The sequence below is a fragment of the Roseateles sp. GW821-FHT09H11 genome (assembly GCF_059415845.1).
On sequence record NZ_JBWKOA010000001.1, the window covers coordinates 111,705 to 169,375 of the forward strand.

The window sequence follows — 57,671 nt, forward strand, 5'->3', positions numbered from 1 at the left end:
ATGAGCGCTGAGGCAAGACAGCGCGCAATGAGTTTTGGCACTTGGGCTGGCATCTGTGCGGTGGAGGCTCTTTGCGTCGGCGAAGAGCTGCAAATGATGCGGAGGGCTTGATGTGGGTGTAATTTCCCGGAGCGAGTTCGCGAGAGGGCCTAGATTGATGAATACCGAGCTTCGATACTTGAATCAGTGGGGTGCCCGGGCAGCTTTGCTACTCGGCTTGGCACTACTTGTTGCATGCGGGAGTTCCTCGCAGCGGCAAGATCAGGGGCCGCAACAACGGGAAATGCTCGCGAAGCGTGAACGCGCCATGCAGATGTGGAAGGCGCGTTGCGAAAAGTCCGGAGTCTTCATTAAGAAGACGATCGAGAACGTCGATGGAATATATCTCATGAGGGTTCGAGTTCGATCAAATTATGGAGAGACGGCTGAGGATCAATTCGCTCTTGATGATCCTTATGGGCATGATTCAAAAGGTGACAACTACATGAGAAGCTTTCTCCGCGGCGCCCATCCGCGCGCACCCGGCGGTGGTCCTCCGTTTCCAGATGCCCATCGAATTGGTTTTTCGTTTGTCGAGGCTATCGATCCGAAGGACGGAAAGCTATATCGATACCACGGCATTGCGGAAAAACCGTCCGGCGCTGTTCCTCGATTGGAGTTGGTGCAGACGCCCATCCAAGTACGCAGCGCGCGATATGGGGTGCACTTTGAAGACATTTCCACCCGAAATGAACGTGAGTATTGGATAGCTGGGAGCTCATTGAAGGTTATTGATATGGATGCCGGTGAGATGCTTGCAGAGCGTGTTGGGTACATGATTGACTGGGCTCAGGGAAGTAGAGCCGGAAACCGATTGCCGTGGCTCTTCGCTGCAGACAACGCCTGCCCCGATTTCCTTCATGGGCTTCCTAGGCAGTCTCCGGCCTCCGTATCGCAGCCGGGACAGACTCTTGATTTTGTGGAGCTTGTCCTGAAAAATACGGGTGGGGAGAAATGAACGTGACAGAAAAATATTATGTCGAAGGTCAAAAGATGGAAATGCACGACACGAAAATTCTCGATTCAGCGTTCTTTGAGCGTCAAAGCTCAAAGCGATGGGGGATTCTTGCGGCGTCGCTGCTCAGCTTGGCGCTGCTCGTCGCATGCGGGAGTTCGTCAAGGCAAAAAGAACCCGGACCTCAAGAGAGCGAGATACTCGCGAAGCGCGAGCGTGCAATGCAAATGTGGAAGGCGCGCTGCGAAAAATCAGGTGTCTTTATAAAGAAGACGATTGAGAACGTCGAGGGGATTTATCTGATCAATGTTAGGGTGCGGTCCAACCTCGGCGAATCGCAGTCGGATCAGTTTTTGCTCGACGATCCATATGGTCATGACTCTACCGGTGAATATTACATACATAATTTTTTGCGAGGGTTTCATCATCATCCAAAAGGGAAGCCTTCCCCATATAGAGATGCACCTCGCATCGGATATGACTTTGTGGAGGCGGTAGATCCCAAGGACGGCAAGCTATATCGATTTACGAGTCGCGTCGAAGAACCGTGGCAAACAGATAAGAGTTATCTCAAGGGACTTACTCAACTTGTGTTGGACCGACAACCCATCGAGAGGCGCAGTGCTCGATTTGGCGTGGAATTTTCAGATATTTCCACGCGTGCCGAACGTGAATACTGGATCGCGGGCAGTTCCCTAAAGGTTATCGACTTGGATAGCCGCGAAGTGATTGGTGAGCGCATTGGATACATGGTTGATTGGGCGCAGGGAAGCAAGGCGGGGAACCGGTCGCCTTGGCTTTTTGCGGCAGACAACGCATGTCCGAATTTCTTTCACGGTCTTCCAAGGCGTTCGCCTGGTTTTGTATCGCAGTCGGGTCAAACATTGGATTTTGTTGAACTTGTTCTGAGAACAAAATATCGGGAGGAATGATAATGAGCGAACCAATAATTGTTAGCGGCCTGAAAACTGCTGAGCTTAAGAAGTATGCTGACTTGCAAATGGCAGCAGAGGCGTTTTTGGTTGATCCACCGGATGATGTTCTTCGTTCCAATATCCATTTGGCGCTGACGGAAGGAAATGGGCACTCCAGCAAATTCACAGATATTCAGGCAACTGAATTTATTAAGGATTGGGAGGTCGTGGCCCAGAAATCGAGTTTCGGGACGGGCTTCAGTGGCACAGTCTTCCGTGCAAGGCGCGACAATCCACTCACGGGAGTGAAGGGCGGTGAAGTCGTCATGTGCTTCCGCAGCACCGAATTTATCGATGATGCTGCTCGAGACAACGTCGCTACCAATACGCTGGAGATCAAGGGTACTGGATTCGCTTGGGGGCAGCTGCAGGATATGGAGGCGTGGTATCAGGAACTCCGCTCGTCGAATGTCTTGAGCCCCGGAAATTTTTCCGTCACTGGCTACAGCCTTGGCGGACACCTCGCCACTGCGTTCAACGTCATGCACAACGCCGAGGTGAAGCAGGTCGTGACGTTCAACGGCGCGGGCATTGGCGGTTATGACCCTGACAAGACACTGCTCTCATTGGTGAAGAGCTTCGCGGATAACCGAAAGAACGGCTTCCATTTCGATGACCCGACGCTGAACGGTATCTATCAGCGCGCAAGCGCGGCCATGAAGGCCGGCGGCAAGATTTCTGATGCGGATTGGCAAGAACTGGAGTTCATCATCCAGAACGGCCAAAACAATCAGATGGGCGAGTCACAGGCGGTGCTTGACGGCAGGCGCCTTGAACAGGCCCTCAAGCAGGCCTACGAGATCTTCAAGGAGGTCGATCGGCTTCAGAAGGACATCCACAGTCCGACGACGCCGGCAGACATAAAGCTTGCATCCATCGCGCAATACGACTTGGATTATCAGCTGGCGGTAATTGAGGCCGCTAAGAGCTCGGATCCGACAGGGCTGTTGGAGAACCTGATTCAGACATTCCGCGGTCGCGTTGTTCATCAATCGCTTGGCAATCAATTCGATGTCCAAGGCGACACCTCTCCTTCGGCGGTTGCGAATTCCCAGCTTCACGTTGGTGCTGAAGTCCGGGTATTCATCGAGGACCAACCGCTATTACGCGGAACAGTCATCGGTGAGGTCTTGAGTCAATCCTGGAAATGGAACGCCATCAAGCTTCTGGTGAACGGTTACGACCTCAACGACTTTGGCGATACACACAGCCTAGTGCTTTTGGTCGATTCGCTGAGTGTTCAAAACACCCTGCTCAACTTGGTGCCTGAGAATCAGCGGGATGGAGCTGCCAAGTTGATCAGCCAAGCGCTTCTCGACGCCTCGAATCGCCGCAAGGAAACCATCAGGGGCGAACAGGGAAAGTCGGAAGGCGACGTTCTGGAGAGCGTAGTCAATGCGCTTGCCGATCTCTTCCTCGGCGGCTCTGCAGATGGCAAGGGTCGAATCAAAGCCTCGAACGCCGGCAATACCTGGGCGCTGATGGGTGATGAAACCACCGGCCGTATCGCCCTACACAACCTGCTCAAACAGATCCAGGACTCGACGATCTACGAGGACATCGTCGCGGGGAAAGCAATTGCCAAGCTGATCCCCGCTGACGCGTCCAACTTGAATGAACTGGCCCGCAACGACTTCGGTGTCTACGCGGCGCTGTATTCGGGCAGTCCGTTTGCAATCCAGCTCGGAGAGGGTGAGCTCAAGGACGCCGCCATGATCGCCGCCTGGGGCAATGTCTATGAGGACTGGAACGAGGACCGCAAGCGCGTCAAGGGCGAAGGCGCAGAGGGTGAATTGGCCCCGTTGCATGTGACCGACAAGTGGTTGAAGGATCGCGCCGAGTACCTGCGAACATTGAACGACCTGAACGGCAAGAACCTCGACTACGTGAAGGGCGAGGCCGACGGGAACGGAAAGCAGGAGAAGGAGACCGTCGTCGGGCTCTACGACTCCGAGGACGTGATCTGGGAAGACAAGGATCGTGAGATCAAGATCTGGCGCCTGAAGGATGAGAAGGGCGACAGGAAAATCACTGCACGGACTCGCCACATCGTGTTTGGCTCTGACAAGAACCGGACCACGAGCGAGGTGATCGCCGCCACGGAGGGCAGCGACTTCTACTTCGGCGGGGAAGGTAAGGACGAGTTGTTGGGCGGCGCTGCGCGAGACCGGTTGGACGGCGGCGATGGCGACGACAAGCTGGACGGTGGAGATGACAGCGACGTCCTCATCGGTGGCGAGGGGAACGACGAACTTTTGGCTGGCAGCGGAAGCGACGCGCTCTTCGGCGGCGCGGGCAACGACAGTCTGGACGGCGGAGACAACGGTGACTTCCTGAACGGCGGCGCTGGCAAGGACGAACTGCGGGGCGGTAAGGGCGTCGACTACCTCTACGACCAAGGCGGCAGCGACACCACCAAGATGTGGGGCGACGAGGGCAATGACTTCCTCGAGATCAAAGCCGGGCAGGGCGAGGCCACGCTCGAAGGCGGCGACGGCAATGACATCCTGATCGGCGCCGAAGGCAAGAACACGCTCAATGGCGGCACCGGCAACGACAGCATCCGAGGCGGTGGCGAGGTCGACACCATCGATGGCGGCGACGGTGCAGACGTCATCGACGCCGGCGGCGGCGACGACAAGATCACCGGCGGAAAGGGCGCCGACTACCTGAAGGGCGGCGCCGGCAACGACACCTACAACGTCGCCGGGCGCGATTTCGGGGTCGACCTGATCGAGGACGCATCGGGCAACGACAAGATCCTCGCCGACGGCGCCAGCCAAGGGGCCGCAAGTTACGACGCTGACAAACTCGCCTGGATCGGTGCCAACGGCATGGAGATCCGCAAGTACGACGTCGGCGGATCGACCACCCTCGCGCTGAGCTACCCCGGCGACAAGCTCAATACGATCTACCTGCGCGACTGGAGCCCCGGTCGATATGGCATCACCTTGACCGGCGAAGCCGCTGAGCGCGAACGCCCCGACGTCCCTCTCAAGACCTTCGACGCGCTCGCTATCAACAACTTCGTCGACATATCGGACGAGCCAGTCTGGATGGACGCATTCGATGGTGGCGAAGGCAATGACATCCTGTACGGCACAGACGAAGAGAGCGTGATCGTCGGCGGCAACGGCAACGACCTGATCGACGGCTGGGGCGGTGACGACTGGCTGGAAGGCGGCGAAGGCAACGACCTCATCTTCACCGGCGACGGACGGGATGTCGCCTACGGCGGCAAGGGCGACGACGTGATCCGTGCCGGCATGGACTTGCTGGTGATTCGCAACGACGACGAGCTGTACTGGACCGACGACGCGGAGCACTCTTTCTGGCTCTACTCCTACTCGGACAGCCTCGTCACCTCGGCGCCGTACCACTTCATCGACGAAACGGGGCAGATCTATGAAGGCGCCCAGCCGGAGGTGTCGATCTTCGACGTCCACTTCGAGCGCGAGCGCAACGCCAACCCGACCTACGACGGGCTGCTGTGGTGGTTTAACGCGGACTCCTACGACGCCAGTCTGGAGCCGTCGCTGAAGGTCACCTTGACGGTCGGCGACATCTCCCTGGGCGGCGACAAGCACGCCCAGTACGGGCTGTACAACGACGGGACCATCGGTCCCAACTTCGGCAAGCCGATCACCCTGGAGCTCCCCTACGCCCAAGGTGGCCGTCTCCTGACGCCCGGCTCGAACATGCAAGGGGCCGAGCTTCATGGCGGCGACGGCGACGACCTCGTCTACGGCGGAAACAACAACGACAGGCTGTTCGGAGACGACAACAACGACGTGCTCGTCGGCTATGACGGCGACGATGAACTCGACGGCGGCAAGGGAGAAGACGAACTGTCCGGCGGCGCGGGCCGCGACTACCTGAAGGGCGGAGAGGGCAAGGACACCCTCGTCGGTGGCTATGGCGCCGACGTGATCAATGGCGGCGACGACAACGACAAGTTGTTTGGCGATGCCATGAATCTCTACCCGTCGAACGCGCTTCCGCCCGGCATGGATCCGGCGCAGATGGGCGGTGACTACCTCGACGGCGGCAAGGGCAATGACATCGTCTTTGGCAACTACGGCGACGACTACCTGTTCGGCGGTGTCGGCGACGACTCGTTGTCCGGCGGCGAAGACAACGACCACGTCTTCGGCGAGGCGGATGCCGACGCCCTGTGGGGCGGCAAGGGCGACGACTACCTGGACGGCGGCACGGAGAAGGACGCGCTGTACGGCGGCGAAGGCAACGACCTGCTGGTCGGCGGCTCGGGCGATGACGATCTGGAAGGCGAGGACGATGACGACATCCTCGATGCAGGCATCGGCGACGACGTCGCCTTTGGCGGCGGTGGAAACGACATCCTGCGCGGCGGCGAGGGGAAGGACGTTCTTTACGGCGACGGCGGCGAGTCGGCCGACGGCGACGACATCATCGAGGGCGGCGCAGGCAACGATGTGCTGGACGGCGGTGGCGGCAACGACATCTACGTCTTCTCCAAGGGTGATGGTCAGGACATCGTCCGCGACGACGCCTCGAACGGCACGCGCAACCTCCTGGTGTTCAAGTTCGACAGCAAGGAGATCCACTCGCTGAAGCGCGAGGGCGCGGACCTGCTCATCCGGTACGGCGTGAATGACCAGGTACGTGTGACCGGCTTCTACAACGACAAGGCCTTCGGATTGGGCGACTCCTCGGCGAGCGTGGGCGTGTCGGACTCCGGCGTGCCGGGATCGATCGCCGAGATCGCCTTCGAGGATGGGACGGTCTGGGACCGCGACGACATCTTCGCCATGGCGCCACCGCCCCCCGTGGGCGAAGTGCCCCTGGATCCGTTCGCTGCGCTGTCTTCCGTCTATTTCGTCAACGCGCTGGTCTCGCGAGAAGAGATCAAGGCCGCCGGCAAACATGTCCTGAGCTTCTCGTTCGCGAGCATGGCGCCAGCGGAATTCACGGGCGCCTACGCGTTCACCGCCGAACAGAAGCAGGCGGTGCGGGATGCACTGGCGCGCTTCAGCGACGTGCTGGACCTGAGCTTCGTCGAACTCGGAGACGACGCGGCTGCCGACCTCAGTTTCCACTTCGACGACCTCACGAACAACGGGCTCGGTGCGTTCGCCGGCTACGCGGCACCCTCGACGGGCGAGATCCATCTGAACAGCACCTTCTACGCGAAGTACGTCCAGGACGAATTCGGCAACGCCAAGCCGCAACGCACGCTGGATGTCGGCACGGACGGCTTCGAGACACTGCTGCACGAGATCGGCCATGCGCTCGGCCTGAAGCATCCGTTCGAGGCGCCTGTGCTGCCCAACGCCGAGAACACGAACGTCAACACCGTCATGTCATATACGCGTCCTGACGGTCCGGCGACGCAGCTGGCGGCGTTCGACGTCGCGGCGTTGCAGCTGCTGTTCGGCGTGACCACCAGCCTGCATGGCGGAAACGATGTCCACGGTTTCGGCACACGCTGGGTGCAGGACAGCGGCGGCCACGATGTGTTCGACGCCAGCGCCGAAACGCAAGGCGTGTCCGTCGACCTGACCCCGGGATCCTGGATCTTCAAGGGCTCGAAAGCCGCCAGCATCCTGGCCGACAACCAGGCGTTCATCGGCTTCAACACCGTCATCGAGGACGCGATCGGCGGCTCCGGCGACGACACCTTGACCGGCAGCGACGGAGCCAACCTGCTGCAAGGCGGCACCGGCAACGACGTGCTGCGCGGCGGCGCCGGCACTGACACGCTCGTGGGCGGCGAGGGCGCCGATGCTTATGTCTGGGGCGTCGGCAGCGACACCGACGTGATCGCGGACGGCGGCACATCGTCGTCGGATCTCGACACACTGCGCGTGGCGGCCGGCCTCGGCGCCGCCGATATCGCGCTCGCGCGCATCGGCGATGATCTGGCCGTCCTGGTCCGCGGCAGGGAAGACCTTGTCCTTATCACCAACCACTTTACGGGCAACGCGATCGAGCGCGTCGTCTTCGATGACGGCACCACCTGGGACGCCGCTGCCATCCTCTCGCATGTCGCGACCGGTACCGGTGAGGGTAGCGACTTCTATCCCGGCACCGATGGCGACGACCTGATCGACGGCTTCGGCGGCGACGACGTGCTGATGGGACTCGGCGGCGCGGACACCCTCCGCGGCGGCGCGGGCAACGACACGCTGCGCGGCGGCGACGGCAACGATTCGCTGTACGGCGACGGCGGCGTGGATGTGCTGGAGGGCGGCGCAGGCGACGACCTGCTGGCCGACGGCGAAACCATGAGCGGCGGGACCGGTTCCGACACGTACATCTGGGGCTCCGTGTCCACCCTGTCCGTGATCCGGGACGTCGCCGACAACGGCGACGACATCGACACGCTGAAGTTCTCGGGCGGCATCCTGCCCAGCGATGTCGTGCTGAGCATGTCGGGCAACGATCTTCAGATCTGGGTAAAGGGCACAGAGGGCGGTCTTACCGTCGCGGGCCAGTTCGCCTGGGGCAACGCCGGCGTGGAGCGCTTCGTCTTCGAGGACGGCACGATCCTGGACGGCGGCATGCTCTGGGGATACATGAACGTTCCGATGCAGGGCACCGCGGGCAATGACAACGTCGTGCTCGGCCCCTTCGGCAACACCTTCTCCGCTGGCGCCGGCGACGACATCGTCGACGGTCTCGACGGCAACGACGTCCTCAAGGGTGAGAGCGGCAACGACACGCTCAAGGGCGGAGCGGGCTTCGACGATCTGGCCGGTGGGACGGGCCAGGATCTGCTCCTGGGCGGCGACGGTGACGACTACCTGGACGGGGGCGACGGCAACGACACCCTACATGGCGACGGCGGCAGCGACCGACTCGACGGCGGCGGCGGCAGCAACGTGCTCCACGGCGGCGATGGCAACGACTTCCTGTCGTCCACCGTGCCGTTCGCCAGGGACACGATGTACGGGGGGCAGGGCGAAGACAACTACACGGTGTCGTACAGCTACAGCGCCGCCAGCGAGGTGGTGTCGATCGACGAGTCGACCACCTCCAACGATCGCTACGTGGCCTCGATGGCCGGGCCGGTGAGCAGCTTCGTCAACCAGACCTGGACCATCAACGACGCCGGCGGTTCGAACGACCAACTGGACTTCGGCGGCTACTTCATCAACGCCGCATCGACGGCGATCCGCGTGGCCGGGACCAGCCTGACGCTCACCGGGATGAACCTGAAGATCGTCATCAACAATGCCTTCGACGCCTTCGACGCCTTCGGCAACAAGGCCGAGGGTGCGATCGAGAAGCTCACGCTGGGCGACGGCACCGTCTACACCTTCAACCAGATGGTGGCCGCTGCGCTGACGTCCACCGGCGGCAACGACTCGATCATGGGCTTCGCCGGCAACGACGTGCTGGATGGCGGCGCGGGCCGGGACACACTGGACGGCGCGGCGGGGAACGACGTGCTGCGCGGCGGCGCCGACTTCGACCTGCTGCGGGGCGGCATCGGCGACGACACGCTGGAATCCGGCGTCGGCGGAGGCAGCCTGAACGGAGGGGCCGGCAACGACACCTTCATCGTCCGCGGCGGCGACGGCGCGGTCGACATCTCCAACGACGCGAACGACAGCGGCTTCGATACGCTGCTCATCGATGCCGGACCGGCCGCGTTGACGGTGTCGCTCGAGCCCGTCTCGCAAGGATCCGACGAAGACGTCATCGTCATCCGCTGGCGCGACGGGTCGGCGTCCGTACGATTCAACCTGGATGCGACTGCGACCTCGCTGTCCACCGTGATCGAACGCGTGCGCTTCGGCGACGGCAGCGAGCTCGACTTCGCCGCGCTGACTGCCGCGCAGTTGACCTCACCGACCGCGGCGGAGGATCTGCTCCGCGGCACGGGCGCCGGCGAACTGCTGCGAGGCCTGGACGGCAACGACACCCTGTACGGACGGGGCGGGCCGGACACGCTGGATGGCGGCGGCGGCGACGACCTCCTCGTCGGCGGAAACGGCGATGACCTTCTCATTGGAGGTATCGGCAACGACGTGTTCAACGGTGGCGCCGGTCGCAACATCATCGAGCTGTCCAACGACTCCGGTCAGGACAGCGTCCGGGTCGAGAGCGACGCGGCCAACATGCTGAAGTTCACGGCCGACGTCGATCCTGCCTCGGTGCACGCACGGTGGAGCGCCGGGATGCCGATCTACCTGAACGCCTACGAGTCGCAGGGCGGCCAGGTGTCCGCGCTGCGGTGGGCCACCGCGCTGAACCTCGCGTATGGCACGAGCGGAAGTTCGTTGACCATCGACGCCGCGAACCATTTGTGGACGCCCCAGGAGGCCGTCTTCTCGCAGGGGCGCTTCGGTATCGACGGCGTGCAGTTCGCGAATGGCAGCTCCCGCTCGCTCGACAGCCTCGTCGCGGAAGCCAACACCGTGACCCCAGGGGATGATCTGCTGCTGGACGCGCTGGAGACCAACACACTGTCCGCAGGCGCCGGAAACGACACCCTCTACGGATTCGGCGGAGCCAACCAACTGCAAGGCGGAGAAGGCGACGACCTGATCCTGGGCGGTGACGACGACGACGCGCTGCTTGCGGGCGGGATCGGCAACGACACGATCGTGGGCGGCCTGGGTTCCGACCTGCTGAACGGGGGCGACGGGGACGATTTCCTTTCCGCAGGCACGAACCGGTTCGGCGCTGGTCTGCCGTGGAACTCGCGCCTTCCCGACTCGCAGCACGCGACGGATCGCGACACGCTGATCGGTGGAGCCGGCAACGATATGCTCATGGCCGGAGATCGTGACGTGGTGTTCCAGTTCGGAAAGGGCTTCGGTCACGACTTCGTCTCGGCGAGCCAATCCCGTGGCTTCACCAGCACCCTCCGGTTCGACAGCAGCATCGACCCGGCCGACGTGCAGTTCTCGCGCGGCATTCAGCGTGGCTTGGTCATCTCGATCAGGAACAGCAGCGACGTGATCAGGATCGCGGACTTCTTCGAATACGAAGATGTCGGAGACACCCCGTCGGGGGGCTACGCGACGACGCGCTTCGAATTCGCCAACGGCAGCACGGTGCTTGCCAGCGAGGTCGCCGGCCGCCTGGTCCCGGTCCACACTCCGGAAGCAGATGCGTTCCTGGGGACGGACGGGGACGATGCGCTGTTCGGCGACAAGCCGTTGGACCGGCTCCTGGGCGGGTTGGGCAACGACACCTTGAGCGGACCCGGCCTTTTGCTGGGGGCGGAAGGCGACGATACGTATCGCTTCGACTTCAATCGGCATCCGTCGCTCGCGGACCTGCCATCGGACTCCGACGTGATCATCGATGACCGCTACGGCGTGAACACCCTGATCGTCGGTGCCAACGTCAATCCGGACGACCTGATCGTCGAGGCCGGCTACTACGCAGGCTATAACCAGTCGAACTATGGCTACCTGCTGCAGTCGAGGGTGTCCGGCGCCCGGTTGACGATGATCGGCGGCGTCTCCGTGCAGTTCGGGAACGGTGTCGTCTGGGGCGAGGCCGAACTTCTCGCGAAGGCTTCCGAACGTTATGGCACCGCCGGAAACGACACGCTGGAAGGGGACGGCTACGACAACCGGATGAACGGTCTGGCCGGCAACGATTCGCTGCTCGGTTACGAAGGCAATGACACGCTCGACGGCGGTCAGGGCGTCGACACGATGAAGGGCGGCGTCGGCGACGACCTCTATGTCGTGGACAACACCGGCGACGTGGTCACTGAGTCCTCCAACCAGGGAACTGACAAGGTCCTGGCGGGCGTGACCTACACCTTGGGCAGCAACGTGGAACAGCTGACGCTGACAGGCACCTCGGACATCAACGGCACGGGCAACACCCTGGCCAACGTCCTCACCGGCAACGCCGGCGCCAACGTCCTGACAGGCGGCACCGGCAACGACACGATGAGCGGTGGGCTCGGCAACGACACCTACGTCGTCGACGTGACTGGCGATGTCGTGAACGAGAACGCCAACGAGGGCATCGACCTGGTCCAGAGCGCCGTGAACTGGACGCTCGGAGCGAACGTCGAGAGCCTGACGCTCACAGGTTCCGGCGCGACCAACGGGACCGGCAACGGGCTCGACAACGTGCTGACCGGCAACGGCAGCGCCAACAAGCTGGACGGCGGCGCGGGCAACGACTCGCTGGTCGGAGCCGCGGGTGCCGATTCGCTGACCGGCGGAACGGGCAACGACACGCTCGACGGCGGTGCCGGCAACGACACGATGCTGGGCGGCGCCGGCGACGACAGCTATGTCGTCGACGCCACGACCGACGTGATCACCGAGAACGCTTCCGAGGGCACCGACACCGTGCTGACCTCGGTCACGCTGACGCTGGTCACGAACGTCGAGAACGTGACCCTGGCGACGGGCACGTCGGCCCTGAGCGCCACCGGCAACGCCGCCAACAACGTGATGATCGGCAACGCCGGCGCCAACACGCTGACGGGCGCGGCCGGCAACGACACGTTGCGCGGCGGTCTCGGCAACGACACGCTCAACGGCGGCGCCGGTGCCGACCTGTACCTGTTCGACAAGGGAGACGGCACCGACACGATCCAGGACAACGACTCGACGTCGGGCGTGCTGGACCAACTGACCTTCGGCGCCACCATTACCCGCACGGGATCGACCTTCAAGAAGGTGAACAACAACCTGGAGATCACCTTCTCGGGCACCACGACGGACAAGGTGGTGGTCAAGGACTGGTACCTGGGCGCGGCCAACCAGGTCGAGCGGGTCGTCTACGCGGACGGCACGGTGATGACCAACGCGCAGGTCAACACGGCGGCAGGGCAGGCGGCCAGCGCGAAGACAGCGATGGTGAAGACCAGCGCCGATCGCGAGCTGGTCGACACCTATCAGGAACGCCTCATCGCCAGCGGCGCGGATGACGCCGGATTCGACCAGACGGTGACGCGTCAGGCCGATGCGTTGATCGAGGCGATGGCGGCGTTCTCGGGCTCGTCGGGCATGGCCATGAACGCGTCGTTGCCCGTCTACACGGGCGAGCATCGCGACCAGTTCGCCGTCTCGGCACGTTGAGTCAGACCGCTCGCGCGGTCTTCGAGGGGCTCACGGGCTATCACGTCCGTGAGCCCCTTTTCTCATGGATCGACCCGGTATCCGCACGGGGGCACTCAGAGAAAAATGCGCCCACTCAAAAAGCGCATCTTTATTTCAGGGAGAGAGGGATGAATCAATCTCGTGGGTGGCCCCGTGCCACTTGGGCGAGCCTGTGCGTGCTCGGCGCGCTGGGTGTGATGCACACCGGTCTGCGCGCGCAGAGTGTGTCGGCGCCCGCGGCCGCGGCGACGTCGACAGGCAAACCGCCTTCGGTCGCCGACTTCTTCCGCGACCCGATGATGCGGCGCCCGAAGATCTCGCCGGACGGCCGCGCCATCGCGCTGGTCGTGAGCAGCGCGCAGCACGAGCGCAGCGCGCTCGCGGTGATCGAGCTGGACCAGGGCAACCGCATCACGCAGGTCGCGAGCTTCACCGATTCCGACATCGCCCACTTCGACTGGGTCGGGAGCGATCGCCTGGTCTACACCTCCGGCAAGGACGAGGCCGGCAAGCGCCGCGACTACAACACCGCCGGCCTGTGGACCGTGAAGCGCGACGGCTCCGAGGGCCGGCAGCTGATCCTGACGCGCTACGCGCAGGAGAGCCGCATCGATTCGCGCATCATCACGCGGGCGCTGCCGTTCGAATGGTTCCTCTACGACGTGCCTGACGACGACAGCGGCGAGGTGGTCGTCGGCTATGGTCGTTACGACGCTCGCTGGGACCTGAAGTCGGTCCAGTTGGCCCGCCTGAACGTGCAGACGCAACAGCGCCGCACGCTGGAGGCCAAATCGCCGGACTTCGCCGTCAACTGGGAACTGGACCCCGCCGGCGAGACCTGGGCGCTGCAGACGCTCAACGAGAACCGCCAGGCGCTGTACTTCAAGACGGCGGACGGCGCCTGGACGCTGGCGCAGGAAGGCGACTGGGTGGCTTCGCCGACCGTGCGGCCGTTCGCGTCCGACGGCCGTGATCTGCGGCTGGTCCTCGCCAGGTCGCCCGCGGGCACGCAGGCGCTGTACCGCATCGACCCCAAGACGCTCAAGAAGGAGGCCGAGCCGCTGGTCTCGCTGCAGGGGTTCGACTTCGACGGCGCCGCGATCTTCGACGCCGACAGCCGGCGTCTGCTCGGCCTGCACTTCGAGAGCGACGCGCCGTCCACGCACTGGTTCGACGCCACGCTCAAGGAGATGCAGACGACGGTCGACCAGGCGCTGCCCGGCCGCGCCAACACGTTGGAATGCCGCCGCTGCCTCAAGACCGGCCGCGTGATGGTGACCTCGATGTCGGACACGCAGCCGGCGGAGTACTTCCTCTACGACCACCGCGCGAAGAAGCTGCGGGAGTTCGGCTCCTCGCGGCCGTGGATCCGCGCCGCCGACATGGCGCAGGTGGAGCAGACCCGCATCCGCGCGCGCGACGGACTCGAGTTCCCGGTGACGGTCACGACGCCGCGCGGCAAGGCCGACGGCCCGAGGCCGGCCGTGGTGCTCGTGCATGGCGGGCCTTTCGTGCGCGGCACGTCGTGGGGCTGGAACGCGCTGCCGCAGTTCCTCGCCTCGCGCGGCTACGTCGTGATCGAGCCGGAGTTCCGCGGCAGCGAGGGCTACGGCGAGCAGCTGTTCAAGGCCGGTTGGAAGCAATGGGGCGAGGGGATGATCGACGACGTCAGCGATGCGCTCGCGTGGGCGGTCAAGCAGGGCGGGGTGGATGCGCGCCGGGTCTGCATCGCGGGGGCGAGCTACGGCGGGTACGCGTCGATGATGGGCCTGATCAAGGATCCCGGGCAGTACCGCTGCGGCGTGAGCTGGGCCGGGGTCACCGACCTCGACTACCTGTTCAGCCTGGATTGGAGCGACGCCAGCGACGCGTCGCGACGCTTCGGCATGACGGCCATGATCGGCGACCGCGTGAAGGACGCCGAGCGTCTGCGCCGCACCTCGCCGCTGCGCCGCGCGGTCGACATCAAGGCGCCGGTGCTGATCGCGCATGGCATCGACGATCGGCGCGTGCCGATCGATCACGCGACGGACTTCCGCCGTGCGCTCGAGAAGGCCGGGCACAAGGAGATCGAATACGTCACCTACGACGGCGAAGGCCACGGGTGGCGCAAGCTGTCCACCGACGTCGACTTCTACGGGCGGATGGAGAGGTTCCTGGCGAAGCACCTCGCGGTGGGGACGACTGGCGCTCAGTGATCTTCCACTTCGGGAGGCCAGGCGCGGGCACTCCACGGCGCAGGGGGCGTCCCTCCGGGAACCCCCAGCACCATTCCGGCCCCACCAGCGCCCGCTGTTTGCGGGCCTTGGGAATGCGATTGGGGGACAGGTCTTGCGCTTGGGGATCGGCTTACCAGCCGATCGTGTATGTCACCGTCGTCGGCGCATTCGTGTGCAGCGACGGGCTGAAGCCGCCGACGTCGTCGTACGCGAAGCCGTAGGCCAGACCGTAGCCGGTGGCGTTGCCTTCCGTGCCCTTGATCGAATGGTCATGCCAGAACTTGGCGAACCAGTTGCCGCGTGTGCCGGCCGGGTAGAAGGCCGCCGGACGGTACCAGTCGGCCGGCGTCGCCAGCACGTGGCGGTTCAGCGCCGCGCACACCTGCGCCTGGATCTGCAACTGGATCGACTTGGCCGCATCGGCCGGCGTGTCGACCTGGAAGCTGCCGTCCGGCTTGCGCGGATCGTCCAGCTTGCCCGCGCCCAAGAAGACCTCGGCCGTGTTGGGCTGGCCGTTGATGTAGTACGTGCCGTTCGAGCGCCCGCCGGTGAACACGAATCGGTTGGTGCTGCTGTCGACGCGGCCGCGGAAGGTGCCCAGGTTGTCCAGCGTGAAGACCAGGTCCTGCGTCTTGAAGCGGTTCCACATCTCGCCGATGTAGCCATCCAGGTAGGCGCCGTTCACGTCGCCCGGGCGGAAGGTGAAGTGCGCCGGCGCGAGGATGCGGGTGCGGTAGGGCACGTTCGGGAAGTTGGGCTCCGCCAAGCTGCGGAATTCGACCGGCACTTCCTGCTGGAACTTGGTGAACAGCGTGTCGCGCGATTCTGTCAGCGGCTCGCCGACCGTCTTGTCGTAGCCGCCCAGGCCCTGAAGGCGTAGCTTCAGCGGGAAGCCGAAGTGGTCCACGCGCGTGGTGTTGATGAAGATGCCCTGGTCCGGCTGGCCCTTGGGGATCAGCGCGAACTCGCCGAAGTCGAAGACCACGTCCAGGTTGGGATCGCTCGAGTTCTCGATGTTGGCGCCGGCGTAGGCGATGTTGCCCGCGCCATCGGTGTTCACCTCGATGAACATCGGGCTGCCCACCGACATCAGCACGCGCGCCGAGTTCACCGGCGGGATCGTGATCTGCTTGGTCTGCGACAGCGGGAAGAAGTAGTTGGCGTACTTGCGGCCGTTCTTCGTCACGGTGTTGTCGGACAGGCGCATCGGGACGAGGTTGCCGCCGGCGTCGACGTGCACGAACTCGCCCGTCTGCCAGCTCTTGCCGATGATGGCCCAGTAGACCTGCGCGTCGCTCCAGCGGCCGTTGGTCGCGTTCTCGATCTTGAAGGTCGTGCGGGCGTTCCAGTCGGCCGGATTGCCGGGGTTGCCCGGGTTCTGCGGCGTGCCCGGATCGGTCGTGCCGCCGCCGGTCGTGACGGTCGCGGTGAAGCGCGCGCTGTCGTAGGCCGGGTTGCCGTTGTTGTACGTGAACCAGTAGTCCACGCGCGTGCCGGCGACCGCGCCGGGCAGCGCCAGCTCGTAGCGGGCCGCGCCGCCGTTGAAGGGCATGCGCAGGTTCTGCTGCGCGCCGCCGTTCAACTGGTAGTGCGCGTCGACCCAGGTCGTCGCGACGTTGGACTTGAACCAGAGCGTGGCCTGGCTGCCGTTGAACGCGACGCCGTGCGAGAAGCTCGCATTGGACTGCGCCTGCGTGGTGGGCGCGCTGAAGCTCAGCACGAGGAAGGCCAGGCATGCGCCCAGCCAGCAGAGGAGGCGATTCATGAAGTCTCCAAGAGGTTTCGATGGTGTGCTGGAGGCACCGATCGACGCGGTCCGGCCAGCGCTCTTCGACGCCTGTCCGGGACTGCGACTTCTCTCCTGCGCCCACCATCCTAGGCAAAAGCCGCGCATTCTGAAAGCGCTTTCACAATTTGGAGGTATTCGATTGCAACGGCATGAAAGCGACGGTGGCAACGCGTCTCGCGCCATCGGGGCGTGAGGGGCGGTGCGATGTCCGGGCGATGGGCGGGGAGCGACGGGCGAGGAATGCGCGGGGCACGGTCTTGCGGGCGAAGAGCGTCGACGCCTGGCACGGACCTCGCTTATCGTCCTGCCAGCCTTTGCTCCACGCCTGACCGCCGATGTCGACACCTTCCGCAACGTCTGATGCCGAGTTCTCGTTCCGCCGGATCGCGGTTCCCGCGTTCGGGCCGTCGATGCTGTTCGGCCTGGGCGAGGGCGCGATCCTGCCGATCGTGCCGCTGATGGCGCGGGACCTGGGGGCGTCGGTGTCGATGGCGGCCTTCGTGGTGACGCTGATCGGGCTGGGCTCGCTGCTGAACAACATCCCGGCGTCGGTGATCACGATGCGGTGGGGCGAACGCTGGGCCATCGTCGCGGCCGGCGTCTGGAGCGCGTTGGGCATGGCGCTGTGCGTGCTGCTGCCGGGCGTGCTGGCGCTGGGCATCGGCTGCTTCATGGTGGGCATGTCGCAGGCCGTCTACAACCTGGCGCGCCAGAGCTATCTGACCGAGGCGGTGCCCGCCGCCTACCGGGCGCGGGCGCTGTCCACGCTGGGCGGCGTGATGCGGATCGGCATGTTCATCGGGCCGTTCCTGTCGGCGGCGGCGGTGCATGCGTTCGGGCTGGAGGCGGCGTTCGGCGTCGGCATCGCGGGCGTGCTGGCCGCGGCGGCGATCGGCGCGCGGCTGCCGGACCTGGAAGCGCCGCCGCATCCCGCGGGCGCGGCGCCGGCGCCGGTGTCGCTGAAGTCCATCGTGGCCGATCACCGCCGGGTGTTCCTGACCCTGGGCCTGGGCGTGATGCTGGTCAGCGCGGTGCGGGCATCGCGCCAGGCGGTGATCCCGCTGTGGGCGGACCACCTGCTGCTGGCGCCGGCGGTGACCTCGCTGATCTACGGGATCTCCGGCGGCATCGAGATGCTGCTGTTCTACCCCGCCGGCCGCGTGATGGACCTGAAGGGCCGGCGCTGGGTGGCGGTGCCGTCGATGGCGATCATCGGCATCGCGCTGCTGCTGATGCCGCTCACCGCCGGCTTCACCACGCTGCTGATCGCCGCGACGGCGATCGGTTTCGGCAACGGCATCGGTTCGGGGCTGATCATGACGCTGGGCGCCGACCACGCGCCGCGCCATGGCCGCGCCTACTTCCTCGCGGTGTGGCGCTTCCTGTCCGACGTGGGCGGCTCCTGCGGGCCCGCGCTGCTGTCGGCGCTGGTGGCGACGGCGTCGCTGGCCGGCGGCATCGCGGTCACCGGCGGGCTGGCGATGCTGGCGGCGACCTTGCTGGGGATGTGGATCCCGGCGAAGCAGGCGGTCGAGCGATCGCGTTGACGTCGACACACCAGGCGGCCGGATCGGGCGACTACAGTTGCGCCATGCCTGTTCCCCCTGACGACTCTCCGGCCGATTACCGTCCTGGATCACCGCTCAAGCTGCTGCGGACCGATCGCCTGCTGATGCGGGCCTCCGTGCCCGCGCTGGCCGAGGCCGCGGTCGACTACCAGTCGCGCAACCTCGCGCACTTCGCCCGCTGGGATCCGACGCGTCCGGCCAATCATTGGGAACTGGAGGTCACGCGAGCGCGACTGGCCCGCGAGGAAGCCGCCTTCGATGCGGGCACGATCTGGCGCTACTGGCTGTCGCTGGCGGAGGCGCCCGGTCGCGTGATCGGCGTCTGCGCGCTGTCGGATGTGGTGCGCGGCGTGTTCCAGAGCGCGATGCTGGGCTACAGCCTGGACGAGGACTGCGTCGGCGCCGGTTTGATGCAGGAGGCGCTGAAGCAGCTGATCGACGAGGCCTTCTCGCCGGCGGTGTCGCTGCACCGCGTGCAGGCGTCGGTCCGTCCGGAGAACGCGCGCAGCCGGCGCGTGCTGGAGCGGCTCGGGTTCCAGCGCGAAGGCCTCAGCCCGCGCTACCTGTTCATCGACGGCGAATGGCGCGACCACGAGACCTTCGCGTTGATCAATCCTCAGTGGGGCGAGACCCGGCGGCCGGCGACGTGAAACGCCGGCCATGCTCGCGACGCTCCCGATCCTCCTCCCGCTCTTCGGTCTGATCGCTGTCGGTTACGGCGCGAGGCGGCTGTCTATCGACGGGACGTCGGGGTGTCGTCGACCACCACGCTGATTTCAACGGTGCTGTCGCTGGGGACGCTGGCGGTGGTTCTGACGCAGCTGCGATAACACGACTTCGGCTGCCGCCAGATCAACGGCGCGCGCTGTTGCGTTCTTGCCGACTCGTTGAAATGGACCTGTTCCGAGTCTGCCTAGACTGGTCATCAATCTCAAGAGTGCTGAAGGTGGCGCACATGACGAAGTTGATGACGGACGAATCGATCAAGGCCTTGATCGAGATGCCCAAGACGGTTCGGAACCCTCGGACCCGATGGATTGAGCAGAAGAGGTCGATGCGCAGGACATTCGATGCGGAGAGTGTCGACGGCCGGTTCAAGTTCCGTGTGTATCAACGGCAGAACCTGGAGGACCCTGATGCCTTCTCTTGCGGATTGAGTCTCCTTGACCTGGACGGCGAGGAGGTGACACTGGTTCGTTGCAACGGCCCCTATCACTCGCATGGCAATCCCCTGGAGGGGGAGCGCCTTGACTTCCTGAGCCACGTCCATTTCGCGACCGAGCGATACATGGCGGAGGGGAGGAAGGCGGAGCATTTCGCCATTCGATGCGATGCGTACGTCGACCTTTGCGGGGCCACTCGCCACCTGGCCGGTCTTTGCGCCATTGCCAATCTGCCGTTGACCGCTCACGCTGGCGGCGAGCTGGTTCAGGGTGTGTTTGACCTGGAGTACTGACCATGACTGTCGCGGACATTCAAGAACGGCTATGCAAATTGATGTGCCTGGAGGTACGGGTCGTCGAACGACGTGGACAACTTGTGGTCTCCCTGCCGTTCGAAGGCCGGGATGGCGATCACCTCGTCGCGCACTTGAAGCACGAGGGCGATCGCTGGCGAATCAGCGACCGCGCGAACACGTTGATGCGACTGAGCTACGAGAACGATCTCTCGAAGCTGCTGAGCGGCGCACGGGGCAAGCTGTATGAACAGGTACTGCGTGAGTCCGGCATCGCTGAAGACGACGGAGAACTGTTTGTCATCGTCGACGCCGATGACCTGGCCCGCGGTCTGTTCCGACTCGGGCGTGGCATGTCGCGACTGGAGGACTTGGGACTGTGGAGTCGGGGGCGGGTCGAATCGACCTTTTACGATGACCTGAATTCGGTCTTGCGCGATGTTGTCGGAGGTGAGCGATTGATCAGGGACTACGTCGATCCGGACGTGCCCGAGAGCGACAACTATCCCATCGACTTCTTCGTTCAAGGGATTCATGCACCGTTGTACGTGTTCGGTGTCAAAGGCGCGGACAAGGCGCGATTGACGACCATCACCCTCCAGCACCTGAAGGCACATGCAGGGAGTTTCGACTCTCTGGTGGTCGTCAATGATCTGGGCGACATCACCAAGCCTGATATCGAGCGCTTGGCGAAGGTGGCGAACGACATGGTGTTTGGACTCGACGACACCTGCGCCATTCGCGAGAAGATCGATCACCGGCTTCGCGCCTGATGTTGAGATCGGCGCTTGAGCATCGATCGGGAGCCAAGGCGATCTCAGTGTTTGCATGAGCATGTGCGCGGAGCTTCGTTGGCCGGGCACGCCAACGCCCGCAGGCTATGGGGTTGTCGTGACTGATGATTCCCCGAAAGCCCCCATGTCCCTTCGTTCGTCCTTCCGCCCGCTGATCTCCGGAATCCCGCTGAGCGCCGTGGCGCTCGCCGCCATCGCCAGCCTCGCGTCCGCCGTCCAGGCCCAGACTCAAACTCAGCAGGCGTCGGCGTCGGCCGCCGTCTCCGGTGATCAACTCCAGCAGGTCGTCGTCACCGGCACCCGTCGCGTGAATCGCACGGTCGCGGAGTCGGAATCGCCCGTCGACGTCCTCAGCGTCGCCGACCTGCAGCGCACCGGGACCTCCGAACTCGCGACCGCGCTCGGCCAGTTGCTGCCGTCGCTGAACTTCCCGCGTCCGTCGCTGACCGACGCCTCCGATGCCGTGCGGCCCGCCCAGTTGCGCGGGCTCTCGCCCGACCAGACCCTCGTGCTGATCGACGGCAAGCGCCGCCACACCACCGCCGTGGTCAACATCAACGGCACGCAGGGCCGCGGCTCCGCGCCGGTGGACCTGAACACGATCCCGTTCGCCGCGATCGAGCGCGTCGAGGTCCTGCGCGACGGCGCCGCCGCGCAATACGGCTCCGATGCGATCGCGGGCGTGATCAACATCGTGCTGAAGAAGGGCGCCAAGGGCGGCAGCGTCAACGCCGAGGTCGGCCAGACCGATTCGGGCGACGGCTTCCGCCACACCGAGGCGGCCAGCGCCGGCTTCGCGCTCGGACAGGACGGATGGGTGCGCTTCGCGCTCGAGAATCGCCATCAGCAACGCACCAACCGCGCCGGCGTCGACACGCGCGACGCGGCGACCGAGCCCCGCTTCGGCCAGGTCAACAACCGACTCGGCGATCCGGACAGCCATCAGCAGTCCGCGGTGATCAACGCCGAGGTCGCGCTGACCGGCAGCCTGCAGGCCTATGCCGTCGCCACGCTCAGCCACCGCGACACGGTCTCCGCCGCGTTCTGGCGCACTCGCGCGACGGCTGTCGCCAACAACGTCGCCGGCCTGTACCCCGAGGGCTTCCTGCCGTTGCAGGACAGCACCACGGTCGACACCGGCATCGTCGCCGGCGTGCGCGGTGAGTTGGCCGGATGGTCCTGGGACGCGAGCGTCAACCATGGCCGCAACCGCTTCGACATCGACGTGGCCAACACGGCCAACTACTCGCTCGGCAACGCGAGCCCGACGCGCTTCGATGCCGGTCGACTCAGCAACCAGCAGACGGTGCTGAACCTGGACCTGTCGCGCGAGGTCGACCTCGGTCTGGCCGCACCGTGGACTTTGGCCCTCGGCGCCGAGGCCCGTCGCGAGCGCTACGAGATCGATGCCGGTGAATCGGCGTCGTACCAGAGCGGCGGCGCTTCCGGTTTCCCCGGCTTCCAGCCGAGCAACGCCGGCGCGCATTCACGCCATGACATCGCCGCCTACGCGAGCCTCGAAGGCCAGGTGACGAAGGCCTTCAGCGCCTCCGCCGCGCTGCGAGCCGAGCACTACAACGACTTCGGCAATGCGACCTCCGCGAAGCTGTCCGGCCGCTACGTGTGGTCCCCGGCCATGGCGCTGCGCGGCACGCTGTCCACCGGCTTCCGCGCGCCGTCGCTGGCGCAGCAGTACTTCGCCACCACCTCGACCAACCTGATCAACGGCGCGCTGGTCGATGCCGGCACCTTCCCGGTGGAATCGGCGGCCGCGGCGGCGCTGGGCGCCAAGCCGCTGAAGGCGGAGAAGTCGCGCAACCTGAGCCTCGGCCTGCTGTTGCAGCCGCTGGCGCAATGGCAGACCACGGTCGACGTCTACCAGATCGATATCGACGATCGCACCCTGCTGTCGGCCAACCTGACGCTGCCCGCCACGCTCCGCAACCAGTTGGCGGCTCAAGGTGTGCTGGTCAGCGCGGGGCGTTACTTCACCAATGCGCTGGACACGCGCACGCGCGGCGTGGACGTCGTGAGCACCTGGCAGCAGGATTGGGGTGGCGCGGGCCGCGGGCAGTACACGGTCGCGTACAACCACAACAAGAACTCGATCCGGCATGTCGACGACAACCCGGCGATCCTCACGGCCAACAACCTGGAGCTGATCGACCGCGTCTCGCTGGCGCGCGCCACGATCGGGTCGCCGAAGGACAAGCTGGTGCTCGGCGCCGAGCACCGCTGGGGACCGTGGATCGGCCGCGCGGCGGCGAGCCGTTACGGCAGCTTCGTGATCCGCCAGTCCAACGCGGTCAACGATCAAACCTTCGGTCCGGCGTGGCTGCTCGATCTGTCGGTGGGGTGGGAGCAGGGCGCCTGGTCGCTCAGCGCTGGCGTCGACAACGTCACCAACCGCTACCCTGATCGAGTGATCACGCCGAACGCCGTCGGCGGCATCCTGGCCTACAACCAGTTCTCGCCGTTCGGGGCGAACGGGAGGCAGTACTACGCGAAGGCGGGTTATCGCTGGTGATGGTTGAACGCGTTCCAGCCGCAGGGCCGGGATGCGAGGAGGCCGGAAATGCAAAGGGCCGGCGTCGGCCGGCCCTTCAGCGCGAAATGGTCAGCGGTCCAGCGGTTAAACCAGGCCCTGCTTCGACGCCAGCACCGCGGCTTCCGCGCGGCTCGACACATTGAGCTTCTTGTAGATGCTCTTGATGTGGTCGTTGACGGTGAACCACTTGATGCCCATCAGGTTCGCGATCTCCTTGATCGTGAACCCCTTGCTGAGGTAGGTCAGCACCTCGTTCTCGCGCGGGGTCAGGCGTTCCCATTCGGGCACCGGATCCAGCGTGACGCCGCGCGTGCTGGGCGTGGCCGTGGAGGTCAGGCTGCCGAAGCCGGAGTTCAGTCCCATCGGACCGGAATCGCCGGTCGATCCCGGACGGAAGTGCGACAGCAGCCGGCGCGCGATCGCGGGCGACAGCGGCGGCTGGCCGCGCACGATGCGCTGCAGCTCTTCCACCAGCACCTCGAAGCGGTCTTCCTTCAGCAGGTAGCCGTCCGCACCGCGCTGCAGGGCGGGGAAGAGGTGGTCATCGTCCGAATAGAGCGTCGTGACGATCTTGACCGCCGGCTTGCCGGCGAGCTCGCCCAGGAACTCCATGCCGTTGCCGTCCGGCAGTTCGAGGTCGATCATGATCAGCTTGTAGCCCGTGGCGGGCGACTCGGCCTCCACCTTGGCCAGCTGGCGGCGCGCGCCTTCCAGGTCGCCGGCCTCGGTGATCTCCATGCCGTCGCTGAAGCTTTCACGCACCACGCGGCACAGGAAGCTGCGGGCGACGGGGTTGTCTTCGACGATGAGAACTTTGACGGCCATGGTGTGGGGAGCGATAGCTGGCCGCATCCTAGCAGCGCCCCCCGGGCTTGCATGCCCCGTGAAACAGGGTGTCGCCGGACGATCGTCCGGCGGTCGACGGACGGTCAGCCGTTGACGACCACCAGCTTGCCCACCACCTGCCGCGAGGCCATGCGCTCGAAGGCCTTGGGCAACTCCTCCATCGGCAGGACCTGGTCGATCACCGGGCGGATCTTGCCGGCCGCGTACCACTGCGCCAGCGTCATCATCATCGCGGCGTTGCGCTTGGGTTCGCGCTTCGCGAACTCTCCCCAGAAGACGCCGACCAGCGAGGCCCCCTTCAGCAGCGCCAGGTTCAGCGGCAGCGCCGGGATGCTGCCCTGCGCGAATCCGACCACCAGGTAACGCCCGCGCCAGCCGATCGAGCGGAACGCCGCCTCGGCCAGGTCGCCGCCGACGGGGTCGTAGATGACGTCCGGGCCCTTGCCCTCGGTCAGCGCCTTGATCTCGTCACGCAGCGAGCCGCTCGCGTAGTTGATCGTGGCATCGGCGCCGATCTCCCGGCAACGCGCGCATTTCTCGTCCGACGAGGCCGCCGCGATCACGCGCGCGCCGGCCGCCTTCGCGATCTGGATCGCCGCCGTGCCGACGCCGCCCGCCGCGCCCAGGATCAGCACCGTCTCGCCGGCCTGGAGCGCGGCGCGGTCGATCAGTGCATGGTGGCTGGTGGCATAGGTGCAGATGAAGGCCGCGGCGTCCTCGAAGGGGAAGCCGGGCGGCAGCGGCAGCGCCAGCGCGGCGGGCACCAGCGCCTCGGTGCCGAAGCCGCCGGTGCCGGTGAAGGCCGCCACCGCGTCGCCCGGCTTGAAGCCGGTCACGCCGTCGCCGACCGCCTCGACGATGCCGGCGAACTCGGTGCCCGGCACGAAGGGCAGCGGCGGCTTCATCTGGTACTTGTTCTGGACGATGAGCAGGTCGGGGAAGTTCAGGCTCGCCGCCTTGATCGCCACCTTCAGCTGGCCGGGGCCGGGCTGCGGGGAGGGCAGTTCCTTCCACTGCAGCGCCTCGACGCCGACCGGGTTCTCGCACAGCCATGCCTTCATGTCTCGTCTCCTCTTTCTGATGGATCCGCCAATCGTCGCGGGGTGGTCCAGGGGTCGCCGGGCGCATGATAGGCAGCACGGGTGGACCCTCGCGTCACCGGGGTGACGGCCTGCCTACAATGCCGTCCATGCGCATCCTCATCGCCAACGACGACGGCTATCTGGCCCCCGGTCTTGCCGCCCTGGTCCGTGCCTGCGAAGGGCTCGGCACGGTGGAAGTCATCGCCCCGGAGCAGAACGCCAGCGGCACGTCCAACTCGCTCACGCTGCACCGGCCGCTGTCGGTGTACACGTCCTCCAACGGTTATCGCTATGTCAACGGCACGCCGTCCGACTGCGTCCACCTGGCCCTGACCGGGCTGCTGGACTACAAGCCCGACCTGGTGCTGTCCGGCATCAACAACGGCGCGAACATGGGCGACGACACGCTCTATTCGGGCACCGTCGCCGCCGCGACCGAGGGCTACCTCTTCGGCGTGCCGTCGATCGCCTTCTCGCAGGTCGAGAAGGGCTGGGGCGACCTCGATGCCGCCGCCGCCGTCGCGCGCGCGCTGGTCCAGGACGTCATCGCCGGCGGACTGGGTCAGCCCTTCCTGCTCAGCGTCAACATCCCGAACCGTGCCGACGCCGCTTCGCTGCCGCGCCGCATCACGCGCCTGGGACGCCGCCACGCCAGCGAGGCCACGATCCAGCAACGCAGCCCGCGCGGCGAGATGATCTACTGGATCGGCCCGGCCGGTGCCGAGCGCGAAGCGGGCGAGGGCACCGATTTCCACGCGACCGCCAACGGCGCCGTGTCGGTCACGCCGCTGCAGGTCGACCTCACCGAGCACGCGACGCTGGGCCACTGGCGCCAGCAACTGCAGACCGACGGCCGTCCATGACCTCGCTGCCGCCCCGGCCCAAGCGCTTTCCGCTGTCGCTGGACAAGCTCGGAGCGACCCGCCCGGGCGCGCCCGGCGCGGCCGCGGCCGCCGAGGCGCGCGAGCCGCTCAAGCCGCAGGGCCATTGGCAGCAGGCCGCCGCCATCAAGGCCCGGCAGACGACGCCGATCGGGCTGGGCCTCGATTCGGCCGGGGTGCGCCAGCGCATGGTCGAGCGGCTGCGCCGCGAAGGCCTGTCCGACGAGCGCGTGCTGCAGGCGCTGGCCACGGTGCATCGCCATCACTTCGTCGACTCCGCGCTCGCCACCCAGGCCTACGAGGACACCAGCCTGCCGATCGGCCACGGGCAGACGATTTCCAAGCCGTCCGTCGTCGGGCGGATGATGGCGCTGATGCTCGACGCGCCCGGGGCGCGGCAACGCGGCCATCTGGGCAAGGTGCTCGAGATCGGCACCGGCTGCGGCTACCAGGCGGCGCTGCTGATGCAGTTGTCGAAACAGGTCGTGTCGGTCGAGCGGCTGCGGCCGCTGCACGACAAGGCGCGCGCCAACCTCGTGGGGCATCACCAGATCCGGCTCGTCTACGGCGACGGCATGCTCGGCCATCGGCCCTCGGCCCCGTACGACAGCATCATCTCCGCCGCCGGCGGCGACGACATCCCGCAAGCCTGGCTGGACCAGCTCGCGCCCGGCGGCCGACTGGTGGCGCCGATGACCGCGCCCAGCGGCCGGGGGCAAGTCCTGGTCCTGATCGATCATGTCCGCGACGCCGCGGGCTCGCGTTTCCTGCGCAGCCTGCATGAGGCCGTCCTGTTCGTACCCCTAAAATCAGGCGTCCTGTAGCGCGCCAGCCCGACTGTGGCTTCCGCGCTTCGGCTTTCCAAATGACAACTTCGCGCATGCAACAACTCTTCCGTTCCCCGCTGCTCTGGGTCTCCGTGGCGGTGCTCGCGCTCACGGGCTGCCAGAACACCCCGCACCGCGCGCCGGTGGAGGACCGTCCTGTCGGCAAGGCGACTGCGCCGGCCATTCCTGGCACGGCGGTCACGCCCGCCCCGGAATCGAAACCGCTGCCCGGCGCCGAGAACGCCGGCAAGCCCGGTTACTACACCGTCAAGCCCGGCGACACGCTGATCCGCATCGCGATGGACAACGGCCAGGGCTGGCGCGACGTGGCGAGATGGAACGGCATGGACAACCCCAACCTGGTCGAGGTGGGTCAGGTCTTGCGCGTGATTCCGCCGGGCCTCGACCCGAACGCGGCGACGACCCGGCCGCTGACGACTTCCAAGGTGGAGACGCGTCCGCTGGATGGCAAGTCCCCGGCTCCGGCGACGACGACCGCCGCGGCCGCGTCTTCCTCCTCGCCCGCCAGCGGCGCCGCGACGCCCGCCGCGCCGGCCGTCACCAAGGACGACGACGACATCAGCTGGGGCTGGCCCGCGTCCGGCGCGGTGGCCGCGGGCTTCGACGAGGTCCGCAACAAGGGCATGGCCTTCTCCGGCAAGGCCGGGGATCCGGTCTTCGCCGCCGCCGATGGCCGCGTGATGTATGCGGGCGCGGGGTTGCGCGGATACGGCAACATGATCATCATCAAGCACAGCACGAACTATCTGACGGCTTACGCGCATAACCAGACCCTGCTGGTGAAGGAGGACCAGGTGGTGCGCAAGGGCCAGAAGATCGCAGAGATGGGTTCCAGCGACGCGGATTCGGTGAAGCTGCACTTCGAAGTGCGCAAGCAAGGCAAGCCGATCGATCCGTCCAAGTTGTTGCCCGCGCGCTGAGGCGCTCAAGGAGGCGCCGCAACATGACCTTGCATCGCGCCTCTTCGACTGACGGACTTCTGCCCGACGGCCTGGATCGACCCGTTCATCCCGGCCGCTTCAAGCTGCCGCCCGAGCTGGCGGTGGACGGTCACGATGTCGCGCAGGCTGCCGGCAATGATGCCGGTCATGACGACGGCCTCGACCCTCACGACGGCGACGAACGCGAACACGCCGCGCGCGACGACGCTGACGCGCCCGGTGCGGCGGAAGTCGCGACCGATGACGACGACGAGGTCCGCGTCCTGCGCAGCGTCGAATCCGAGGACGGCAAGGGCAAGTCCAAGTCCGGCAAGGGCGATCTCGGACCCGCCGACGGCGACGCCACCAACGCCCTGCAGGCCTACCTGCGCGACATCCGCCGCACGCCGCTGCTGACGCCGCAGGAGGAGTACGACACCGCCGTGAAGGCGCGCGCCGGCGACTTCGAGGCGCGGCAGGCGATGATCGAGCACAACCTGCGGCTGGTCGTCAGCATCGCCAAGAACTACCTGGGCCGCGGCCTGCCGATGAGCGATCTCATCGAGGAAGGCAACCTCGGCCTGATGCACGCGATCGGCAAGTTCGAGCCCGAACGCGGCTTCCGTTTCTCGACCTACGCCAGCTGGTGGATCCGCCAGGCGGTGGAGCGCGCGCTGATGCATCAGGCGCGGCTGGTGCGGCTGCCGGTGCACATCGTGCGCGAGCTCAACCAGGTGCTGAAGGCGCGCCGCGCGCTGGAGGCGGTCGCGGCGCAGCGCGGCGGCGAAGGCGGCGTGCGCGCCGAGGACGTCGCCCAGGCGCTCGGACGACCGGTCGACGAGATCGCCGAGCTGCTGGCCTATGCGGAGCTGCCGAGCTCGCTCGATTCTCCGGTCGACCGCAACGGCGAGGGCGGCGAATCGATGCTAGACCTCGTCGCGGACGAGCAGGCCGTCGATCCGGCGGGACATCGGCTGAGCCATGAGCTCGAGGACCTGCTCAAGAGCGGTCTGGCCTCGCTCAGCGACCGCGAGCGCGAAGTGCTCGCCGGTCGTTACGGCCTCGCGGACCGCGAGCCCGAGACGCTGGACATCCTGGCCGTGCGGCTCAGCCTGACGCGTGAGCGCATCCGGCAGATCCAGATCGAGGCGCTGGCCAAGCTCAAGCGCAACATGATGCGGCAGGGCATCAGCCGCGATTCGATCTTCTGAGCGCGGACAGGCTCCCCCCGACGGCGCTGGGATAATGCGCCCCCATGACTGATGTATCGGAATGGCTGAAGGTCGACTCGCTGGACCTTGAAGCGCAGGGCGTCGCCCACAACAGCGAAGGCAAGGTGGTGTTCATCGAGGGCGCCTTGCCTGGCGAGGAAGTCCAGGTCACCGTCGGCCGCAAGAAGAACAAGTGGGAGCAGGCCGCGATGGTCGCGATGCGCCGCGAGAGCTCGCAGCGCGTGCGCCCGGTCTGCCCGCATTTCGGCCTGCATCCCGGCGCCTGCGGCGGCTGCAAGATGCAGCATCTGCATCCGGGCGCCCAGGTCGCCGTCAAGCAACGCGTGCTGGAGGACAACCTCTGGCACCTCGGCAAGCTCAAGGCCGAGGCGCTGCTCCGTCCGATCGAGGGCCCGGCCACCGGCTACCGCTATCGCGCGCGCCTGTCGGTGCGCTACGTGCCGAAGAAGGGCCACGTGCTGGTCGGCTTCCATGAGCGCAAGAGCCGCTACATCGCCGACATGCAGGTCTGCAAGGTCTTGCCCGAGAAGATCAGCGCGATGCTGATGCCGCTGCGCGAGCTGGTCGGCGCCATGGACGCGCGCGACCGGCTGCCGCAGATCGAGCTCGCCATCGGCGATACCGACGGCACGCAGGTCATCGCGCTGGTGCTGCGCCACCTGGAGCCGCTGAGCCCGGGAGATGTCGCGAAGCTGCGCGCGTTCGCGGCGGAGCATGGCGTGCAATGGTGGCTGCAGCCCAAGGGGCCGGACACGGTGCACCTGCTCGACGCGGGCGGACCCGAGCTGGCCTACACGCTGCCGGAGTTCGGCGTGCTGATGCCCTTCAAGCCGACCGACTTCACGCAGGTCAACCACCACATCAACACGGTGCTGGTCGGCCGCGCGTTGCGCCTGCTGGGCGTGCAGTCGGGCGAGCGCGTCATCGACTGGTTCTGCGGCCTGGGCAACTTCACGCTGCCGCTGGCCACGCAGGCGCGCGAGGTGCTGGGCATCGAAGGCAGCGAGGCGCTGGTGCAGCGCTCGCGCGAGAACGCGGCGCGCAATGGCCTCGATCACAAGGCGAGTTTCGTCGCCCGCAACCTGTTCGAGATGACGCCGCAGCTGCTGGCCGCCGACGGCGTGTCCGACCGCTGGCTGATCGATCCGCCGCGCGAAGGCGCGTTCGCGCTCGTGAAGGCGCTGGCGGATCTGGTCAAGGACCCGTCGCTGGCGCCGGGCTGGACGCCGCCCGAGCGCATCGTCTACGTGTCGTGCGCCCCGTCGACGCTCGCGCGCGACGCGGGCCTGCTGGTCCACGTGGCCGGCTACCGCTGCACGAAGGCGGGCGCGGTCAACATGTTCCCGCACACGGCGCACGTCGAATCGATCGCGGTCTTCGAGCGCGATCCCGACGCGCAGGCGCGCATCGCGCGCGGCGAGGTGGCGGCCGTCGTGATGGCGGATGTCATGGCCGGTGCCGATGCGGCGACGGGCGCAGACGCAGGCGCGGACGCATCGTCATCTTCGAGCGCTGAGTTGACTGCTTAATGAGGTCGCAATGTCGGAGACGGGGCGCATGACGAGCCGCGAGGGCAGGGGCCGCTCGTAGAATCGACGGCTTCGGTTTCTCCCGCCTTGGCAGGTTCCCAGATGTCCGGCAGCACTTTCGGCAGCTTGTTTCGCGTCACCAACTTCGGCGAGAGCCACGGTCCGGCCATCGGCTGCGTGATCGATGGCTGTCCGCCGGGACTGGCGCTGTCGGTGGCGGACATCCAGCCCGAGCTGGACCGTCGCCGTCCGGGCACCTCGCGCCACGTGACGCAGCGCCAGGAACCCGACCAGGTCGAGATCCTGTCCGGCGTCTACGAGGGCCTGACCACCGGCACGCCGATCTGCCTGCTGATCCGCAACGTGGACCAGCGCAGCAAGGACTACGGCAACATCCTCGACACCTTCCGCCCGGGCCACGCCGACTACACCTACTGGCGCAAGTACGGCTTGCGCGATCCGCGCGGCGGCGGGCGGTCGTCGGCGCGGCTCACGGCGCCGATGGTGGCGGCCGGCGCGGTCGCCCGCAAATGGCTGCAGCAGGAGCTCGGCATCGGCTTCCGCGGCTGCATGACGGCGCTCGGCGAGATCGACCTGGCCTTCGAGGGCTGGGAACACGTCGGCCAGAACCCGTTCTTCGCCGCCAATGTCTCGCAGATCCAGGCGCTCGAGGACTACATGGACGCGCTGCGCAAGGACGGCGACTCCGTCGGCGCGCGGCTGATGGTCGAGGCGACCGGCATGCCGGCCGGTCTGGGCCAGCCGCTGTTCGACAAGCTCGACGCCGACATCGCCTACGCGATGATGGGCATCAACGCGGTCAAGGGCGTCGAGATCGGCGCAGGCTTCGAGAGCGTGCGCCAGCGCGGCAGCCAGCATGGCGACGAGCTGACGCCCGCGGGCTTCGCCAGCAACAACGCCGGCGGCGTGCTGGGCGGGATCTCGAGCGGCCAGGACCTGCGCGTGTCGATCGCGATCAAGCCGACCAGCTCGATCCGCACCCCCAAGGCCTCGATCAATCGCGCGGGCGAGCCGACCACGGTCGAGACCTTCGGCCGCCACGATCCCTGCGTGGGCATCCGCGCGACGCCGATCGCCGAGGCGATGCTGGCGCTGGTCGTCATCGACCACGTGCTGATGGACCGCGCGCAATGCGCGGACGTCGAGCTCCCGATCCCCGCCATCGCCGGCCAGCGTCCGACCGCTGAATGAGCGTTGGATGAGCGTTGGATGAGCGGCGGATGAGCAGTGGATGGCTGGTGGAACGCGGCGGTGAATCTTCGGCGAATGACCGGTGACTGACAGCCGCCGCGTGCTGCGCGCGAGCGCGCTGCTCGGCTGCGCCTACTACGGCAGCATCGGGTTGTTCAATCCGTTCGCGCCGCTCTGGTACAAGTCCCTCGGCCTGCCGGTCGTCGCGATCGGGCTGCTGGTGTCCATGCAGAGCTGGACGCGGCTGTTCGCGCCTTATCTCTGGGGGCTGGTGGCCGATCGCAGCGGGCGGCGCGTCGAACTGATCCGCGCCGCGGCGCTCGCCTGCTGGGTCAGTTCGCTCGGCTTGTTGCTGACCTCCTGGTCCTCGGGCGTGCCGCCGGTCATCGGGCTGACGCTGGTCGTCTTCCTGATGTACTTCTTCAACGCCTGCGTGACGCCGCTCAACGAGGCCTTGATCGCGCATGAACTCGCCGCCAGCGGCGGCATGGATCCCAAGCGATACGGCCGCGTGCGCCTCTGGGGCTCGGTCGGTTTCCTGGCGACCGTCGTCGGTGGGGGCTGGTGGTTCGACTGGGCGGGGATGTCGGTGTTCCCGTGGACCATCGTCGTCGGACTGTCGGCCCTGGTCATCGCCGCCTGGCGCCTGCCCAAGCGCGCGGCCATCCAGCACGACGCCACCGAGTCGGTCTCCATCGCCGACACGCTGCGCCGGCCCGAGGTCGGCTGGTTCTTCCTCGGCATGTTCTTCACCGTGCTCGCGCACACGGCGATCTACGCGTTCTACAGCCTCTACCTGGACCGGCTCGGATACGGCAAGGGGCAGGTGGGGGCACTGTGGGCGGTGTCGGTCGCGGCGGAGATCTGCTGGTTCGCGTTCCAGGGCCGCTGGGTGCGGCATCACCATCTGCACCACTGGCTGGTGGCCGCCGCGCTACTGGCGGCGCTGCGCCTGGCCGGCACGGCGTGGCTGGGCGCGAGCCTCGCCGCCATGGTGGTGCTGCAGTGCTGCCATGCCGTCACCTTCGCGGCGCAGCACACCGCCTGCATCGGCCTGATCGGGCGCTACTTCCCGGGTCGTCTGCAGGGCCGCGGGCAGGCGCTCTACGCGGTGCTCGGCTACGGCGTCTCGGGCGTGCTCGGCAGCCTGGGCGGTGCGTGGCTGGCTGAAAGTCATGGGTACGCCGCCTGCTTCTGGGCCGCCTCGCTCTTCGCGCTCGTCGGCGCCTGGAGCCATTGGCGCTGCGCCCGGCGCGATCCGCTGCACGCGGTCTGACGCTATCGCCACGGCGACGCTGAGAGAGGAAAACTCAGCGGTTTCCAAGAGCGCGTCATCGCGCATCGATGTCATTCCATCGGGCCGACCCGCCATCCGTCCTCGGCCGCGCCAATTTCAGTCCCGGAGAAAAGCAGGCCATGACGCGCAATCTGCAATTCGTCGCGTCCGGCCATCGCATCAATTTGGGGATTCCTACACTCCGCCGCATTCAAGGATCATCAATTGGGTGATCCCGTGTCGACGGATGGGGGAGATCATGCGCAAGCAATGGTGGTTGGGTGGTGTGGCGGTGGCGGTCCTCGCGGGCGGCGCCGGTGTGTACGCCACGAGCGGGGGCAGCGCTCCCGCCGCGAAGAAGGACGAGGCCAAACCCGCCCTGGAGTTCCAGGCCGGCGAGATCGTCAAGCCGTCGATGGCGCCGATGCCCGGTGTCATCGAGTTCTCCGGCCCGCTGGTCGCGCCGAACACGGTGATCGTCCGCGCCAAGGCCTCGGGCAGCCTGGACCGCCTCGCGGTCGCTGAAGGCAGCCGCGTGAGCGCCGGCCAGTCGCTGGGCCAGCTGGACCTGGAGGAGCTGCGCCACAAGGTCGCCGAGCGCAACGCCAGCGTCGAAGCGATGCAGGCCATGTACGAGCAGTCCGAGCGCCAGTACAAGGCCAACCAGGGCCTGGCGGCGCAGAACTTCATCGCGCCGACGGCGCTGGACAACTCCCGCGCCCAGCTCGAATCGGCGAAGGGCCAGATGCTGTCCGCCAAGGCGCAGCTCGGCACGAGCGAGGTGCTGCTGCGCCAGGCCGCGCTGGTCTCGCCGATCAACGGCATCGTCGCCAAGCGGCACACGCTGCCCGGCGAGAAGGTGGCCGCCGAGCAGCCGGTGCTGACCATCGTCGACCTGTCCAAGCTGGAACTTGCCGGCCTGGTCGGCATGCACGAGGTCAGCAAGCTGTCGCCCGGCATGACAGTGCAGCTGAGGATCGAAGGATTCGACGACCCGGTGACGGCGCGCATCGCGCGCATCTCGCCGGCGGCCGAGCCCGGCACGCGGTCGATCGGCGTGACGCTGTCGCTGGACAACCCCGGCGAGCGTTTCCGCGCCGGCCAGTACGCGGTCGCCCGCGTGGAACTGGCCGACGACAAGCCGCGCCTGACGGTGCCGGTGACGGCGATCGGCGCGGTGTCCGGCCAGGAGCATGTCTGGCTGATCGAGAAGGGCACGCTGGTGCGCCGCATCGTGACGACCGGCCGCCGCGATCCGCGTGAGGGCCGCGTCGAGATCCTCGCCGGCGTGACGCCGCAGTCGCAGGTGCTGGGCGCGCGCTTCGACAACCTCAAGGAAGGCGAGCGCGCCGAGATCCGCGTGCCGAAATCGGGTGTCGCCAGCGTGGCCAGCGCCGCCGCGAGCGGCAGCGCCGCTCAGTAAGCACAACAACAAGAACAACTCTGCCGAGGAGCTTCCCATGTGGATGACCCGCGTCTCGATCCGCAACCCCGTCTTCGCCACCATGGTCATGGTCGCGCTGTGCGTGCTGGGGCTGGTCGCCTATTCCAAGCTGGGCGTCGAGCAGTCGCCCGACATCACCTTCCCCGGCGCGCAGATCGACATCCAGTACCCCGGCGCCTCGCCCGAGGCCGTCGAGCGCGAAGTGGCCAAGCCGCTCGAGGAGGCGCTCAACACCATCGCCGGCGTGGAGCGCGTGCAGTCGCGCAGCTTCGAGGGCCGCGTGCAGACCTCGGTCGAGTTCTCGCTGAACGCCGACATGAACCGCGGCATGCAGGAGATCCGCGACCGCGTCGCGATCGCGCAGGCGCAGTTCCCGCGTGACGTGAAGCCGCCGATGGTGCAGCGCTTCCAGGGCGAGAACGCGCAGCCGATCATCGTGGCCGCGCTGATGAGCTCGAACCGCACGCTGCGCGAGCTCTCGATGCTGGCCGACCTGACCGTCTCCAAGCGCCTGGGCCGCGTCGAGGGCGTGGCCAAGGTGGACGTCGGCGGGATGGCCGTGCGCGAGGTCCGCATCGACCTCGACCCGACGCGCCTGCGCGCCTACAACATCACCCCGGCGGAGATCTCCACCGCGCTGAACGCGGCCAACACCGACGCGCCGGTGGGCCTGATCTCCAACCGCTACGACGACGCGATGCTGCGCGTCGAGGGCAAGGTGAAGGATCCGAAGCAGTTCGTGAACGTCGTCGTCGCGCGCCGCGGCGACCTGGCGCTGACGCTCGGCGATTTGGGCACGCTCAGCGAGCGCGAGCGCGAGCTCGATTCCATCGCCCGCATCAACGGCCAGCCGGCCGTGACCTTCAACATCTTCAAGCAGCAGGACGCCAACATCGTCCAGACCGGCGAGGCGGTGAAGGTCGCCGTCGAGGAACTGCGCAAGACGCTGCCCAAGGACATGGAGCTGCGCCTGGTCTACGTCAACAGCGACTTCGTGAAGCACTCGCTCGACGGCCTGCGCCACACCCTGATCGAGGGCGCGCTGCTGACCATCGCCATCGTGTTCCTGTTCCTGCACAGCTGGCGCTCGACCATCATCACCGGGCTGACGCTGCCGATCTCGGTGATCTCCAGCTTCATCGCGATCTACGCCTTCGGCTTCACGCTGAACTTCATGACGATGATGGCCCTGAGCCTGTGCATCGGGCTGCTGATCGACGATGCGATCGTCGTGCGCGAGAACATCGTGCGCCACGTCGGCATGGGCAAGGACCACCACGCCGCGGCCGAGGACGGCACCAACGAGATCGGCCTGGCCGTGATGGCCACGACCTTCGCGATCTGCGCGGTGTTCGTGCCGGTCGCGTTCATGGGCGGCATCGTCGGCAAGTTCTTCTATCCGTTCGGCATCACCGTCGCCGTCGCGGTGCTGGTGTCGCTGTTCGTGAGCTTCACGCTGGATCCGATGCTGTCGTCGGTGTGGCCCGATCCGCCCAGCACCTACGTCAAGAAAGTGCCCGTCATCGGCCACCTGATCCGCGCCACCGACGCCGGCATGGACCTGCTGCACACGGTCTACGAGAAGACGCTGCGCTGGGTGTTCTCGCCGCGCCGCTTCCGGTTCCCGCTGCCGGCCTTCGGCAGGCCCTTCGGCCCCGACGGCGTCCGCCTGAAGCAGGCGCCGCGCCGACTGCGCATGGCGACGATCACGCCGCGCGGCATCGTCGCGTGGTCGGGTGTCGGCAGCTTCGTGCTGGCGATCCTGCTGGTGCCCGCGGTGGGCAGCGAGTTCCAGCCGCAGATCGACCAGGGCTTCACCCACCTGACGCTGCGCATGCCCGTGGCCACCAGCCTGGAGCGCGGCGAGGCCAAGGTCCGGCAGGTCGAGGAGATCCTCGCGACCTTCCCGGAGATCAAGACCGTCGCGACCGTCGTCGGCAGCAGCGGCGAAGGCCTGGCGACCGGCCGCAACCAGGCCAACCTGGACATCGCGCTGGTCGACCGCAAGCAACGCAAGCGCACGCAGACGCAGGTCGAGGACGCGATCCGCGCCGAGATCGCGCGCATTCCCGGTGTCGAGGTCAGCGTTGGCTTCAACCGGCCGGTGTGGGTCACGATCCTGGGCTCTGATCCGGAGGTGCTGACGCAGGTGGCCAAGGACTTCGCCGAGAAGGTCAAGAAGATCAAGGGCGCCGTCGACGTGGACACCACCGTCAAGCCCGGTCTGCCGGCCTTCGCGGTCAAGCTGCGCGACAACGCGGTGCGCGAGCTGGGGCTGAACGCGGTGCAGGTGGCCTCGTCGCTGCGCGCCTATGTCAACGGCGACATCGCCACCTACTGGACCACGCCCGACGGCAACCAGGTCGAGGTGCTGCTGCGCCTGCCCAAGGCGCAGCGCCAGAGCATCGAGCAGATGCGCAACCTGCCGGTGGCCTTCGCCAAGGACGGTTCGCCGATCTCGCTGGAGCAGGTCGCGACGATCGAGCCGGTGTTCAACCCCGAGGTGATCCGCCGCCAGAACCTGCAGCGCCGCGAGGCGGTCTACGCCGGCGTGCAGGGACGCCCGGGCGGCGACGTCAACGCCGACGTGCAGAAGCTGATCAAGGAGACGCAACTGCCCCCGGGCATCAGCTTCATGGTCGACGGCGACGGCAAGCAGCAGGCCGAAGCCTTCAACGGCCTGCTGATCGCGATGGGCCTGGCGCTGATCTTCATCTACATCGTGCTGGCCAGCCAGTTCGGCAGCTTCGTGCAGCCGATCGCGATCATGGCCTCGTTGCCGCTGGCCTTGATCGGCGTCATGGTGGCGTTGCTGCTCTGGAAGACGACGCTCAACATCTTCTCGATGATCGGCCTGGTGATGCTGATGGGCCTGGTGACGAAGAACGCGATCCTGCTGGTCGACTTCGCCAACCACCTGCGCAAGGACCAGAGCCTGTCGGTGCCCGAGGCGCTGCTGCAGGCGGGCCTGATCCGGATGCGGCCGATCATCATGACGACGGCGGCGATGGTGTTCGGCATGCTGCCGATGGCGATCGCGCTCAACGAGGGCGGCGAGATCCAGGCCCCGATGGGCCGCGCGATCATCGGCGGCGTGATCACGTCGACCCTCCTGACGCTGGTGGTGGTGCCGGTGATCTATTCGTACCTGGTGCGGGGCCGCAAGGTGTTCTCGGCGGTGGATGCCGATGCGACGCCCGACACGTCCGGCCCGGATCAGGCGGTCGTGATGCCTGTCACGCCGGCGCCTGGAATCGCGGATTGAGACTGCACCAATGAGTTGGTCGACATCGCCGGATGACTCATTGAGGCTGTGGTGTCTCTCAAGGCGGGCGGGCAGATTAGCGGCATCGTGTTCAACGCGCTCTGCCGCCGCCTCCCGTGTCCACGTCGCCGCCCAACCCGCCGATCGCGCTGCTGCGCCGCCCCTCGTCGACACGTGAGTTGCGCGTGGCGTTCGCGCCGTGCGTTTCCGCGCCGCGCGCCGCCACCCCGGCGGCCAACGACGCCGATTTCAAGGCCGGAGAACAGGATCACGCCGTCCTGCGCCTGCGCGACCTCCACATCGTGCCCACGCCGCTGTTCTTCGCGATGCTCGCCTGCGCCATGCCGCTGCTGATGCTGGGGTTGACGGCGCACTCGCTCGAGTCGGCGACGGTCGGCGCGCTGCTGCTGGGTACCGCGCTGGGATGCCTGTGGCACGGCGTGCAGACGCTCAGGGGCCTCGAACTGCGCTGCGGCTCGCCGCTGCCTTGTTTTGCGGGGGACGAGGTGATGGTCGATCTCGACGTGATCAATCCCTCCGGCCGCTCGCGGTGGGACATCGTCGTATCGCTCGTCAGGACCGCGACGCCGTCGGCGAGCTGCTGGATCGATGTGTCATCGCGCGCGCGCCGGCAGGTGCTGATGCCGCTGGTGGCAGACGGTCAGGGCCGGCAGGCGTTGCCGCTGATCCGGTTCGAGACCCGGCATCCGTTCGGCCTCGTCCGCGTCAGCGCGTTCTGGGCACCTCGCAGGCATCTGCTGGTGAGCGAGCGGCCGGCGCTTTCGCCCGCCTGACAAGGCGCTCAGCAGCTCTCTCGCAGGACCAGTTGGAAGCCCAGGTCCATGCAGACCTCGGGCACCGCCTCGTTGCGCATCAGTGCCACGAGCATCCGTGCCGCCTCCAGGCCGATCTCCCGTCTTGGCGTCCTCACGGTGCTCAGCGGCGGCAGCATCTGGTCGCCGCCGGTCAGGTCGTTGAACCCGACGACGGCCACGCGTTCCGGCACTTTCACGCCCTGGCGCAGCGCCTGCAGGAGCGCGCCTTGAGCCAGGTCGTCGTTGTTGAAGAAGATCGCGTCGACGTCGGGGGCTTCGCGCAGCACGCGTTCGAACATCGTGGCGCCCAGCGCCAGCGATGAGGGCGCGGCATCCATGAACTCCAGCGCCGGATCGTGCGCCGCGCCGAGTGCCGCGCGATACCCTTCGGCGCGTTGCAAGGTGCGCGGATCCAGCTGCGCCGCAGCGAAGGCGATCCGGCGGTAGCCGCGCCGGACCAGTTCAGCCGTCATCGCATGGCCGGCGGCCTGCTGGGAGAAGCCGACCGAATGCAGGCCCGTTTCCCCGCGGTTCTCCATCACATGGACGAAGGGCACGCCGCTGCCCTGGAGCAAGGCACGGGAGGCGTCGGTGCGGTCGAAGCCGGTGACCAGCAGCCCGGCGGGCCGGTTCATGAGGTAGGTGCGCAGCAGCGCTTCCTCTTCCTCCGGGTGGTAGTGCGTGACGCCGATCAGGCTCTGGTAGCCGGCGGCCAGCAGCGTGCGCTGGGCCGCGTCGAGCAGGTCCACGAACAGCGCGTTCGACAGCAACGGGATCAGCACCACGACCTGGTTGCTGCGCGACGAGGCCAGCGCGCGCGCGGCCGGATCGGGCACATAGCCGAGTTGCGCGACGGCGGCGGTGACGCGCTCGACCAGCTCGGCGGCCACGCTGCGCTCGCCGCGCAGCGCGCGCGACGCGGTGATCGGGCTGACGCCGGCGGCAAGCGCGACGTCTTGCAGCGTGGCGCGGCCGGTGGCGCGCCGGCGCTTGGAGGAGGGCAGGGAACTCATTGGTCGGGAGGATAGCGCTGTCCTCCTGGGAAGCCGCGCACCTCGATACCCCGCGTAATCCCTGATCTGGTGCCCCCATGCACCATCTAAGATAGCGCTATCCCGTCTGCTTCCCTGTGCGACGAGGACCCGACGGCGAACCGGTTCATCCGATCGCCGTCTCTTTTCAGACTTCGGGATAGCGCTATCCAATGACTTCGCCGACCGTCACCGCCGCCCCGACCGCCGCACGCGCCATCGTCGTGATGGGCGTTGCCGGTTGCGGCAAGACCAGCGTCGGGCAGGCGCTCGCTCAATCGCTTGGCTGGACGTTCATCGAAGGCGACGCGCACCACGCACCGGCGTCGATCGCCAAGATGCAAGCCGGTCAGCCGCTCACCGATGAGGACCGCTGGGGCTGGCTCGAGCGGCTCGGGCAGATGCTCGCCGAGCAGTCGCCGGTCGTCCTCAGCTGCTCCGCGCTCAAGCGCGCGTATCGCGACCGTCTGCGTCGTGCATGCCCGGCGCTGCGCTTCGTGTTCATCGACATCGATCGAGCACTGGCGCTCCAGCGCGTCGCCGATCGCGCCGACCGACACTTCTTCTCGACCACGCTGGTCGACAGCCAGTTCGCCACCTTGGAATCGCCCATCGGCGAACCCGGTGTCATCACCGTGCCCGCCGCACTGACGCTGGCGGAACAGGTCGATCAGGCGCTCGCGCTGCTGACCCCGAACAACAATCAGGAGACCGGACCATGACGCCCCCCGCATCGGACGCTCCCGCCACCACGGCGGCCCCCGCGCGACGCTCCCGCCTGCAGACCCTCAGCGAAGCCGCGATGGCGCTGTGTCTGGCCGTGATGGCGCTTGCGGTGTTCATCAACGTCGTGCTGCGCTACGGCTTCGGCAGCGGCATCAACGCGAGCGAGGAACTCTCGCGCCTGCTCTTCGTCTGGATGGTCTTCATCGGCGCCACCGCCGCCTATCCGCTCGGCGAGCACATGGCCTTCACCAGCCTGCTGCTGCCGCTGCGCAAGAAGCCCGCTGCGTTGCGCGTCATCACCGTCGTGATCCGCATCGCCGTCATCGCCGCGGCGGCCCTGGTGGGGTGGGGCGCGTGGCAGCAGGTCGTCGTCGGCCTGGACAGCCGGTCGGTCGTGCTGGGCTATTCCAACGCGCTGTTGCCGCTGCCGGCACTGCTGTCCTGCGGCGCGATCGCGCTCATGGCCGTGTGGGAGTTGATCCGGAACAAACCGATCGATCTCGACCACGAGTCGGACGTCGAATAAGGGCAGGGTGCACCGATCATGAGCAACGAAGCACTCGCTTTCATCGTCTTCTCCGTCGGCATGCTGCTGCTGATGGGTCTGGGCATCCCGATGGCCTTCGCGCTGGTGCTGACCGGCGCCGGCATGGCCTGGGCGCTCGACTTCTGGGACACCCAGCTGCTGGCGCAGAACCTCGTCGCCGGCATCGACAGCTTCCCGCTGCTGGCCGTCCCGTTCTTCATCCTCGCCGGCGAGCTGATGAACGCCGGCGGCATCAGCCGGCGCATCATCGAGATGGCGCAGGCCTGGGTCGGCCACATCCGCGGCGGGCTCGGCTTCGTCGCCATCGGCGCCGCCGTCCTGATGGCCAGCATGAGCGGCTCCGCACTCGCCGACACCGCCGCGCTCGCCACCATCCTGCTGCCGATGATGCAACGCCACGGTTATCCGATGGGGACCTCCGCCGGCCTGATCGCCTCGGGCGGCATCATCGCGCCCATCATCCCGCCGTCCATGCCCTTCGTGATCTACGGCGTGACGACCAACACCTCGATCTCCGCGCTCTTCGTCTCGGGCATCGTGCCGGGCCTGGTGATGGGCCTGGGCCTGCTGATCGCGTGGAAGCTGCAGCTGCGCAAGATCGATCTGCCGCCGGGCACGCCGATGCCGATGGCCGACCGGCTCAAGGCCACCGCCAAGGCGTTCTTTGCGCTGCTGATGCCGTTGATCATCATCGGCGGCATGAAGACGGGCATCTTCACGCCCACCGAGGCCGCCGTGGTGGCCGCCTTCTACGCCCTGGTCGTCAGCTTCGCGGTGCACCGCGAGATGAGCCTGCGCGACCTGCACGGCGTGCTGGTGCGCGCGGCCAAGACGACGGCGATCGTGATGTTCCTGTGCGCCGGCGCGCAGGTCGCGAGCTACATGATCACGCTGGCGGACCTGCCGGGCGTGCTGACCGGCTGACTCGGCGGCCTGATCGATTCGCCACGGCTGCTGATGGCGCTGATGATGCTGATCCTCGTCGTCATCGGCACCGCGCTGGACCTGACGCCGACCATCCTGATCTTCGCCCCGGTGATGCTGCCCATCGCCGTCAAGGCCGGCATCGACCCGGTCTACTTCGGCCTGATGTTCGTGCTCAACGGCGCCATCGGCCTGATCACGCCGCCGGTGGGCACGGTGCTCAACGTCGTGGCCGGCGTCGGCCGGCTGTCGATGCACCAGGTCATCAAGGGCGTGAACCCGTTCCTGATCACGTATGCGCTGATCCTCGCGATGTTCACCGCGTTCCCCGAACTCGTGACCGCGCCCATCAAGTGGATGCGCTGAGCCCGTCGAGCTTCCCGTCGAGACCCGTTCCCCCAAGGAGACAAGCATGAGCCTGAAGAGCCTGAACACCCGCCGCAACATCCTGGCCGTCGCGACGGCGCTGAGCGCCGCGATGTGGACCGCCGCGCTGCCCGCGCAGGCCGCCGACATCAAGCCGCGCCTGATCCGCTTCGGCTACGGCCTGGCGGAGAACAGCAACCAGGGCCGCGCGGTGAAGGTCTTCGCCGACGAGGTGAACAAGCTCTCCGGCGGCAAGATGAAGATCCGCGCGATCGGCGGCGCCGCGCTCGGACCGGACACGCAGATGCAGCAGGCGCTGATCGGCGGCGCGCAGGAGATGATGGTCGGCTCGACCGCGACGCTGGTCGGCATCGCCAAGGAGATGGCGCTGTGGGACACGCCCTTCCTCGTCAACGACGTCCGCGAGGCCGACGCGCTGCTGGACGGTCCGGTCGGCGACAAGGTCAAGGCCAAGCTCACCGACAAGGGCCTGGTGGGCCTCGTCTACTGGGAGAACGGCTTCCGCAACCTGACCAACAGCAAGCATGCGGTCAACAAGCTGGAAGACCTGAACGGCATCAAGCTGCGCGTGATGCAGAACGCCGTGTTCCTGGACAGCTTCAAGCAGCTGGGCGCGAATGCGGTGCCGCTGCCGTATTCGGAGCTGTTCACGGCGCTGGAGACCAATGCGGTCGACGGCCAGGAGAACCCGTACAACACCATCCTGTCGGCCAAGTTCTACGAGGTGCAGAAGTACCTGACGGTGACGAACCACGTCTACAGCCCGTGGATCGTGACGGTGTCGAAGAAGTTCTGGGACGGCCTGTCCAAGGACGAGCAGGCGGTGCTGCAGCAGGCCGCTGTGAAGAGCCGCGACTTCGAGCGCAAGGACACGCGCGACGAGGCCGCCAAGGCGCTGGCCGAGCTCAAGACCAAGGGCATGGCCGTCAACGAACTGAGCCCCGCCGAGACCGCGCGCATGCGCGACAAGCTGACCCGCGTGAACGCGGGCGTCGCGACGCAGGTGGGCATGGACCTGTGGAACGAAACGCAGGCCCAACTGGCGAAGCTGCGCGGCGGCAAGTGAGCGCGTGACGCGCACGATGCGCATGAGGCGCATGACGCGCGGGTGACAGCGCGGCTCGGTGTTTTCCCCGGCTGCGTCTGCGCACGAATGCGCATCGCCGCCGTGGCTTTCGTCTCCATGCGAAAGAGACGTTTCGTTACCGCCGCCTATCATGGACCGGACATTTCCTTCCTGATTCGCGGATGCATCGACGACATCTGACCCTGGCGGGTCTGGCCTGGTTGGGCGGCGCACAGGCCGCCGGCCGCGCCACCCTGCCGACTCCGGCCCTCGGGCCGGGGCCGGCGTCGACACCGCCCACGCCGATCTCGGCGACTCCGGCCACGGCGTCGTCCGGCGGCACGCCGTCCGCGTCGCTGCGCCTGCTGAGCGAGGAATTCCCGCCGATCAACTTCACCGAGGCCGGCCAGCCGCGCGGGCTCTCCGTCGACATCGTGCAGGCGATCCAGAAGCGGCTCGGCCAGTCGCTGCCGATCGAGTTCATGCCCTGGGCCCGCGCGTTCCGCGAGGCGCAGGACGGCCCGCCGGCGGCGCTGTTCGCGATGGCCCGCATCCCCGAGCGCGAGAAGCTCTTCCAGTGGGTCGGCCCGATCGTCACCTTCCAGAGCACCTTCTATGCGAAGGCCGGCAGCGGCATCCGGCTGCGCTCGCTGGCCGAGGCGAAGCTGGCGGCCAGGGTGCTGGTCGTGCGGGACTGGTACACGCTGACGCAGCTCCAGTCGGCCGGCTTCCACAACCTGCAGCAGATCAGCGATCCGATCCAGGGTGTGCGGATGCTGGCCGCCGGCCGGGCGCCGCTGTTCGCGGCGGAGAAGCTGTCGATGCCGCAAACGCTGGTGCAGGCGGGCGTCGCGCGCGACGCGTTGGAGGAAGTCTTCAGCTTCGCCGCGAGCGAGGGCTACATCGCGTTCTCCCGCAGCACGCCGATGGGGACGATCCACGCGTGGCAGTCGCAGCTCAACGAGCTCAAGCGCGACGGCACGTTCCAGGCGATCTACAAGCGCTGGCTGCCGACCGACGCGCCGCCGAAGTAGCGCAGGGCGCTCTCGCCCCATTTCCCGGCAACTTGTCACGGCATCGCGTCCTGCCGCTGTTCGAGCGTGGATCTCAAACGGCGCGTTTTCGAACTCTCCTGTCATGCGAACACTTCGGCATGACCAATGAAACTCACTTCTCTTGGCGCGGCGGGCGACCCGGCATCGGCTTCGGACAACGACATGGCCATGGCGTCGGCCACGGACCCCAGCCGGGGTCCGAGCGTCGTTGAAGGGCAGCATGTCCTGGGCGTGGACTTCTCACAGTCCAGTCGTCTGAAACCGCGAAACAGTCCGATCGCCTTTCAGCCGGGGGAAAAACTTGGACATCAGCACCCGATGCCCGCATCCGGCGATGCGCGGCAGCTGATCGGCGAGGTCGCGGCGGCGTTGGGGCAGAGCCTGCAGGAACGTTACGACTGGGATCGACCGGTCGCCATCGACTCGCACGCCGTGGCCGCGCTGCTCAAGTCCTCGCAGGTTCAGGGCAAGGGGGACGTGCAATGGGAATTGAAGGCGGATGCCCGGGCGGAGAACGTCCTGGTCGTGGCCTTGTCCGGCGGCAAGCCGGTGGCTCAGGCGCGCGCGCTGGATTTGAGCATGACCCCCCCGGGGATGGTCATCCTCTCTCTGGAGCCCAATGACATCACGATAGAAGTGGCGCGGCGCAATCTGACGGACCGCTACAACGCGGGAGGGCACACACGAGGCTGCCTCAGCCTGCCGGAACATCTGAAACACCACGCCGCTGCCGTACGACCTCTGCACGGGTTGCCCTCCCAGTCGCGCATCATGCTCGTGGGCCATGGAAGGGAGCGATCGGGGCGTGATCCAAGCACGCCCTTCTCGAACGGTGAATTGGCCAACATGAATGTCCGCCAGATTGCGGATCGATTGGCCAAAGACGGCCTGCAGAAGAGCTTTGCCGGCACGCTGTACCTGGAGAGCTGCAGCGGCGGATCAGGCTTTGGCGACGGATCTAGTTTTGCGCAATCGCTGCAGGCTGAGCTGTTCAAGCGAGGATATCGGCAGGCCAGCGTCGCGGGGCTGCCCGGCAAGACCTACGCTCTGGAGACGGGGCATAACGACTCCGAAGTCGATGCGCTGACCAAGGACTTCGACATTGCCTTGCAACAGTCGAAGCGCACCGTCGGCAATCTGAAGAAGACGCGCCAGCAGCACTCGGAATCCCTGACCACGGGCAAGCTGACCTCGGGTGGCCGACGTCAGGATCAAGTGACGCAATCGCTCACGGCCGCGTTGAACAAGGAAAAGAAGCACATCGCCGCACTGAAAACACTGAAGGGACTGGTCAACCGCGGTCTCGAGAAGGGGGAGACGGACGCGCAGCGAAACGACAAGATCGTCAACAGCGCCGGCGTGCGCAATTGGTGGGGACGACTCGGGCCCGGGGCGTCGAAGCCGAAACCGCCCAAGGCCTCGAAGGGCTAAGACCCAAGCGCGGCGGCTTATATTCCATGCGACCCCGAGAAAGGTTCGCATGGCTTCGTCCTCGCTTGTTTCCAAGTCCCACCGCCGTCCCAGCCTGGATCTCGCCCTGCAGGGCGGCGGCTCCCATGGCGCCTTCACCTGGGGCGTGCTGGACCGGCTGCTCGAGGACGGCTCGCTGAGCATCGACGGCGTGTCCGGCACCAGCGCAGGCGCCATGAACGCGGCAGTCATGGCGACCGGCTTCGCACAGGGCGGTGCGCTGGGCGCGCGGCAGGCGCTGTCGCGGTTCTGGCAGGACGTCTCCGGTGTGCCCGCGTGTTTCGGCATCGTGGGGGAGATGAAGGGCCTGACGGACACCGCGCGGCTCGAGACGCCCGCCTGGGTCTTCAATCGCAGCGCGTGGCCGGGGATGGCCGCCTGGGACGCGTGGTTGCGGCTGTGGAGCCCGTATCAGCTCAACCCCTTCAACCTCGATCCCCTGCGGGACATCGTCCGCCGTCACGTCGACATCGACGCCGTGCACGCAGGACCGGTCAAGGTGTTCGTCACCGCGACCTCGGTGCGCACCGGGCAGCCGCGCGTGTTCAGCGGCGACGACCTGAGCATCGAGGCGCTGATGGCCTCGGCCTGCCTGCCGCACAGCGCGCAGACGGTCGTCATCGACGGCGAGCCGTTCTGGGACGGCGGCTACTCGGGCAATCCGGCGCTGTGGCCGCTGGTCTACGGCACCGGGTCGGACGACGTGCTGCTGGTCCAGATCAACCCGCGCCAGCACGACGGGATCCCGCGCACGTCCGCCGAGATCGACGACCGCATCAATGAGATCACCTTCAACGCGAGCCTGGTGGCCGAGCTTCGGGCGATCCACTTCGTGCAGAGGCTGCTGCGCGACCAGCGCGTCGATCCCACGCGCTACAAGCAGATGCGACTGCACCGCGTGGCCGACGAGGGCGGGCTGGCGCAGTTCGGCGCATCCAGCAAACTCAACACCGATCCGCGGCTGCTGACGACGCTGTTCGGCCTCGGCCGCGCGGCCGCCGACGGCTGGCTGACCACGTGCGCGCAGCACGTCGGCCACGAGAGCACGCTGGACATCGGCGAGGTGTTCCTGGCCAACCGGGTCCGCAATGCGCGGCCGGCGATCAAGCCGCCGACGAAGGCCGTCGACAAGACGGTCGACAAGGCGGTCGGCAAGCTCATGGGAAAGCCGGGCAAGTCCTGACCCCGCGATCCCCGGCCGCACGCCGGTCGCACCCGGGTCCACGTCCCGGCGCCTGGGGACAGGGAGAACCCCGGCGTCGCACGAATTCTTCACCGGATCGTCATGCGTTTCCCCGAACATCCGTCCCCATATGTCGACGTGCGGAAAGCACGCGGTTTTCGGGACCATCAGGGAGACTTCGATGCGATCCATCCTGCTTCTGACCGCCGTGGCGGCGGGCCTCGTCCATCAGACCGAGGCCAACGCCTTCGCCCAGGACACCCACAAGCGCATCGCCATCGATGCGGTCCGCTACATGCAACGGCATGCGGACACCACCAACTACGCGAAGCTGCTGGCCGGCGTGACGCGCGCGGGCTACACGATCGACCAGTTCGCCGAGCAACTGGGCCAGGGCGCGTATGACGTCGACGACTTCGCCGACACCTACCTCTGCGGCGCGGTGACCGGCGATTGCGTGCTCGCGCCGGTCTGGGGCCTCGGGTCGGGGATCGTCAACTACACGTCCTACTGGCATTTCCAGAATCGCACGCAGGGGCCGGACGTCCACGGCAATCCCTTCGGCGGCTACAACTACGCCAGGCTCACGGTCAAGGGCGACATCGACGACCTCGCCGCGGCGTGGCTGGTCGGCGACCACCTCGACGACGGCAAGGGCGGCATGAAGGGCTGGTTCAGCGACGGCAGCAAGTACAACTCGTACGGACTGACCGAAGCCAACTACCGCCAGGGCGGCACGTCGAGCGCGTCGATGTACGCGGACTTCGAGAAGGCTCCGTTCCAGCCGATCGACAACCTCGGCCAGTACTGGTGGTCGCAGTTCCTGGCGCGGCCCACGGTGCAGAGCCTGGGCTTCGTGATGCACACGACCGATCTGCTGCAGCCGCATCACACCTGGACGACGTCGGCGCTCAACCACTCCGGCTGGGAGACCTGGGTCAAGGACTACTACGACAGCGAGACGCTGAACGCCGACGCGCTCGTCACCACGGCGCTGGGCAGCTACACGCCGCTGGCCCCGACCGCCGCCGACATCCGGCCGCTGCTGCGCCAGGGCGGTCAGATCTCGTACAGCCGAGGCGGACAGGTGCTGTCGACGACCGATCACGCGGTCCGTCGCGACGTGGGGCGCGTCGTCGTGCCCCATGCGATCGCGATGGTCGTCCACCTGCTGAATCGCGCGGCCGAGCGGCTGTGAAGGCGCGAGGCTCGCGCGCCACGGCGGCGACCGTGGCCGCGCTGGCGCTCGCGTTCGGCGGGCCGTTGCTGCCGGTGAGCGGTGGCATCGCGGCGACGACGGTCGAGGCGCATGCCGCGTCGTCCTGGATCGCCCGCGTCGGCAGCGACACGATCCCGCGTCGTCCGACCGAGGCGCTGCTCATGCTCGCCCGCCGCGAGCAGCCAGATCTGACGCTGCAGGAACTGGCGCGCCAGCTCGCGGTCGATCTGCTGATGGGCGACGCGGCCTCGCGCGAGGTCGGCGACGCGGCGCTGTTCGCGAGCAGGCGGGTGGCCTTCGCGCCCGAGGTCGACGTGCGACGCCAATGGCTCGCGACCTTGCAGCAGGTCTGGCCCGAGCGGATCGAGCGCGACTGGCAGTCAGCGGCGCCGGCCTTGCCGTCGACGGTCGACGCGCGCGCGTGGCAGGCACTCTGGTCGGGCGGGCAGGGCGACCGCCTGCGGATGGACGAGGACCTGGACGACGCGCAGCGCGAGGGCGCGACGCGCCTCGTGCTGCTGCGATATCGCGGGTTCGGCGGCGGACCGGCCGGCGCGATCACGCTGGCCGATGTCTGGCCGTTGCAGAACGTGCAGGGCCGTCGCCTCTTGCGCGCGGGCGATCTCGACTTTGCGCGAGCCCAGGCGCGGCAGTTGCTGCGGGAACGCTTCGTCGAGGACTGGTTGCATCGCAGCAGCGGCTGGAGCGAGGCCGAGCTCGACTTCGTCCGCCGGGTCATCGAAGCCAGGCAACGCAAGCTCGCCTGGCAACGCTGGCAGGGACTGACGGGCGATCCGCATGGGGACGCACCGGCTCGCGACGCGCTGGCGGCGGCGGTGACCGCGGAGGAGATCACCGCGTACTACCGCGCGCATCTGGATCGTTTCGAACGCCTGGAGTCCGTCGAGGGGCTGCGCCTGCGCTGCGTGCCTGCCGGGTGCGGGGAGGATGCTCAGGGGCAGGACCTGCGGGGGCGGGCGGGAGTGGCGCCGGTCGAATGGCGCCTCGGTGATCCCAGGCCCACGGCCGGTATCGACGCATGGGTGCTCGACCTGTTGCAGGCGTGGCCCGCGGGCCCCGCTTCGCCGCCGATACGGCACCCCGATGGCGAGGGTTGGGAACGGGTGCAGGCGCTGTCGGTGAAACGCGGTCATCATCCCGCCGACAGCGAGACCGTCCGGCACGAGGCGCGGCAGGCCGTGGCGCTGCAGAAGTTGGAAGCGCGCTGGCGGCAACGGCAGGTCGAGCTGCTGGCATCCGCCGGCTTGCAGTGGGCGCCGGGCATCGCGGCGCCCGATGCGCCGTTCGATCCGCAACGGCTGATGCCTGCGGGCGGGGAGCACGGACATGCGCACTGAACCCTGGCAGCGGCAACGCGACGCCCGAGGTGTCCGGCGACGCGGTCGCATCGATCTGAAGGTCGCGGCGGCGGTCGCATTGGCGCTCGCGGGCGCCCTGGTCGCCTGGATCGCCGCCGGTCGCTCCTCCGGCATCAGCGAGACCGCGCCTCAGGCGCTCGCGGCGCCACCGCCGGCCTCTGCCTCGGCGGCCATCCGGACGGGTGAGGGCGAGGAACTGGCCATGCGCGCTGCGGATGGCTCGCCGACGTCCGGCGCGCTCTCCGCAACGGTGACCGTGGCGTCGGCCTCGGCGCCGGCGTCCTCATCGGGCGCGGAAGTCCCGGCGGCATGGAGCCTCGCGGACACGCGCATCGCCGGCGACGATCGCGCGCCACCGATCCAGAGGTCGGCGACGGAGGCGGCAACGCCAGCGTGGCAACTTGACGATCATCAGGCCTACACGCGCCGCGAGCATGATCGGCATCAAGCGGTGCAGCGCGCCTTCGTCGATGCCGCCGACCGCGAGCTGCCGCTGCTCGACCAGCAGATCGAGCAGGGCCGCGCGATGGGCGTGTCACCGGAGCAGCTCGCCAAGGGCGAAGAGAAGCGGCGTCGCATCGCGGAGATGCGCGCGCGGATGCAGGCGGACCTGGCCGCGAGCGCGCCCGCGCCCTGACGCGTCGGCGCCCGCGCACGCGCCGTCGACCTCGGCGCCATTTACGTCGCCATTCACAGCGCCATTCACGATGCCCGGCGAAGGGTCAGGTGATGCGCCGGAAGCGCAACTCCTCGATGAGCGCGTCGTCGCCGACGGTGCTCACGCGTTGCGCGACGACCTCGGCCCGGCCGTCGGCGGCAAGCTGATGGATCTCGCGCGCCGCGCTGTCGAAGACCAGCGGATGCTCCAGGGCGGAGCCGGCGTGCGGCAGATCGACGAGCTCCCCGGGCGCGGAGTCGAGGAACATCGTCATGGCGATCGAACTCATGCTGGACCTCACGAGTTGGCTGAACACCCGCAGACTCTATAAGGCATCGCAGCAGGTTCAATGTCGATCGCATCAGGTTTCCGCGCTGGCGTCCGGCGTTCGCACCGACGGCCCTTGTGCACCTGATTGAAGCCGGGATGGAACGAAAAACGGGAGCCTGATCGGCTCCCGCTTCGGTTTTGTCGACGGCCGACAGGCCGGGACTGACCCTCAGGCGCCCGCCATCCCGCGCACCTTGAACCGCGCGATCGCTTGCGTCAGCGCCATCGCCTGCTGGCGCAGACTCTCCGCCGCGGCGGCGCTCTCCTCGACCAGCGCCGCGTTCTGCTGCGTGCCACGGTCGATCGCCGCCACCGCCTCGTTGACCTGCACAATGCCGTGCGTCTGCTGGTCGGTGGAGGCGCTGATCTCGCCCATCAGGTCGGTGACCTTGCGGACTTGCGTCAGCACCTGGTCCATCGTGCGACCCGCTTCCTGCACCTGCACGGCGCCGGCGTCGACCGTCGCGGCCGAGTCCGAGATCAGCGTCTTGATCTCCTTGGCCGCCTGCGCGCTGCGCTGCGCCAGCGCCCGCACCTCGCTGGCCACGACCGCGAAGCCGCGGCCCTGCTCGCCGGCCCGTGCCGCCTCGACGGCCGCGTTCAGCGCGAGGATGTTGGTCTGGAACGCGATGCCGTCGATCACGCTGGTGATGTCGCTGATCCGCTTGCTGGAGCCGGTAATGGCTTCCATCGTCGTCATGACACGGTGCACTACCGCGCCGCCTTGACCCGCGACCTGCGCCGCGGCGTCGGCCAGGCCCGTCGCCTTGCGCGAGGACTCGGCGTTGACCTGCACCGTCTCGGTCATCTGCGCCATCGAGGACGCCGTCTCCTGCAGCGCGCTGGCCTGGGTCTCGGTGCGGCTGGACAGGTCCTGGTTGCCGCTGGCGATCTGCGTCGACGCCGTGGCGATGCCGTCCGCGGCCTGGCGCACGTTGGTGACCATCGTCGACAGGTTGCCGCTCATGGCCTTCAGCGCCGTCAGCAACTGGCTCAGTTCGTCGCGGCCGTCGACCTGGATCTCGTCGCGCAGGTCGCCGTCGGCCACCGATTGCGCCACCTTGATCGCACGGTTCAGCGGCGTCGTCACCGCGCGGCTGATCAGCCAGCCCAGCAGGCCGGCCACCGCCGCCGACAGCACGGCCGTGGTGACCAGCATCATCCGGTCGGTCGCGAAGAGTTCGGCCGCTGCCTGGGTCTCCGTGGCGGAACGTTCGTCCTCATAACGGATGAAGTCGTCGGTGGCCGTCAGCAGCGCTGCCAGCAGCGGGCGGCATTCCGCGTTCATCTTGGTGACGGCGTCGTCGCGCTTGCCGTCGTTGGCCAGGCCGACGATCGTCAGGGCGACCTTGCCGTACTGGGCCTCGATCCCGGCGACCTTGTCGAAGAGGGCCCGGTCCTGGGGCGTCGCGTCCTGCGCGGCGGCCAGGTGCGATTTCAGCTGCGCGAGCGACCGTTGCACCGCTTCATGGGATCTGGTGACGGCGTCGAGCTCGGTGGCGCGGTCCTGCGGCGTCGTCACGAGCACCAGGTTGCGCGCTGCGATGGCGCGGGACTTCGCCGCCGACTGCACCGCGACCACCAGCCGTTCGCGGGCGGCGACGCCCTGCAGGTAGTCATCGACGCGCGAGCTCGACTGGTTCAGCCAGTGCAGCGCCGCGCCGGACACGGCGGCGACGATGACCGCCATGACGCCGAATCCCGCCCACAACTTGGTCTTGACCTTGAGGCCTGAGAAGTTCATTTGTGTTCCCCCTGATGGATGCCGGAACCCGTGCTTGCAGTCCCGCTCTCATCTTCGGCGCTGGGCCGCCGTTTCTCAATTGGCGTGCCGCCGAATCGCGTGTGCTGCGATCACCTACATCCGGGGAGGGAGGCGGGACGGGATCGGTGGAAACCCGATCCTGTCAGCGCCGGCGGGATCAGGCGCCGAAGGCGTGCGCCAGGCCGGCGACCTCGCGCTCGAAGATCATCCGCTCGCGCTGTACCGCCTGCCGGGCGGGACGCGAGAGCTCGAGGTAGAGCGGGAAGTCGCGCATCAGCCCGTGCGCGCCGGCGAAGACCTGGTCGACCTGGTCCGGCTTGAAGTAGCACTCGTCGGGCAACACATAGTCGCGGGCCGCGCCGACATCCAGCGCGAAGACGCAGCAGTCGCGCATCAGCGCCTCGCGCGCCAGGCGGTCCTTGCCCGGGAAGGTGCCCAGGTCGATGAAGAGCCGGCTGCGCCCCAGCGCCTCGTAGACCTGCGCCCGCGTCAGGCCGCGGATCAGGTGGACCTTGCAGCCGTTCTCCGCCTCCAGCCGCGCCGCGATCGCGCCGACGTCGTAGACGACCTTGTGGTTGGCGTTGAGCGCGATGTCCGTCTTGGCGGCGGTGTCGAAGACCGGCTCGCCATCGGCGGGCGTCGGCTTGGCCGGCGTGTAGTCCGACAGCGGCAGCGTGCGCAGGCAGCCCAACGCGCGGATCACGTCGTGCGCATAACCGGACTGGTAGGTGTGCAGCACCCGCTCGCTGCGCAGCAGGTTCATGTTGATCTTGTTGACCGACAGGTATTCGAAGGCGTTGTCGATGCTCAGCCACCAGACCATCGGCGTGCAGGGCTGGAAGTAGCGCAGCCAGTGCACGTAGGTCTCGGCCAGGACGACGCAGGTGTCGGGCGTCATCGCGATCTCCTCGGCCAGCCGCACCTGGTACTTCTGGTAGTCGGCCACGGTGTTCGGCCGCGGCTGCAGCTTCAGCGCCGTGCCTGCCGTCAGGCCGTTGCGGCGGAAGAGGTCGTCGATCGCGGGCAGGTCGGTCGGCAGCACGTACCAGACGCGCGCGTCGTGCCCCTGGCGGATCAGCGAGTCCGACAGCTGGTGCAACGCCTCCGGGCCGCCGGTCTGCACGCCGTGGGGGATCAGGATGACGATCTGCTTCTTCGCGTTCATGGGGAGGCTTTCAGGAGGTCTCGGATCGTTGTTGTCGTCGCCGTCATCGTCGTCGGGGCGGGCGCGCGCGGTTCAGCCCAGAGCCGCCAGCCGCGCCTGCAGCTTCTGCGCCGCGGCCGGCGAGACCGCCTGCAGCCCGGGCAGCAGGAAGCCGCTGCGGGTCTTGACGATGCGGTCGGAGAGGTGGTCCAGCAGGAAGTCGGGCATCTCGCGGTAGACGCTGGGCAGATGGAAGATGCCGTGGAAGCCGAAGGTCGGGTAGGGCACCGCCGGGAACTCGACCGAGAAGTGCGAGGCGATCGCCTTGGGCGCGAAGCGGCAGCCGGCGCGCTCGAGCGTGTCGCGCATCGTGCGGCAGATGTAGAGGTCTTCGGCCTCGGTGGGATCCGGGTAGTCGAGCTGCGCGACCGCGTGGACCAGCCGCTTGGAGCGCCACGAGAAGCCGCCGTTGCCGACCTCGTTGACCTCGTAGTTGGGCCAGGGCGCGCCGATGTAGTCGTAGTGCAGGAAGTGCGGCGAGAACTGGTCGGCGTTGAGCACGAAGCCGTCGTACTGGATCACCAGCACATGGTCCGCGCTGAGGTGCCGGGCCAGCTCCTGGGTGATCAGCAGGTTGTATTCGGTGATCGAGCGCAGCGTCGGCACCGGGATCACCGGCAGGCCGGGCCAGAGTTCGGGCTTGTCCGAGTAGATCAGCACCTGGCTGAAGGGCAGGCCCTGCTGCTCCATCGCCCGCATGCTGTGCAGCAGCGCCTGCCGTGCCAGCACATGCAGGTCGGTGTCGACGATGGCGACGGCGATGCTCGGCTTCGTGGCGCCGAGGGTGGCGGAGGGCGCGCTCATGTCACATCAGGTCCAGCAGCTGCTTCGTCACCGTGGCCCACGAGAAGCGCTTCTCCAGCCGCTGGCGGGCCGCCTCGCGGCGCGGGGCGGGGGTCAGGCGTTGCTCGACGACCTGCAGCATCGCTTCGCGCAGGTCCTCCAGGTCGGGGACGACGAAGGCACCCACCGGCTGCGGCGCATCGGCGTCGGTGCCGGGACGGCTGTGCAGGCGATGGCAGAGCTCGGGCGGCGTGAAGTCATCGGTGGCGCCGCCGCCGCTGACGATCACGTGCGTGCCGCACCCCATCGCCTCCAGCACCGGCAGGTTGAAGCCCTCGGCGCGGTAGGGCGAGACGTAGGCGTCGGACAGCGCGTACAACGAGCGCAGCTGCGGCAGGTTGAGGCTGGTCGACAGGATGGAGATGCCGTCCCGCACCTGCGGCGTGTTCAGCTGCGGCGCGCGTGCCGCGAGTTCGGCGAAGACGCGCTCCACGCCGATGCCGTACAGGCCCTGGTGGTCCTTGAGGATCAGCCGCACCGGCAGGCCTTGCAGGCGCAGCTCGGCGAAGGCCAGCAGCAGCAGGTCGATGCCCTTGTTCCAGGTCGCGACGCCGACGTTGGTGAAGACGGTCTCGTGCGGCAACATGCCCAGCGCCGCGCGCGCGGTCTGGCGCTGCTCCGGCGTCATCGGGAAGAAGGTGTCGGTCTTGTAGCCGTGCGGGACGACCAGGACCTTGTCCGCGTCGAAGCCGTAGTCGACCAGCCGGGCCTTGGACCAGCGGGTCGGCGTCACGACGATGTCGTCGCCCTGTGTCAGCGCGGACGGCGCCATCTCGGGCGGATCGAAGCTCTTGCCCGACAGGCCGAATTCGGTGACCACGAAGGTGGCGTTGCGACGCGCGGCCGCCGCATCGCCGAGGCGCACCGGCGACGCGATGCGCAGGCGCACGTCCATCACGCGGTCGCCGGGATCGGGCAGGCCGTCGATGATGGCCCGCTCCTCGGGCGCGAAGCCGGAGTCCAGCTTGCTCTTGTCCCAGTGCGGCATGAAGAAGGGCGCGTCCTTGTGGAACAGCTCGAACCGCGGGTCCTTCACCATCTCCAGGATCTGGTTCTGGTTGACCATCGCGATGGAGTGGTTCACTCCCCGCCAGCCCTCGATGCACAGTGTTTTCAACGCGGAATCCCCTTTGGATGCTCAGGTCGGGCACCCGCGCGGGCGCCGTCCTTCCCATCGATCTTTGAGCCATTGTGTCGCGCCGTGGGCGCGGCCATGCCAGGATAAGGGGGACAGGGAGCGGTCAACTCTTCGCGGTGAGAGGGGGCTCGCGTCGTCGCTTCCCGAGGCCCGTGCCGGCGGCGGGGCACGGTGGGGGAAGGCGGCGCGATTCAGTGCGCCATGGCCATCGTGTCGTGCATCGTCGAGTCGGAGAAGGCCGGGATGGCGGACAGACGCGCTTCGTGCGGCCGGCTGGACGCGGGGTTGCCTGGTGTCGCGCCCGGGCGAGGGGGGACGTCCAGCGCGAGCAGGATCTTCCCGCCCACGGCCGTCCGGATGCTGCCGCCCAGGGCCAGGCGGCCGCCGCCGAGCAGCCGGTCCGCGCCGTCGCCGTGGCCGTGGCCGCTGCCCGGCTGCATCGTGACGCTGGCGTCCACGCCGCCGGACCAGGCGGCCGCGGCCTGCATCGGCTGGACCACATCCATGCCCGCCGGCAGCCAATGGGCGGGGTTCGCCACATGGGCGGCTATCCTGCGCTGGAGGTCTTCCACCTGATCGAGGGCGCCCGGATCCTGCGGCACGCCCGGTGGCAGGGGCCGCTGCAGCACCGCGAGCCGGTCCATGCAGGCGTTGATCACCTCCGCGGCCTCGGTCGTCAGCGTCTGATGTTCGCGGTAGACACGCGAGCCGGCGGCGCGCAGGTTGACCAACCTGTCCATGAACTCGTCGTACTGCTCGTCTCCGCCGCGGGGCCGGCCGTCGGGGCCGCGGGCGTCCAGCGCGGCGACCCATCGCGCGCGCTGGACATTCATCGCCTGGATGAAGTCTTCACGGACGCCGAACTCCCGGTCGCGGCTCGAGAGTTCCGGTCGAAGCCGGCCCCGCTCGGTGACGAGGCGCACGAGACCGTTCTGCGACTGGATCACCACCTCCGTCTCGACGCCGACCCGATGGCGTCCGAACACGGCGATGCTGCGGCCGGACGGCGTGGTGAACGCGGGGCTGCTGATGCCCAGCCCCGCGCCCACGCGCAGCGCACTGCGCGACCCTTGCTCCGCCTGCATGCTGCGGGCCGTGCCGGCCGCGTCCCGCGTGCGCTTGCGGTCGAACAGGGTGCGCTTCAGGCTGATGCCCGCCGAGGCCGAGACGGCGACGCCGGGCGCCAGCGTCGCGGAGGCCGTCGCATCGAGGGTCACGGACACGTCCGCCGTGACCGCCTTGCCCTCGTTCCAGCCGAACGAGATGTCGCGGTAGTCGCCCAGCTTGTCCACCAGCTGTGCCCACATGGCGCCGCCGTGGGCGGGGCGGTCGGCCTTGTCCCGATCGGCGATCTGGAAGATCGAATTGATCACGAGTTCGTTCATCCGCTGCCAGTCGGTGGACTGGAGTCCGGCGGTCTGGCCGGCCGACAGGGCCTCGTGGTCACGCCCCGCCTTGCGGGTGCGGATCATCAGCCCCCGCGAGACCAGGTGCGATCCGCCGATCCGGGCCATGGCCTGGGCGGAGACACCGGCGATCGGACCGGCTTCCGCGCCGGCCCGCACGCCCGCCCCGACGGCACCGCTCAGCTTGCGTTCGCTGCCGAGGTAGAGCGTTCCGGTCCCGGCGATGCCGGCCTTGAACACCGCGGTGCGGGAATGCTCGGCGCCGACCTCCACCACCGGCGTGATGCCGACGCCCACCCCGCCCAGGCCGCCGATCTTCGCAAGGCCGGACCCCGCCGTCACGCCGATGCCATGACGGCGGCTGTCGCTGTAGGTGCCGAGGCGACCTCGGGTGACGGCGTTCATCACCTGACGCAGGATGTCGCGCCGCTCGGCCGGCGATGCGGCTTCGAAGATGTGCTGGAGGCGCTTCGCATCCTGGCGCGTGTCCATTTCGCCTTGCGGGGTCTTGATGGTGGCGGCCGTCTCGATGGGGCCGGCCTTCAGCAAGGTTTCCAGCGGCGACTTGCCTTTGCCGGC

General features: G+C 67.3%; 39 protein-coding genes and 1 pseudogene (2 of these 40 cut by a window edge). 30 read left to right on the forward strand and 10 right to left on the reverse strand.

Translation table 11 applies throughout. From position 1 onward, the window contains the following. From AC07PR_RS00520 to AC07PR_RS00540, 5 genes are all read left to right on the forward strand, one after another. On the forward strand, nucleotides 1-111 hold the final stretch of the coding sequence (locus AC07PR_RS00520; protein WP_495134010.1) for a glycosyltransferase family 4 protein. The gene continues 1,173 nt to the left of window position 1, outside the view; 111 of the gene's 1,284 nt are visible here — the last part of the coding sequence; the start codon falls outside the window, past its left edge; the stop codon is at nucleotides 109-111. A 172-nt stretch (nucleotides 112-283) separates the two neighbouring features. Further along, nucleotides 284-997, forward strand: a complete 714-nt coding sequence (locus AC07PR_RS00525) for a hypothetical protein (RefSeq protein WP_495134011.1) — start codon at nucleotides 284-286, stop codon at nucleotides 995-997. Beyond that, on the forward strand, nucleotides 994-1,926 hold the full coding sequence (locus AC07PR_RS00530) for a hypothetical protein (RefSeq protein WP_495134012.1): 933 nt from the start codon (nucleotides 994-996) through the stop codon (nucleotides 1,924-1,926). The genes AC07PR_RS00525 and AC07PR_RS00530 overlap by 4 nt, the downstream gene beginning before the upstream one ends. Nucleotides 1,927-2,135: 209 nt before the next feature. Continuing rightward, on the forward strand, nucleotides 2,136-13,016 hold the full coding sequence (locus AC07PR_RS00535) for a calcium-binding protein (RefSeq protein ID WP_495134013.1): 10,881 nt from the start codon (nucleotides 2,136-2,138) through the stop codon (nucleotides 13,014-13,016). A gap of 149 nt (nucleotides 13,017-13,165) precedes the next feature. Further along, nucleotides 13,166-15,235, forward strand: coding sequence for a S9 family peptidase (locus tag AC07PR_RS00540; protein ID WP_495134014.1), 2,070 nt, complete (start codon nucleotides 13,166-13,168; stop codon nucleotides 15,233-15,235). 151 nt (nucleotides 15,236-15,386) lie between these two features. Here the strand turns inward: AC07PR_RS00540 and AC07PR_RS00545 are convergent, their stop codons facing one another. Beyond that, complete coding sequence (locus AC07PR_RS00545; protein ID WP_495134015.1) at nucleotides 15,387-17,021, reverse strand: glycoside hydrolase family 64 protein; 1,635 nt, start codon at nucleotides 17,019-17,021, stop codon at nucleotides 15,387-15,389. Between the two features lie 359 nt (nucleotides 17,022-17,380). On the opposite strand from AC07PR_RS00545, the gene AC07PR_RS00550 reads away from it, so the two are divergent. The 5 genes from AC07PR_RS00550 (at nucleotide 17,381) to AC07PR_RS00570 (ending at nucleotide 23,390) form a co-directional block, all read left to right on the forward strand. Further along, complete coding sequence (locus AC07PR_RS00550; protein ID WP_377154743.1) at nucleotides 17,381-18,592, forward strand: MFS transporter; 1,212 nt, start codon at nucleotides 17,381-17,383, stop codon at nucleotides 18,590-18,592. Between the two features lie 44 nt (nucleotides 18,593-18,636). Next, nucleotides 18,637-19,263, forward strand: coding sequence for a GNAT family N-acetyltransferase (locus AC07PR_RS00555; RefSeq protein WP_495134016.1), 627 nt, complete (start codon nucleotides 18,637-18,639; stop codon nucleotides 19,261-19,263). Nucleotides 19,264-19,568: 305 nt separating this feature from the next. Further along, entirely contained in the window at nucleotides 19,569-20,069 is a 501-nt protein-coding gene (locus AC07PR_RS00560) for a hypothetical protein (protein WP_377154749.1), read from the forward strand. A 2-nt stretch (nucleotides 20,070-20,071) separates the two neighbouring features. Further along, nucleotides 20,072-20,842, forward strand: a complete 771-nt coding sequence (locus tag AC07PR_RS00565; protein ID WP_495134017.1) for a DUF1828 domain-containing protein — start codon at nucleotides 20,072-20,074, stop codon at nucleotides 20,840-20,842. 145 nt (nucleotides 20,843-20,987) lie between these two features. Next, nucleotides 20,988-23,390, forward strand: coding sequence for a TonB-dependent receptor plug domain-containing protein (locus AC07PR_RS00570; RefSeq protein WP_495134018.1), 2,403 nt, complete (start codon nucleotides 20,988-20,990; stop codon nucleotides 23,388-23,390). A gap of 105 nt (nucleotides 23,391-23,495) precedes the next feature. Here the strand turns inward: AC07PR_RS00570 and AC07PR_RS00575 are convergent, their stop codons facing one another. Together AC07PR_RS00575 and AC07PR_RS00580 are read right to left on the reverse strand one after the other, a co-directional pair. Further along, nucleotides 23,496-24,236, reverse strand: a complete 741-nt coding sequence (locus tag AC07PR_RS00575; RefSeq protein ID WP_377154755.1) for a LuxR C-terminal-related transcriptional regulator — start codon at nucleotides 24,234-24,236, stop codon at nucleotides 23,496-23,498. A 104-nt stretch (nucleotides 24,237-24,340) separates the two neighbouring features. Continuing rightward, entirely contained in the window at nucleotides 24,341-25,318 is a 978-nt protein-coding gene (locus tag AC07PR_RS00580; protein WP_377154757.1) for an NADPH:quinone oxidoreductase family protein, read from the reverse strand. A gap of 128 nt (nucleotides 25,319-25,446) precedes the next feature. Here AC07PR_RS00580 and surE point away from each other — a divergent pair, with 128 nt between their 5' ends. The 10 genes from surE (at nucleotide 25,447) to AC07PR_RS00630 (ending at nucleotide 38,740) form a co-directional block, all read left to right on the forward strand. After that, nucleotides 25,447-26,202, forward strand: a complete 756-nt coding sequence (gene surE, locus AC07PR_RS00585; protein ID WP_377154759.1) for a 5'/3'-nucleotidase SurE — start codon at nucleotides 25,447-25,449, stop codon at nucleotides 26,200-26,202. Beyond that, nucleotides 26,199-27,044, forward strand: a complete 846-nt coding sequence (locus AC07PR_RS00590) for a protein-L-isoaspartate(D-aspartate) O-methyltransferase (RefSeq protein ID WP_377154761.1) — start codon at nucleotides 26,199-26,201, stop codon at nucleotides 27,042-27,044. The genes surE and AC07PR_RS00590 overlap by 4 nt, the downstream gene beginning before the upstream one ends. A 56-nt stretch (nucleotides 27,045-27,100) precedes the next feature. Continuing rightward, nucleotides 27,101-27,988, forward strand: coding sequence for a peptidoglycan DD-metalloendopeptidase family protein (locus AC07PR_RS00595; RefSeq protein ID WP_377154763.1), 888 nt, complete (start codon nucleotides 27,101-27,103; stop codon nucleotides 27,986-27,988). Nucleotides 27,989-28,011: 23 nt separating this feature from the next. Next, entirely contained in the window at nucleotides 28,012-29,199 is a 1,188-nt protein-coding gene (gene rpoS, locus AC07PR_RS00600) for an RNA polymerase sigma factor RpoS (RefSeq protein WP_377154765.1), read from the forward strand. A 44-nt stretch (nucleotides 29,200-29,243) separates the two neighbouring features. Beyond that, the gene (gene rlmD / locus AC07PR_RS00605) at nucleotides 29,244-30,749 is read left to right on the forward strand and encodes a 23S rRNA (uracil(1939)-C(5))-methyltransferase RlmD (protein WP_495134019.1); all 1,506 of its coding nucleotides are present in this window, start codon (nucleotides 29,244-29,246) and stop codon (nucleotides 30,747-30,749) included. 102 nt (nucleotides 30,750-30,851) lie between these two features. After that, entirely contained in the window at nucleotides 30,852-31,961 is a 1,110-nt protein-coding gene (gene aroC / locus AC07PR_RS00610; RefSeq protein ID WP_431103891.1) for a chorismate synthase, read from the forward strand. An 82-nt stretch (nucleotides 31,962-32,043) separates the two neighbouring features. Then, nucleotides 32,044-33,237: an MFS transporter gene (locus AC07PR_RS00615; protein WP_495134020.1), complete on the forward strand. Its 1,194-nt coding sequence runs from the start codon at nucleotides 32,044-32,046 to the stop codon at nucleotides 33,235-33,237. Nucleotides 33,238-33,496: 259 nt separating this feature from the next. Further along, the gene (locus AC07PR_RS00620; protein ID WP_377154773.1) at nucleotides 33,497-34,660 is read left to right on the forward strand and encodes an efflux RND transporter periplasmic adaptor subunit; all 1,164 of its coding nucleotides are present in this window, start codon (nucleotides 33,497-33,499) and stop codon (nucleotides 34,658-34,660) included. 37 nt (nucleotides 34,661-34,697) lie between these two features. Beyond that, nucleotides 34,698-37,946 (forward strand): efflux RND transporter permease subunit, encoded by a 3,249-nt coding sequence (locus AC07PR_RS00625; RefSeq protein WP_495134021.1) that lies wholly within the window; start codon nucleotides 34,698-34,700, stop codon nucleotides 37,944-37,946. A 185-nt stretch (nucleotides 37,947-38,131) separates the two neighbouring features. After that, nucleotides 38,132-38,740 (forward strand): hypothetical protein, encoded by a 609-nt coding sequence (locus tag AC07PR_RS00630; RefSeq protein ID WP_495134022.1) that lies wholly within the window; start codon nucleotides 38,132-38,134, stop codon nucleotides 38,738-38,740. Between the two features lie 8 nt (nucleotides 38,741-38,748). Here AC07PR_RS00630 and gntR read toward each other — a convergent pair whose 3' ends face one another. Then, nucleotides 38,749-39,774 (reverse strand): HTH-type transcriptional regulator GntR, encoded by a 1,026-nt coding sequence (gene gntR / locus AC07PR_RS00635; RefSeq protein ID WP_483106626.1) that lies wholly within the window; start codon nucleotides 39,772-39,774, stop codon nucleotides 38,749-38,751. Nucleotides 39,775-39,965: 191 nt separating this feature from the next. On the opposite strand from gntR, the gene AC07PR_RS00640 reads away from it, so the two are divergent. The 10 genes and pseudogenes from AC07PR_RS00640 (at nucleotide 39,966) to AC07PR_RS00685 (ending at nucleotide 50,385) form a co-directional block, all read left to right on the forward strand. After that, nucleotides 39,966-40,514, forward strand: coding sequence for a gluconokinase (locus AC07PR_RS00640; RefSeq protein WP_495134023.1), 549 nt, complete (start codon nucleotides 39,966-39,968; stop codon nucleotides 40,512-40,514). After that, nucleotides 40,511-41,044 carry a TRAP transporter small permease gene (locus tag AC07PR_RS00645; RefSeq protein WP_495134024.1) on the forward strand — a complete coding sequence of 178 codons (534 nt, stop codon included), beginning with the start codon at nucleotides 40,511-40,513 and terminating at the stop codon, nucleotides 41,042-41,044. The genes AC07PR_RS00640 and AC07PR_RS00645 overlap by 4 nt, the downstream gene beginning before the upstream one ends. Nucleotides 41,045-41,062: 18 nt before the next feature. Further along, nucleotides 41,063-42,355 (forward strand): annotated as a pseudogene (locus tag AC07PR_RS00650) (TRAP transporter large permease). A gap of 46 nt (nucleotides 42,356-42,401) precedes the next feature. Further along, nucleotides 42,402-43,442 carry a TRAP transporter substrate-binding protein gene (locus AC07PR_RS00655; protein ID WP_495134025.1) on the forward strand — a complete coding sequence of 347 codons (1,041 nt, stop codon included), beginning with the start codon at nucleotides 42,402-42,404 and terminating at the stop codon, nucleotides 43,440-43,442. Nucleotides 43,443-43,624: 182 nt separating this feature from the next. Then, complete coding sequence (locus AC07PR_RS00660) at nucleotides 43,625-44,476, forward strand: substrate-binding periplasmic protein (RefSeq protein WP_495134026.1); 852 nt, start codon at nucleotides 43,625-43,627, stop codon at nucleotides 44,474-44,476. Between the two features lie 126 nt (nucleotides 44,477-44,602). Beyond that, nucleotides 44,603-45,928 (forward strand): hypothetical protein, encoded by a 1,326-nt coding sequence (locus tag AC07PR_RS00665; protein ID WP_495134027.1) that lies wholly within the window; start codon nucleotides 44,603-44,605, stop codon nucleotides 45,926-45,928. A 49-nt stretch (nucleotides 45,929-45,977) separates the two neighbouring features. Next, the gene (locus tag AC07PR_RS00670; protein ID WP_495134028.1) at nucleotides 45,978-47,150 is read left to right on the forward strand and encodes a patatin-like phospholipase family protein; all 1,173 of its coding nucleotides are present in this window, start codon (nucleotides 45,978-45,980) and stop codon (nucleotides 47,148-47,150) included. Nucleotides 47,151-47,331: 181 nt separating this feature from the next. Beyond that, complete coding sequence (locus AC07PR_RS00675) at nucleotides 47,332-48,348, forward strand: phospholipase C/P1 nuclease family protein (RefSeq protein ID WP_431103879.1); 1,017 nt, start codon at nucleotides 47,332-47,334, stop codon at nucleotides 48,346-48,348. Next, the gene (locus tag AC07PR_RS00680) at nucleotides 48,345-49,727 is read left to right on the forward strand and encodes a hypothetical protein (protein ID WP_495134029.1); all 1,383 of its coding nucleotides are present in this window, start codon (nucleotides 48,345-48,347) and stop codon (nucleotides 49,725-49,727) included. The genes AC07PR_RS00675 and AC07PR_RS00680 overlap by 4 nt, the downstream gene beginning before the upstream one ends. Next, the gene (locus AC07PR_RS00685) at nucleotides 49,717-50,385 is read left to right on the forward strand and encodes a hypothetical protein (RefSeq protein WP_495134030.1); all 669 of its coding nucleotides are present in this window, start codon (nucleotides 49,717-49,719) and stop codon (nucleotides 50,383-50,385) included. Before AC07PR_RS00680 ends, AC07PR_RS00685 begins: the two co-directional genes overlap by 11 nt. Before the next feature lie 85 nt (nucleotides 50,386-50,470). Here the strand turns inward: AC07PR_RS00685 and AC07PR_RS00690 are convergent, their stop codons facing one another. The 6 genes from AC07PR_RS00690 to AC07PR_RS00715 form a co-directional block, all read right to left on the reverse strand. Continuing rightward, on the reverse strand, nucleotides 50,471-50,695 hold the full coding sequence (locus AC07PR_RS00690; protein ID WP_377154799.1) for a hypothetical protein: 225 nt from the start codon (nucleotides 50,693-50,695) through the stop codon (nucleotides 50,471-50,473). A gap of 210 nt (nucleotides 50,696-50,905) precedes the next feature. Further along, nucleotides 50,906-52,480: a methyl-accepting chemotaxis protein gene (locus tag AC07PR_RS00695; RefSeq protein ID WP_495134031.1), complete on the reverse strand. Its 1,575-nt coding sequence runs from the start codon at nucleotides 52,478-52,480 to the stop codon at nucleotides 50,906-50,908. Between the two features lie 178 nt (nucleotides 52,481-52,658). Then, nucleotides 52,659-53,666: a hypothetical protein gene (locus AC07PR_RS00700; RefSeq protein WP_495134032.1), complete on the reverse strand. Its 1,008-nt coding sequence runs from the start codon at nucleotides 53,664-53,666 to the stop codon at nucleotides 52,659-52,661. A 72-nt stretch (nucleotides 53,667-53,738) separates the two neighbouring features. Continuing rightward, complete coding sequence (locus tag AC07PR_RS00705) at nucleotides 53,739-54,509, reverse strand: DUF5672 family protein (RefSeq protein ID WP_377154802.1); 771 nt, start codon at nucleotides 54,507-54,509, stop codon at nucleotides 53,739-53,741. Between the two features lies 1 nt (nucleotide 54,510). Then, complete coding sequence (locus AC07PR_RS00710) at nucleotides 54,511-55,632, reverse strand: glycosyltransferase (RefSeq protein ID WP_431103873.1); 1,122 nt, start codon at nucleotides 55,630-55,632, stop codon at nucleotides 54,511-54,513. A gap of 245 nt (nucleotides 55,633-55,877) precedes the next feature. Beyond that, nucleotides 55,878-57,671 carry the 3' portion of a hypothetical protein gene (locus tag AC07PR_RS00715; RefSeq protein WP_495134033.1) on the reverse strand. The gene runs 1,671 nt beyond the window's last position, so 1,794 of the gene's 3,465 nt are visible here — the last part of the coding sequence; the start codon falls outside the window, past its right edge; the stop codon is at nucleotides 55,878-55,880.

Excerpts from the sequence above, each read along its gene's own strand:
- AC07PR_RS00645 (WP_495134024.1), top strand. The coding sequence starts at position 40,511 with ATGACGCCCCCCGCATCGGACGCTCCCGCCACCACGGCGGCCCCCGCG.
- AC07PR_RS00560 (WP_377154749.1), top strand. The coding sequence starts at position 19,569 with ATGACGAAGTTGATGACGGACGAATCGATCAAGGCCTTGATCGAGATG.
- AC07PR_RS00675 (WP_431103879.1), top strand. The coding sequence starts at position 47,332 with ATGCGATCCATCCTGCTTCTGACCGCCGTGGCGGCGGGCCTCGTCCAT.
- AC07PR_RS00545 (WP_495134015.1), bottom strand. The coding sequence starts at position 17,021 with ATGAATCGCCTCCTCTGCTGGCTGGGCGCATGCCTGGCCTTCCTCGTG.
- AC07PR_RS00665 (WP_495134027.1), top strand. The coding sequence starts at position 44,603 with ATGAAACTCACTTCTCTTGGCGCGGCGGGCGACCCGGCATCGGCTTCG.
- AC07PR_RS00550 (WP_377154743.1), top strand. The coding sequence starts at position 17,381 with ATGTCGACACCTTCCGCAACGTCTGATGCCGAGTTCTCGTTCCGCCGG.
- AC07PR_RS00595 (WP_377154763.1), top strand. The coding sequence starts at position 27,101 with ATGCAACAACTCTTCCGTTCCCCGCTGCTCTGGGTCTCCGTGGCGGTG.
- AC07PR_RS00670 (WP_495134028.1), top strand. The coding sequence starts at position 45,978 with ATGGCTTCGTCCTCGCTTGTTTCCAAGTCCCACCGCCGTCCCAGCCTG.
- rlmD (WP_495134019.1), top strand. The coding sequence starts at position 29,244 with ATGACTGATGTATCGGAATGGCTGAAGGTCGACTCGCTGGACCTTGAA.
- AC07PR_RS00580 (WP_377154757.1), bottom strand. The coding sequence starts at position 25,318 with ATGAAGGCATGGCTGTGCGAGAACCCGGTCGGCGTCGAGGCGCTGCAG.
- AC07PR_RS00565 (WP_495134017.1), top strand. The coding sequence starts at position 20,072 with ATGACTGTCGCGGACATTCAAGAACGGCTATGCAAATTGATGTGCCTG.
- AC07PR_RS00685 (WP_495134030.1), top strand. The coding sequence starts at position 49,717 with ATGCGCACTGAACCCTGGCAGCGGCAACGCGACGCCCGAGGTGTCCGG.
- AC07PR_RS00705 (WP_377154802.1), bottom strand. The coding sequence starts at position 54,509 with ATGAGCGCGCCCTCCGCCACCCTCGGCGCCACGAAGCCGAGCATCGCC.
- AC07PR_RS00625 (WP_495134021.1), top strand. The coding sequence starts at position 34,698 with ATGTGGATGACCCGCGTCTCGATCCGCAACCCCGTCTTCGCCACCATG.
- AC07PR_RS00590 (WP_377154761.1), top strand. The coding sequence starts at position 26,199 with ATGACCTCGCTGCCGCCCCGGCCCAAGCGCTTTCCGCTGTCGCTGGAC.
- AC07PR_RS00700 (WP_495134032.1), bottom strand. The coding sequence starts at position 53,666 with ATGAACGCGAAGAAGCAGATCGTCATCCTGATCCCCCACGGCGTGCAG.
- AC07PR_RS00695 (WP_495134031.1), bottom strand. The coding sequence starts at position 52,480 with ATGAACTTCTCAGGCCTCAAGGTCAAGACCAAGTTGTGGGCGGGATTC.
- AC07PR_RS00555 (WP_495134016.1), top strand. The coding sequence starts at position 18,637 with ATGCCTGTTCCCCCTGACGACTCTCCGGCCGATTACCGTCCTGGATCA.
- AC07PR_RS00540 (WP_495134014.1), top strand. The coding sequence starts at position 13,166 with ATGAATCAATCTCGTGGGTGGCCCCGTGCCACTTGGGCGAGCCTGTGC.
- aroC (WP_431103891.1), top strand. The coding sequence starts at position 30,852 with ATGTCCGGCAGCACTTTCGGCAGCTTGTTTCGCGTCACCAACTTCGGC.
- surE (WP_377154759.1), top strand. The coding sequence starts at position 25,447 with ATGCGCATCCTCATCGCCAACGACGACGGCTATCTGGCCCCCGGTCTT.
- AC07PR_RS00525 (WP_495134011.1), top strand. The coding sequence starts at position 284 with ATGCTCGCGAAGCGTGAACGCGCCATGCAGATGTGGAAGGCGCGTTGC.
- AC07PR_RS00655 (WP_495134025.1), top strand. The coding sequence starts at position 42,402 with ATGAGCCTGAAGAGCCTGAACACCCGCCGCAACATCCTGGCCGTCGCG.
- AC07PR_RS00570 (WP_495134018.1), top strand. The coding sequence starts at position 20,988 with ATGTCCCTTCGTTCGTCCTTCCGCCCGCTGATCTCCGGAATCCCGCTG.
- AC07PR_RS00690 (WP_377154799.1), bottom strand. The coding sequence starts at position 50,695 with ATGAGTTCGATCGCCATGACGATGTTCCTCGACTCCGCGCCCGGGGAG.
- AC07PR_RS00575 (WP_377154755.1), bottom strand. The coding sequence starts at position 24,236 with ATGGCCGTCAAAGTTCTCATCGTCGAAGACAACCCCGTCGCCCGCAGC.
- AC07PR_RS00620 (WP_377154773.1), top strand. The coding sequence starts at position 33,497 with ATGCGCAAGCAATGGTGGTTGGGTGGTGTGGCGGTGGCGGTCCTCGCG.
- rpoS (WP_377154765.1), top strand. The coding sequence starts at position 28,012 with ATGACCTTGCATCGCGCCTCTTCGACTGACGGACTTCTGCCCGACGGC.
- AC07PR_RS00660 (WP_495134026.1), top strand. The coding sequence starts at position 43,625 with ATGCATCGACGACATCTGACCCTGGCGGGTCTGGCCTGGTTGGGCGGC.
- AC07PR_RS00530 (WP_495134012.1), top strand. The coding sequence starts at position 994 with ATGAACGTGACAGAAAAATATTATGTCGAAGGTCAAAAGATGGAAATG.
- AC07PR_RS00640 (WP_495134023.1), top strand. The coding sequence starts at position 39,966 with ATGACTTCGCCGACCGTCACCGCCGCCCCGACCGCCGCACGCGCCATC.
- gntR (WP_483106626.1), bottom strand. The coding sequence starts at position 39,774 with ATGAGTTCCCTGCCCTCCTCCAAGCGCCGGCGCGCCACCGGCCGCGCC.